Origin of the sequence: Desulfotomaculum sp. OF05-3, assembly GCF_003435535.1 — a bacterium.
GTDB lineage: Bacteria > Bacillota > Clostridia > Lachnospirales > Lachnospiraceae > Pilosibacter > Pilosibacter fragilis.
In genome coordinates this window covers 1-57,671 of record NZ_QWGO01000021.1, presented here as the reverse complement: position 1 = coordinate 57,671, position 57,671 = coordinate 1, and the positions used below count along the sequence as shown (strand labels likewise).

51 protein-coding genes (1 of these 51 running past the window's edge) are annotated in these 57,671 nt (G+C 50.1%); 45 read left to right on the top strand and 6 right to left on the bottom strand.

Features of this window, described 5'->3' with window-relative positions; genetic code table 11:
- The 4 genes from DXA87_RS11745 to DXA87_RS11730 form a co-directional block, all read left to right on the top strand.
- Nucleotides 1-1,123, top strand: the 3' portion of a protein-coding gene (locus DXA87_RS11745) for a M20 family metallopeptidase (RefSeq protein WP_117504516.1). 314 nt of this gene lie to the left of the window's left edge; the window shows 1,123 of its 1,437 coding nt (coding positions 315-1,437); its start codon lies beyond the left edge, outside the window; the stop codon is at nucleotides 1,121-1,123.
- A gap of 34 nt (nucleotides 1,124-1,157) precedes the next feature.
- Nucleotides 1,158-2,438 (top strand): SLC13 family permease, encoded by a 1,281-nt coding sequence (locus DXA87_RS11740; protein WP_117469391.1) that lies wholly within the window; start codon nucleotides 1,158-1,160, stop codon nucleotides 2,436-2,438.
- Nucleotides 2,439-3,040: 602 nt separating this feature from the next.
- A complete protein-coding gene (locus tag DXA87_RS11735) occupies nucleotides 3,041-4,756 on the top strand; it encodes a recombinase family protein (RefSeq protein WP_242990504.1) in 1,716 nt (571 codons plus the stop codon).
- A 7-nt stretch (nucleotides 4,757-4,763) separates the two neighbouring features.
- On the top strand, nucleotides 4,764-5,129 hold the full coding sequence (locus DXA87_RS11730) for a sigma factor-like helix-turn-helix DNA-binding protein (protein ID WP_242998055.1): 366 nt from the start codon (nucleotides 4,764-4,766) through the stop codon (nucleotides 5,127-5,129).
- Here DXA87_RS11730 and DXA87_RS11725 read toward each other — a convergent pair.
- From DXA87_RS11725 to DXA87_RS11715, 3 genes are read right to left on the bottom strand one after another with little or no spacing between them, the layout of a single operon-like run.
- The gene (locus DXA87_RS11725) at nucleotides 5,102-6,109 is read right to left on the bottom strand and encodes a hypothetical protein (protein ID WP_117469392.1); all 1,008 of its coding nucleotides are present in this window, start codon (nucleotides 6,107-6,109) and stop codon (nucleotides 5,102-5,104) included. The genes DXA87_RS11730 and DXA87_RS11725 overlap by 28 nt on opposite strands.
- Nucleotides 6,106-6,858 carry an ATP-binding cassette domain-containing protein gene (locus DXA87_RS11720; protein WP_117504514.1) on the bottom strand — a complete coding sequence of 251 codons (753 nt, stop codon included), beginning with the start codon at nucleotides 6,856-6,858 and terminating at the stop codon, nucleotides 6,106-6,108. Before DXA87_RS11720 ends, DXA87_RS11725 begins: the two co-directional genes overlap by 4 nt.
- Nucleotides 6,855-7,559, bottom strand: a complete 705-nt coding sequence (locus DXA87_RS11715; protein ID WP_117469394.1) for a GTP-binding protein — start codon at nucleotides 7,557-7,559, stop codon at nucleotides 6,855-6,857. The genes DXA87_RS11720 and DXA87_RS11715 overlap by 4 nt, the downstream gene beginning before the upstream one ends.
- Before the next feature lie 190 nt (nucleotides 7,560-7,749).
- Here DXA87_RS11715 and DXA87_RS11710 point away from each other — a divergent pair, with 190 nt between their 5' ends.
- The 24 genes from DXA87_RS11710 (at nucleotide 7,750) to DXA87_RS11595 (ending at nucleotide 36,360) form a co-directional block, all read left to right on the top strand.
- The gene (locus tag DXA87_RS11710; RefSeq protein WP_242992089.1) at nucleotides 7,750-8,409 is read left to right on the top strand and encodes a Crp/Fnr family transcriptional regulator; all 660 of its coding nucleotides are present in this window, start codon (nucleotides 7,750-7,752) and stop codon (nucleotides 8,407-8,409) included.
- Between the two features lie 517 nt (nucleotides 8,410-8,926).
- Nucleotides 8,927-9,865, top strand: a complete 939-nt coding sequence (argC, locus tag DXA87_RS11705) for an N-acetyl-gamma-glutamyl-phosphate reductase (RefSeq protein ID WP_181968477.1) — start codon at nucleotides 8,927-8,929, stop codon at nucleotides 9,863-9,865.
- 50 nt (nucleotides 9,866-9,915) lie between these two features.
- The gene (gene argB / locus DXA87_RS11700; RefSeq protein ID WP_021904119.1) at nucleotides 9,916-10,785 is read left to right on the top strand and encodes an acetylglutamate kinase; all 870 of its coding nucleotides are present in this window, start codon (nucleotides 9,916-9,918) and stop codon (nucleotides 10,783-10,785) included.
- Between the two features lie 143 nt (nucleotides 10,786-10,928).
- Nucleotides 10,929-12,113, top strand: coding sequence for an aspartate aminotransferase family protein (locus DXA87_RS11695; RefSeq protein WP_117469395.1), 1,185 nt, complete (start codon nucleotides 10,929-10,931; stop codon nucleotides 12,111-12,113).
- Nucleotides 12,110-13,021, top strand: a complete 912-nt coding sequence (gene argF, locus DXA87_RS11690; RefSeq protein WP_117504512.1) for an ornithine carbamoyltransferase — start codon at nucleotides 12,110-12,112, stop codon at nucleotides 13,019-13,021. Before DXA87_RS11695 ends, argF begins: the two co-directional genes overlap by 4 nt.
- Before the next feature lie 341 nt (nucleotides 13,022-13,362).
- Nucleotides 13,363-14,298: an alpha/beta hydrolase gene (locus DXA87_RS11685; protein WP_158553075.1), complete on the top strand. Its 936-nt coding sequence runs from the start codon at nucleotides 13,363-13,365 to the stop codon at nucleotides 14,296-14,298.
- Between the two features lie 500 nt (nucleotides 14,299-14,798).
- Nucleotides 14,799-16,334, top strand: a complete 1,536-nt coding sequence (locus DXA87_RS11680) for a YifB family Mg chelatase-like AAA ATPase (protein ID WP_147326529.1) — start codon at nucleotides 14,799-14,801, stop codon at nucleotides 16,332-16,334.
- A gap of 17 nt (nucleotides 16,335-16,351) precedes the next feature.
- Nucleotides 16,352-17,458, top strand: a complete 1,107-nt coding sequence (gene dprA, locus DXA87_RS11675) for a DNA-processing protein DprA (RefSeq protein WP_117504508.1) — start codon at nucleotides 16,352-16,354, stop codon at nucleotides 17,456-17,458.
- Nucleotides 17,459-17,479: 21 nt separating this feature from the next.
- Nucleotides 17,480-19,576: a type I DNA topoisomerase gene (gene topA / locus DXA87_RS11670; RefSeq protein ID WP_021904113.1), complete on the top strand. Its 2,097-nt coding sequence runs from the start codon at nucleotides 17,480-17,482 to the stop codon at nucleotides 19,574-19,576.
- Between the two features lie 236 nt (nucleotides 19,577-19,812).
- Nucleotides 19,813-20,595 (top strand): GTP-sensing pleiotropic transcriptional regulator CodY, encoded by a 783-nt coding sequence (gene codY / locus DXA87_RS11665; protein ID WP_015554182.1) that lies wholly within the window; start codon nucleotides 19,813-19,815, stop codon nucleotides 20,593-20,595.
- A 390-nt stretch (nucleotides 20,596-20,985) separates the two neighbouring features.
- Complete coding sequence (rpsB, locus tag DXA87_RS11660) at nucleotides 20,986-21,711, top strand: 30S ribosomal protein S2 (RefSeq protein WP_021904111.1); 726 nt, start codon at nucleotides 20,986-20,988, stop codon at nucleotides 21,709-21,711.
- Nucleotides 21,712-21,808: 97 nt separating this feature from the next.
- Nucleotides 21,809-22,750: a translation elongation factor Ts gene (gene tsf / locus DXA87_RS11655; protein ID WP_117469399.1), complete on the top strand. Its 942-nt coding sequence runs from the start codon at nucleotides 21,809-21,811 to the stop codon at nucleotides 22,748-22,750.
- 202 nt (nucleotides 22,751-22,952) lie between these two features.
- Nucleotides 22,953-24,353, top strand: coding sequence for a Na+/H+ antiporter NhaC (gene nhaC, locus DXA87_RS11650; protein WP_117504506.1), 1,401 nt, complete (start codon nucleotides 22,953-22,955; stop codon nucleotides 24,351-24,353).
- A gap of 29 nt (nucleotides 24,354-24,382) precedes the next feature.
- Complete coding sequence (locus tag DXA87_RS11645; protein ID WP_117483282.1) at nucleotides 24,383-25,261, top strand: MBL fold metallo-hydrolase; 879 nt, start codon at nucleotides 24,383-24,385, stop codon at nucleotides 25,259-25,261.
- Between the two features lie 553 nt (nucleotides 25,262-25,814).
- Entirely contained in the window at nucleotides 25,815-26,174 is a 360-nt protein-coding gene (locus tag DXA87_RS11635; protein ID WP_117504502.1) for a GGDEF domain-containing protein, read from the top strand.
- 107 nt (nucleotides 26,175-26,281) lie between these two features.
- Nucleotides 26,282-26,452: a hypothetical protein gene (locus DXA87_RS17990; protein ID WP_199537928.1), complete on the top strand. Its 171-nt coding sequence runs from the start codon at nucleotides 26,282-26,284 to the stop codon at nucleotides 26,450-26,452.
- A 16-nt stretch (nucleotides 26,453-26,468) separates the two neighbouring features.
- Nucleotides 26,469-28,109 (top strand): response regulator, encoded by a 1,641-nt coding sequence (locus DXA87_RS11630; RefSeq protein ID WP_117504500.1) that lies wholly within the window; start codon nucleotides 26,469-26,471, stop codon nucleotides 28,107-28,109.
- 20 nt (nucleotides 28,110-28,129) lie between these two features.
- Nucleotides 28,130-29,929 carry a sensor histidine kinase gene (locus DXA87_RS11625; RefSeq protein ID WP_117504499.1) on the top strand — a complete coding sequence of 600 codons (1,800 nt, stop codon included), beginning with the start codon at nucleotides 28,130-28,132 and terminating at the stop codon, nucleotides 29,927-29,929.
- The gene (locus tag DXA87_RS11620; protein ID WP_117469405.1) at nucleotides 29,919-30,890 is read left to right on the top strand and encodes a substrate-binding domain-containing protein; all 972 of its coding nucleotides are present in this window, start codon (nucleotides 29,919-29,921) and stop codon (nucleotides 30,888-30,890) included. Before DXA87_RS11625 ends, DXA87_RS11620 begins: the two co-directional genes overlap by 11 nt.
- A gap of 13 nt (nucleotides 30,891-30,903) precedes the next feature.
- A complete protein-coding gene (locus DXA87_RS11615) occupies nucleotides 30,904-31,911 on the top strand; it encodes a galactose ABC transporter substrate-binding protein (RefSeq protein ID WP_117504497.1) in 1,008 nt (335 codons plus the stop codon).
- A 235-nt stretch (nucleotides 31,912-32,146) separates the two neighbouring features.
- Nucleotides 32,147-33,274, top strand: coding sequence for a galactose ABC transporter substrate-binding protein (locus tag DXA87_RS11610; RefSeq protein WP_117469407.1), 1,128 nt, complete (start codon nucleotides 32,147-32,149; stop codon nucleotides 33,272-33,274).
- Nucleotides 33,275-33,383: 109 nt separating this feature from the next.
- The gene (locus DXA87_RS11605; RefSeq protein ID WP_117469408.1) at nucleotides 33,384-34,916 is read left to right on the top strand and encodes a sugar ABC transporter ATP-binding protein; all 1,533 of its coding nucleotides are present in this window, start codon (nucleotides 33,384-33,386) and stop codon (nucleotides 34,914-34,916) included.
- Nucleotides 34,917-34,935: 19 nt separating this feature from the next.
- Nucleotides 34,936-35,943 carry a beta-methylgalactoside transporter gene (locus tag DXA87_RS11600; protein ID WP_117469409.1) on the top strand — a complete coding sequence of 336 codons (1,008 nt, stop codon included), beginning with the start codon at nucleotides 34,936-34,938 and terminating at the stop codon, nucleotides 35,941-35,943.
- A 150-nt stretch (nucleotides 35,944-36,093) separates the two neighbouring features.
- Nucleotides 36,094-36,360: a hypothetical protein gene (locus tag DXA87_RS11595; RefSeq protein WP_242990507.1), complete on the top strand. Its 267-nt coding sequence runs from the start codon at nucleotides 36,094-36,096 to the stop codon at nucleotides 36,358-36,360.
- Nucleotides 36,361-36,556: 196 nt separating this feature from the next.
- On the opposite strand, the gene DXA87_RS11590 is transcribed toward DXA87_RS11595, so the two are convergent.
- Nucleotides 36,557-39,316: a heavy metal translocating P-type ATPase gene (locus tag DXA87_RS11590; RefSeq protein WP_117504495.1), complete on the bottom strand. Its 2,760-nt coding sequence runs from the start codon at nucleotides 39,314-39,316 to the stop codon at nucleotides 36,557-36,559.
- Between the two features lie 205 nt (nucleotides 39,317-39,521).
- Nucleotides 39,522-40,457, bottom strand: a complete 936-nt coding sequence (locus tag DXA87_RS11585; protein ID WP_117504493.1) for a ketopantoate reductase family protein — start codon at nucleotides 40,455-40,457, stop codon at nucleotides 39,522-39,524.
- A gap of 165 nt (nucleotides 40,458-40,622) precedes the next feature.
- Here DXA87_RS11585 and DXA87_RS11580 point away from each other — a divergent pair, with 165 nt between their 5' ends.
- The 17 genes from DXA87_RS11580 (at nucleotide 40,623) to DXA87_RS11505 (ending at nucleotide 56,778) form a co-directional block, all read left to right on the top strand.
- A complete protein-coding gene (locus DXA87_RS11580; RefSeq protein WP_117483244.1) occupies nucleotides 40,623-41,834 on the top strand; it encodes an MFS transporter in 1,212 nt (403 codons plus the stop codon).
- A gap of 208 nt (nucleotides 41,835-42,042) precedes the next feature.
- A complete protein-coding gene (gene kduI / locus DXA87_RS11575; protein WP_117504491.1) occupies nucleotides 42,043-42,885 on the top strand; it encodes a 5-dehydro-4-deoxy-D-glucuronate isomerase in 843 nt (280 codons plus the stop codon).
- Between the two features lie 55 nt (nucleotides 42,886-42,940).
- Complete coding sequence (locus tag DXA87_RS11570) at nucleotides 42,941-43,741, top strand: gluconate 5-dehydrogenase (RefSeq protein WP_117504489.1); 801 nt, start codon at nucleotides 42,941-42,943, stop codon at nucleotides 43,739-43,741.
- Between the two features lie 457 nt (nucleotides 43,742-44,198).
- Nucleotides 44,199-44,480 (top strand): OadG family protein, encoded by a 282-nt coding sequence (locus DXA87_RS11565; protein ID WP_015554205.1) that lies wholly within the window; start codon nucleotides 44,199-44,201, stop codon nucleotides 44,478-44,480.
- Nucleotides 44,481-44,529: 49 nt separating this feature from the next.
- Nucleotides 44,530-44,964, top strand: coding sequence for an acetyl-CoA carboxylase biotin carboxyl carrier protein subunit (locus tag DXA87_RS11560; RefSeq protein WP_117469413.1), 435 nt, complete (start codon nucleotides 44,530-44,532; stop codon nucleotides 44,962-44,964).
- Nucleotides 44,965-44,980: 16 nt separating this feature from the next.
- Nucleotides 44,981-46,123, top strand: coding sequence for a sodium ion-translocating decarboxylase subunit beta (locus DXA87_RS11555; RefSeq protein WP_117469414.1), 1,143 nt, complete (start codon nucleotides 44,981-44,983; stop codon nucleotides 46,121-46,123).
- A 143-nt stretch (nucleotides 46,124-46,266) separates the two neighbouring features.
- Nucleotides 46,267-47,367: a CoA-transferase gene (locus DXA87_RS11550; protein ID WP_345941818.1), complete on the top strand. Its 1,101-nt coding sequence runs from the start codon at nucleotides 46,267-46,269 to the stop codon at nucleotides 47,365-47,367.
- 21 nt (nucleotides 47,368-47,388) lie between these two features.
- The gene (gene gctB / locus DXA87_RS11545; protein ID WP_021904092.1) at nucleotides 47,389-48,198 is read left to right on the top strand and encodes a glutaconate CoA-transferase subunit B; all 810 of its coding nucleotides are present in this window, start codon (nucleotides 47,389-47,391) and stop codon (nucleotides 48,196-48,198) included.
- 93 nt (nucleotides 48,199-48,291) lie between these two features.
- Entirely contained in the window at nucleotides 48,292-50,061 is a 1,770-nt protein-coding gene (locus DXA87_RS11540) for a carboxyl transferase domain-containing protein (RefSeq protein ID WP_117504487.1), read from the top strand.
- A gap of 123 nt (nucleotides 50,062-50,184) precedes the next feature.
- Nucleotides 50,185-50,976, top strand: coding sequence for a (R)-2-hydroxyglutaryl-CoA dehydratase activase HgdC (gene hgdC, locus DXA87_RS11535; protein ID WP_015554210.1), 792 nt, complete (start codon nucleotides 50,185-50,187; stop codon nucleotides 50,974-50,976).
- A 78-nt stretch (nucleotides 50,977-51,054) separates the two neighbouring features.
- Complete coding sequence (gene hgdA, locus DXA87_RS11530; RefSeq protein ID WP_117483241.1) at nucleotides 51,055-52,497, top strand: (R)-2-hydroxyglutaryl-CoA dehydratase subunit alpha; 1,443 nt, start codon at nucleotides 51,055-51,057, stop codon at nucleotides 52,495-52,497.
- 3 nt (nucleotides 52,498-52,500) lie between these two features.
- Complete coding sequence (gene hgdB, locus DXA87_RS11525) at nucleotides 52,501-53,652, top strand: (R)-2-hydroxyglutaryl-CoA dehydratase subunit beta (protein ID WP_021904088.1); 1,152 nt, start codon at nucleotides 52,501-52,503, stop codon at nucleotides 53,650-53,652.
- A gap of 485 nt (nucleotides 53,653-54,137) precedes the next feature.
- Nucleotides 54,138-54,341 carry a hypothetical protein gene (locus DXA87_RS17805; protein WP_147326528.1) on the top strand — a complete coding sequence of 68 codons (204 nt, stop codon included), beginning with the start codon at nucleotides 54,138-54,140 and terminating at the stop codon, nucleotides 54,339-54,341.
- A gap of 77 nt (nucleotides 54,342-54,418) precedes the next feature.
- On the top strand, nucleotides 54,419-54,769 hold the full coding sequence (locus tag DXA87_RS18725; RefSeq protein WP_348982223.1) for a LysR family transcriptional regulator: 351 nt from the start codon (nucleotides 54,419-54,421) through the stop codon (nucleotides 54,767-54,769).
- Entirely contained in the window at nucleotides 54,762-55,085 is a 324-nt protein-coding gene (locus tag DXA87_RS18420) for a hypothetical protein (protein WP_242998053.1), read from the top strand. The genes DXA87_RS18725 and DXA87_RS18420 overlap by 8 nt, the downstream gene beginning before the upstream one ends.
- A gap of 11 nt (nucleotides 55,086-55,096) precedes the next feature.
- Nucleotides 55,097-55,957 carry a peptidase dimerization domain-containing protein gene (locus tag DXA87_RS11510; RefSeq protein WP_242998051.1) on the top strand — a complete coding sequence of 287 codons (861 nt, stop codon included), beginning with the start codon at nucleotides 55,097-55,099 and terminating at the stop codon, nucleotides 55,955-55,957.
- 167 nt (nucleotides 55,958-56,124) lie between these two features.
- A complete protein-coding gene (locus tag DXA87_RS11505) occupies nucleotides 56,125-56,778 on the top strand; it encodes a hypothetical protein (RefSeq protein WP_117504481.1) in 654 nt (217 codons plus the stop codon).
- 296 nt (nucleotides 56,779-57,074) lie between these two features.
- On the opposite strand, the gene DXA87_RS11495 is transcribed toward DXA87_RS11505, so the two are convergent.
- Nucleotides 57,075-57,671 (bottom strand): zinc ribbon domain-containing protein (locus DXA87_RS11495; protein WP_199537927.1); only part of this gene is annotated, 597 nt, incomplete at its 5' end.

The window sequence follows — 57,671 nt, the reverse complement described above, 5'->3', positions numbered from 1 at the left end:
AGGCCACGGCTGTGGACATAACCTGTTGGGTGTAGGCGCGCTGGCTGCGGCGCTTGGCGTAAAAAAGTATCTGGAGGATAATAAACTGCCAGGTACTGTAAAGTTTTTTGGGTGTCCGGCTGAGGAGGGCGGTTCCGGAAAAGGGTTTATGGCGCGGGACGGTGTATTTGATGGGGTGGACGCGGCTTTTTGCTGGCATCCCGGCGAAGTCAATAGCGTGGCCACGGAAAGCACCATGGCCAATTACCAGATCTGCTACCACTTCCACGGAGTGGCCTCCCATGCGGCCATGACCCCTGAATTGGGCCGCAGTGCGCTGGATGCTCTGGAGTTGATGAATACTGGTGTACAGTATCTCCGGGAGCATGTTCCCACGGACACCCGGATCCATTACGCCATTACAAATTCTGGGGGAAACGCTCCCGGAACAGTACAGGCCTATGCGGAAGGGCTTTATCTTCTGCGGGCACGACAGCTCCCCCAGGTCAAGGAGCTTTACAGACGGGTAAACAACATAGCCCAGGGGGCGGCCTTGATGACGGAAACTACAGTGGATATTGAATTCATCAAAGCGTGTTCAAATTCGATTATCAACACAGAGCTCAATCATGTCATGCAGCGTAATCTGGAGCAGATACCTCCGCAGGCTTTTGACGATGCGGATTTGGAACAGGCCCGACAGTTCCGGGCGACATTAACGAAAACCAGCACTTATTTTGATGCACTGGCGGCAGAGGCAACGGATCCAGAGGATCAAAAGCGCTTTCAGGCGGATATGGATTCCCTGATCCATGCAGTCCCACTGCCTCTGGCACGGGAGCGGCAGGGCTTTGTTTCCTCTGATGTGGGTGATGTAAGCTGGAACTGCCCGGTCGCCCAGATCAATGCGGCGACCATGCCCGCCGGAGTGGCAATGCACTCCTGGCAGATGGTGGCTGTGGGGAAAAGCTCGATGGCCAAGAAAGGGATGCTCTACGCTGCAAAGGTGATGGCTGGATCTGCCATTGATGTATTGGAGAATCAGGACATCCTCCGGAGAGCACAGGAGGAACTGTACAGGCGCACCGGAGGCCGGAAATATGATTCCCCAATCCCAGACGATGTAAAACCTCATATCTCTTGACGGTTTCACGAATATTTTAACAGGAGGAATATCTATGAATCAAATGACACTTTGTCTGCTGCTCTTCGCCCTGATGATCGTACTGTTTTTCATCAAGAAGATCCCCATGTCGTTCAGCGCAATGCTGATTGTGGTGCTGTTGGTGGTGACTGGATGTGTAGAGTCCAAAACTGCGCTGAGTTCTTTTGGCAACTCAACGGTTGTCACTATGGCTTCTATGTTCGTGGTAGCTGCGGGTCTGACCCGTACTCAGATGATCAATCGGATATCCCAGATGCTGTATAAGGTGACGGACGGCTCCTTTACCAAGGTGCTGGCTACATATATGGTCATCACCTGTATTCTGGGTCAGTTTGTGCCCAGCATTGTGGCCCTCTTTGCGCTGGTGTATCCCTTGGTACAGAATATGTGTGACCGCATGAAGATTAGCCCATCCAAGATGATGTACCCTATTGCCGTTGCCTGTGTGTCCACAAGTTTTATTATTGAACCTATCGGCCCCTATGCCGCCTGGTATGTCACCCAAAACGGCTATCTGGAATCTTATGGCTGGACCGCCAGTCAGCTTGGCATGTGGAGCGAAACACTGGTCTTTCTGCCGGTAGGCATTGTTACAATGTTGGTTGCTGTTTTTATCACTCCCAAAATGTTGCCTGACAATCCTGAGACGGCCCTGGGCAATGTCACAGCGCGGAAAATGCAGGAGAAAGAACCCCTTAGTCCGATGCGCGAGGTGCTGGGGTATGGTGTATTTATCGCAGTGATCATTGGTCTGATGGCTGGGCTCCCCTCTTGGCAGATCACTCTGGCTGGTGCTGTGGTAGTTGTAATTTCCGGCGTTCTGACAGAGAGGGAAGCGATCGATAACCTGAATATGAGTACGATTTTGCTCTACATCGGTGTCACCGTTTTGGGTTCCGCCCTGGCGGAAACCGGCGCGGCGGAACAGCTTGGCAATTGGCTGGCTGGAGTGCTGAGCGGTGTGACAAACGGTTATATTATAGGGTTTGCGTTTTATGCGGTCGGTTATATCATGACGTCTTTACTGTATAACCGTGCTGTCAGCACCGTCCTGGTTCCACTGGCGGTCATCACCTGCGGTGCGATGGGCTGTGATCCCAGAGGCCCCGTGATCCTGTGTGCCCTGGCCTCTATGTCCTCCCTTATCACGCCTTTGTCTACTGCTGTAGTTCCCATGGCGATGAACGCCGGCGGCTACAGCGCAAAGACAGTGTTTAAGGCTGGTATTGTTCACGGTATAATTCGTGGCGTGCTTGGTACTGCGATAGCAATGACCATATTCCCAGCGTTTTAATTAGAACAAAAAATTGTTCTGTGATTTGTTGAACTTTAAAAGAGTTGTTGGCACAGTCAACCCCCGAAACCGTAGTGTTTCGGGGGTTGCTCTTTTTTGACGTCCCGTGCCATCTAGGCATATTACCGAAATCAGTAAATGCCGAATTACATATGCAAATTGTTAGGGATCGCCCCGTCATGACAGTTCAGTCAAAATTTCACCGCCATCGCCATTTATGCAGATGGAGCAACGCCAAACATACTCCCAAAACAGCATCCGGAGAAAAACTCCTTTGCGGCATCCACCGTGGTTTTGGTGAAGAAACTCTGACGGACAGTGACGTGTCTTGGAGCGATTTTCCTGGAAATATGAGATAGATTTATTGTGAGTCGATTTATCACGTGATTGATATGCCCGCGGATATTGTTTTGTCGTCTCATGCTGGCAGAATGTGGAAGCGTACGCTGACGGCGCGCAAGGACATGATTCTTGCTCAAAACCGGAGAAAGAGAACATTTTCTCAGAAATATTTTCATATTCTTCTATAGCCCCCCCTTTCTAATGGATTCCAATCCGTCATAATATTTCTAACATCCTAACGAATAACGTGAGGTGCCGATATGAAAATGAAAGACAAGCCACAGGAGAAGCAATATATTATCTATTCCCGCAAATCCAAATTTACCGGGAAGGGCGAGAGTATCGAGAACCAGATTGAGCTGTGCCGACAGTATATTGCCGTGCACTTTGGTGAGAAAGCGGCGAAAAATGCGCTGGTGTATGAGGACGAGGGATTTTCTGGCGGCAATCTGGAGCGCCCACAGTTCAAGAAAATGATGAAGGATTCGCAGGAGATCGTGTTTGCGGCCATCGTGGTCTATCGACTTGACCGCATCAGCCGCAACATCGGTGACTTTGCAAAGCTCATCGAGGATCTGGGCGATCGGCACATTGATTTCATTTCCATCCGCGAGCAGTTCGACACGTCCTCCCCCATGGGCCGTGCCATGATGTATATTGCGTCCGTCTTCTCCCAGTTGGAGCGGGAGACTATTGCCGAGCGTATCCGGGACAACATGCATGAGCTGTCCAAGACCGGACGCTGGCTGGGTGGAACGACCCCCACCGGATATGCCTCTGAAAGCCTGTCCAGCGTGACGGTGGACGGCAAGGTGAAAAAAGCCTGCAAGCTGGGGCCTATTCCAGAGGAAATTCAGTTGGTTAAAACGATTTTCTCCGTATTCATGGAGACAGGCTCTCTAAGTAAGACCGACCAGTACCTGTTGGAGCATCGCTGCGTCACGAAGCGCGGCAAGCAGTTCACCCGCTTTGCCATCCGGGGCATTCTCACGAACCCGGTCTATATGATCGCCGACGACACGGCGTATCAGTATCTGAAAGAAAACAATGTTGACCTGTTTGCCGAACGCTCGGAATTCGACGGCGAGCACGGCGTCATGGCCTATAACCGCACCCTCCAGCGCCCCGGCAAGGCGAATCAGATCCGTCCCATGGAGGAATGGATCGTGGCGGTGGGCAAGCATCCGGGCATCATCGCAGGCAGCGACTGGGTGCGGGTGCAGGCCATGCTGGATGTCAACAAATCTAAGAGTTACCGCAGGCCCCGTAGCAACGTGGCGCTGCTGTCTGGGCTTCTGCGGTGCGGCGAATGCGGCGACTATATGCGCCCGAAGCTGACCAACCGCCGCACGGCAGACGGTGAGCTGATCTACACCTATATGTGCTCCAGCAAGGAGCGCAGCCACGGTACAGTCTGCTCTATGAAAAACTGCAACGGCAACACGCTGGACGCCAAGATCATCGAGGAGATCCGCAAGCTGTCTGCCGACAAGGAGACCCTTACCCGGCTTCTGGCGCAGACCAAGAAGGTCATCAGCGGCAGCAAGGAGGGTTACGATGCAGAACTTGCGCTGCTCCGGGAGAAACACGCCGAGACGGAAGAACGCATCAAACGGCTGGTGGAGTCCTTGTCCGTTGCCAGCGACACCTCTGCAAAGTACGTCATGGAGCAGATCGACGAACTGCATCGGGAGAGCGAGACTCAGCAGGCAAGACTTTCCGAGTTGGAAGCCCTCACCGAGCAGAGCCGGATGCTCCATCAGGAGTTCGCCTTCCATCAGGAGATGATCGAATCCTTCGCCAGCGCGGTGGATTCTGCCACGTTGGAGGAAAAACGCCGCCTGCTGCGCACCATCGTCAAAAAGGTGGTCTGGGACGGCAAAAATGCCTATGTTTACCTCTTTGCGGTGGATGGAGAGGCGGATTTTCCCCCTGTTGAGCAACCTATGTATCCGTTGGGAGAGGATAGCGAATGAAATCCTAATGATGTTCCGGACCGGAAAGAAGTTCTCCAGAGAAGTTTCCATCTATGATCCCATCGGAGCGGATAAGGACGGGGAGACCGTGAGCCTCTTGGATATCCTTGAGGCGGGGGACAGGGAAGTCCTTGAGACTGTGATCATCAAGCAGGACGTGAAGATCCTCTACGAGGCGTACAAGGAAAATCTCACGGATATGGAGCAGACCGTGATCCGCATGAGATATGGACTGTTCGGGACAAAGGAACACACACAGCGGGAGATCGCGGAAAAGCTCGGGATCTCCCGGTCCTATGTGTCGAGGATCGAAAAACGGGCGGTGGGGCATATGCGGGAGGCGTTTTATGAGCCTGCCGGGAACACCCGGTGATACATTTTGTAGAAAGTTTCTGCGGGAAGGGAGTTTAAGAATGATTCGGACGGAACGAGAAGTCCCCGGTTCGTCCGGCTTCCTTCCAGGAACGAGAGGTCCGGCAGCGGATCGGCAGGAGCGCAGCTGTAAAGGCATCCATTCGTTGTGTAAAAGTGGCTGAATCTCGGACCGCGCAGCTTTTCTATGACGGCGAAAAGGGCATCTTTCGGGACCGAGGTGCCCGCACAGATATAGGAGGGGATTGCCGGAGCGCCTTCCAGAGGCCAATAGGCCTTATTTTTTTTGCCGTCAGCCCGGAGCGCATAGACGGACGGAACCAGGGCGAGAGGTGACGCACCGATGGAAACCTGATGAAAGGCCTGGATCGGCATGTCGAAAACATTTGATGCAGTAAGAAAATGTTTTGCTGTTTCCATACCGAAGGACTCCCATGTGAGCTTTGCGACAGTCTTTACGGCAGAGTTGTTGATGCCGCCATAGGAGAGGGGAAAGGATGATTCAACGAGCCGGTTAAGAGAGATACTTTGCTCACTGTCTGCATCGGTTCCTGTGAAAAAATTAGCGTTAATGCTCCTGGCATCCATGCTGGTCTGGCGTAGAAGCTCCACGTCGGAGTAAAACACGAGAGGAATCGCAAGATAGGGAAGGAGAGCGGAAGCTTTTTTGAGTCCGCCAAGCTCCGGAATATCTTTTACCGGGAAGAACTCTTTTAATGGAAGAAGTCCATGCTCTCTAAAACGGTTCCAGATCCGCTCATCCTCAAATACTTCCAGATCCGTGGAGACCACGAGATCTGGAAGGACGGAATCTTCCTCCCTCAGATAGTCGGACATATGGCGGCCATATCCGAGACCGAAGCAGGTGATATCAAGGTCGATGTTATCCTTTCTGAGTTCCTCCCGGATCTCATTTAAAAATTGCAGCTCCTGCCGGTGCAGGACGCAGATATTGTTCCAGTAAAGTCTGATGGTTGTCATAAAAGTTCTTCTCCTTGTCGAAGTAATTCCTGAAGATGTTTCTGACACTCGTAGGCAGCATCCAGCTCTGCATAAAGCGTTTTTTCCGCCTCTGTCCGCTTTCTGATCCGGCAGACCTCCCCACCTTTCATTGCGAGGCGTGTGGATGCCATCAGGGCAGTGTGGGGATCATGAGTGACGATGAGGACAAGCTTGCTCTGGTCGGTGAGGAGCCGCAGCGCCGCTTTTTTGTCGATTCCTGCGTTTTCTATCTCGTCGATGAGGACGATAGGGCTGTCACAGATGCAGGCAAGGTCGGCGATCATAAGTGCCCGGGTCTGGCCGCCGCTTAGGAGGTTTAAACTTTCTTCCGGTAGAACCGGCTCCGGCGTGATCTGGTTCGCCATGGTTAACACATCATCCGGGGAGATCTCCGGATGGTTCCGGCACTGGCAGTGGAGCTTTAAAAATTCCCGGACGCTGAGATCCAGGACGAAGCGCATGCTCTGGGAGAGATGGGCGATGAGTTCCTTCGAGAGGCTGGAGCGGTCTGCCAGGGTGACCGGGACATTGTTTATGAGGATGCCCCGCCTGCTGATTCCGTCACCGTTTACAAGCTGCTCAATGTCTTTTATGAGACGGCTTTTTCCAGCCCCTGTGTTTCCGGCGATGGCACAGAGCTCGCCGGGATGGAGTGTGACCGGGGCAAAATGTTCCGGTTTCCCGGCTTTGTTGGTTCCTGGTAGAATCGTCAAAGATTCAAAGTTCATCTGTGGATACCTCCTTGAAAGATCTTGCCGACGACACCCTGCTGGTAGGCGGATCCCACCCGCTGTTCACCGACGCAGTAGGAGCAGACTCCGGCGGGCATGGTGTGGCGGAGCCGGTCTTCCTTCAGGGATTCAATTTCCGGCCGCTCCAAAAGCCAGCCCCCTAAAAATTCTGTCCCGTATCCGGCGAGACCGTCCGCAGGGAAAATCCTGGCACCCGGATTTATTTTTTTTAGCTGCCATTCGATGATCTCAAGCTCCGCCTGGGAGACCATATCGATCTTTGTGAGAACAATGAAATCAGCGCCAGAGACCATGGGACCAAGGCGCTCCGGGGAGTGGCTGCTGGCGGTGCAGTCCAGGACACATCCCGCGGTACAGAGTTCTGTCGCAGGAGAGCAACGGTGGCAGAGCCCGGCTGTCTCGATAAGAAGGCAGTCCCGCCCGAGGCTGTCACACCAGTCCCAGAGCTCTGGGAGATTTGATACGAGAAAATGGTCCGGGCAGATATCCCGGCTGAGTCCTGTTACCGTGGGGATATTGAGATTCTTATATACAGATTCATCGTTGGAGGACAGGCAGTCGATTTTACAGATGGCTGTCCGCATTCCTCCTTTTTCTAAGAAAGGGATCAGATACCGCAGGATGGATGTTTTTCCAACTGCAGAAGATCCGGAAAATAAAAATACATGCTTTGGCATTACAACTCCTTTGTCTGTCCTGAATGAACAGAACGTGTCACAATATGTAAAAAGCATAGCAGAGCCGGGGATTTTTCGTCAGTATCAAATGAGACTGGCGGGGGTATATTTTGGGCTTGTAAAATAATTGTTGTTGTGATACCATTCTAGTTAGATACAACTAACTAACGACGGATCATAGGAGAGACATATGATAAGAGAAGAAGAGATAAAGGCGGCTGTCGAGGCATCCCCTTTGCTTGGCGGCTGCAATCTGTCGGTTTCTGGTATGAATGTGAAATATTGTCATAAAGGTCAGATCGTGAGCGACAGACAGAAAAATGAGGAGATCATCGGTCTTGTCATGGAGGGCAGTATGGACGTTTACAGCATCGCCCTTGATGGGAGGGAGATCCTGCTCTCTCAATTGGAAAGGGGAGACTGTTTCGGAGTGGTAAATCTCTTAACAAACACGGAATTTCCGACAGTACTCCGGTGCCGTACGGATACCACATTGGCGACGATGCCGAAAAGCCAGCTTCTGGCGGTCATGGAGAAAAACAGTGAACTGGCACTCCGGTATGCCGGATTCTGCAATCGGAAAATGCAGTTTCTGATCCGGAGGATCGAGTTCCTGACCATGCAGTCCGGAAAGAAGAAGCTAGTGCAGTACCTGTTGGAGGAACCGGATAAGGGCAGGGCGTTTGGAAAGAACGTTTCCAGAGATGAACTGGCATCGATCCTCGGAATCAGCCGCGCTTCCCTTTTCAGGGAACTTGCAAGTCTGACAAAACAGGGACTCATCGCCCTGCGGGACGGAGAGATCTGTCTGTTGAGGCCGGATGAACTGGAAGAGATCTTATACGCGTAAAGGGACGGCTGTGGTCAGAAGACAGGAAGGCGGTTTGTAAATCCGGAGACGGAACAGATTGCGGAAGAAAAATCGAAATAATATGAATGTTCCCGTGTATGGGAAATAACAGATAAGAAGCAGAGGTTTTGCGAATGCACGAATCCGTGTGCATGAAACCTCTGCTTTTTGTGCAGCAGGAAATTATGATAAAAGAAAGGTAACTATTCAGTACCTTCATAGTTACACGCAAAAATCCATTCCAGATCAGCTCCGCTGATGGGATTTTTGCCCTCCAGCCTATATTTTCTTACGGTCAGCGCAGCAAGTGCGCAGACCTACTGAACAGTTACAAAGAAAGTTTCATAAAAACGCTGCAAAAAGGCAAAAAAATACTTGCATAAATATACACATAGAGTTATAATTATGCAAAATTATTCAAAAATATTCACGGTCTCCATCCGCACCCCACAAATTCACGGCGGGTGGAAGACGAACCTGGAATCCAGAACAATCTATGAGCGAGAGGAGAACAATTATGAAGCCAAAGGTATACATTGACGGAAAAGAAGGAACCACAGGACTCCAGATCTACGACAGACTTGCATCAAGAGACGACATTGAACTCCTGTTAATTGATGAAACAAAGAGGAAAGACCCGGATGAGAGAAAGAAACTCATCAACGCGGCGGATATCACCTTCCTCTGCCTGCCGGATGCGGCGGCGAAGGAGGCGGTGAGTTTTGTGGAGAAGGATTCCGCGAGGATCATCGACGCTTCCACGGCGCACCGTACAGCACCCGGCTGGGCATACGGGATTCCGGAGCTTTCCGATATGCATAAAGATGCAGTCGTCCATGCAAAATTCACAGCAAATCCGGGCTGCCATGCGTCAGGATTCGTGATCCCGGTCTATCCGCTCGTGGCGTCTGGAATGATCCCGAAGGAGACGCCCCTCACTGTATTTTCCCTCACCGGATACTCTGGAGGCGGAAAGAAGATGATCGCGGAGTACGAGTCCCCGGAGAAGCCGGAACTCTACAACACGCCGAGAATCTACGGTCTGAACCTGAAACACAAACACCTCCCGGAGATGCAGAAGATCTGTGGACTTGATGTTCCTCCGGTGTTCTGCCCGATCGTGGATGACTATTATAAAGGAATGGCAGTCACCGTCATGCTGCAGAACTCCATGTTAAAGGGAAATCCCACAGCGAAAGATATCCACGAGGCGCTGGCTGCCCACTACGACGGAAAGAAGGTCGTAAAAGTCCATCCGTTCGGATATGAGGATCCGATGATCGCCGCCGGAACCATGGCGGGAAAGGACAGCATGGAACTGGTCGTCAATGGACATGAAGGTCAGACGATCATCACGGCGCTGTTTGACAACCTCGGAAAAGGCGCTTCCGGCGCGGCGGTGGAGAACATGAACCTGATGCTGGGATTTGAGGAGACAGCGGGACTGAATTTATAAATAAATCGCCTGATTCTATTGGGGGCAATCTGAAAAGAAGGAGAAAATTTATGGAAAATCTGAAACCGGAGACAAGAGCGGGCGTCCTTGTGGAGGCGCTCCCGTATCTTCAGGAATACAATGGAAAGATCGTAGTCGTAAAGTACGGCGGAAACGCCATGATCAACGAGGATTTAAAGCAGGCGGTCATCCGTGACATCGTCCTCTTAAATCTCGTGGGTGTGAAAGTCGTTCTCGTCCACGGCGGCGGTCCGGAGATCGGGGAACTTTTAAAGAAGACCGGAAAAGAGTCCAAATTCATCAAGGGTCTGCGCTATACAGACAAAGAGACGATGGAAGCGGTCCAGATGGTCCTCTGCGGAAAGCTCAATAAGAATCTGGTAACACTCTTAAAAAATGCCGGAGGAAAAGGCGTAGGAATAAGCGGAATGGACGGCGGACTGTTTGAGGCGGTCAAATTGAACGATCCGGACGGAACGGAATACGGCTATGTGGGTGACATCGTTAAGACAAACCCGCAGATCGTCCTTGATATGCTGGAAAAAGGCTATATCCCGGTAGTTACCTGTGTTGCCGCAGGAATTGACGATACCTGCAACTACAACATCAACGCGGATACGGCGGCTGAGAAGCTTGCCATCGCGTTAAAGGCAAAAAAGCTGATCATGCTCACGGATGTAAGAGGACTTTTGAGAGATCCGTCCGATGAATCCACACTGATTAAACGCCTGAAGGTTTCGGAAGTTCCGTCTCTCGTCAGGGAGGGCATCATCAAGGGCGGCATGATCCCGAAGGTCAACTGCTGCGTGGAGTGTGTCCGTCAGGGCGTGGAGCGCGCGAACATTCAGGATGGCCGTGTGCCGCACTCGATCTTAATCGAGCTGCTTACAAATGAAGGTGTAGGAACCATGTTTTCATAAAAGGCAGACGCAGATCCATGTGAAGATGCAGGTTCCTGTAAGAAAACGTATCCGGCGCGGAATGTGCCAGAGTCACGTTTTTTGCAGAGAGAACGCAGGAAAAAGCGTGGATCTGCCGAATTAGTTGCCACAGGAGGTACGATATGACAGCGGAAGAGATCAAGAAAAAAGATTCAGAATATATCATGCATACATACGGACGTTTTGACATCGTCCTTGACCACGGAAAAGGAGCGACGCTCTGGGATGCCGACGGAAAAAAGTACGTGGATCTGACCTCCGGGATCGGAGTAAACAGCTTAGGCCACGGAAATCCGGCGATCGTAAATGCCATGACAAAACAGGCGGAAAAGCTCATGCACGCTTCCAACCTCTATTACACGGAGCCCATGGTGAGCGCCGCAGAGAAGCTCGTGACAGCCACAGGGATGGGAAAAATCTTCTTTGCAAACTCCGGTGCGGAGGCGAATGAAGGCGCCATCAAGCTCGCGAGAAAATATTCCTTCGATAAATACGGCGAGGGAAGGAACACCATCGTGACACTGATCCAGTCCTTCCATGGAAGAACTGTTACAACCTTAAAGGCAACCGGACAGGAGAAGTTCCACCAGTACTTCTTCCCGTTCACGGAAGGCTTTGCCTACGCGAAGGCAAATGACCTGGCTGATGTAACCGCAAAGGCAGACAAGACCTGCTGTGCCGTCATGATGGAGATGATCCAGGGCGAGGGCGGCGTTCTGCCGCTCGATAAGGAATTTGTCCAGGGTGTGGCAAAATACTGTAAGGAGAACGATATCCTGCTCATCGTGGATGAGGTCCAGACCGGCATCGGAAGATGCGGCAGCCTCTTCGCCTATGAGCAGTACGGAATTGCTCCGGATATCGTGACCATGGCAAAAGGTCTCGGCGGCGGTCTGCCTATCGGCGGCGTGCTGGCTGCGAAGTCCTGCGCGGATGTTATGGGACCGGGAACCCACGGTTCCACCTTCGGCGGGAATCCGGTGAGCGCGGCATCTGCGAATGTGGTCCTCGACACGGTGATGAAGCCGGAATTCTTAAAAGAGGTTGAGGAAAAGGGCGCTTACATCAAAGAAAAAGTCCTGGGATTTCACTCCCCGGCAGTGAAGAATGTTCGCGGCATGGGACTCATGCTCGGCATCATCGTAGATCCGGAAAAGCGCGCCGGATATGTTGCAAAGCTTATGGAACAGGGCGTTCTCGTCCTGACGGCCGGAACAGACGCGATCCGTCTGCTGCCGCCTCTTGTTATCACCTATGAAGAGATCGATCAGGCACTTGAGGCCATGAAAGGGGTATTTGAATCATGAATCATTTATTAAAATTACTGGATCTCAGCACAGAGGAGATCACCGGAATTCTGGATCTGGCAGACCAGTTAAAATATGAAAGAAAGCACAACATTCCTCATGAGCTTTTAAAAGGGCAGACACTGGGAATGATCTTCCAGAAATCCTCCACAAGAACGAGGGTTTCCTTCGAGACAGGAATGTATCAGCTGGGTGGACATGCATTGTTTCTGTCCTCCAGAGATCTGCAGATCGGTCGTGGAGAGCCGGTTCAGGATACTGCCCGCGTGTTGTCAAGATACCTTGACGGTATCATGATCCGTACCTTTGAGCAGAAGGAAGTGGAGAACCTCGCAAAATTTGGTTCCATCCCGGTCATCAACGGCCTGACGGATTTCTGTCATCCGTGTCAGGTCCTTGCGGACCTCATGACGATCCGTGAGAAGTTCGGAAGCTTCTCCGGACTCAAAATGTGCTTCATCGGTGACGGCAACAATATGGCAAACTCCCTGATCGTCGGCGGCTTAAAGGTCGGAATGAACGTGGCGGTCGCGACACCGGATGGATACAAGCCGGACGGAGCTGTTCTTGAATTCACGAAGGGCTACGGCGATAAGTTTGCCTTGGAGACAGATCCGTTTATGGCGGCATCCGGTGCGGATATTCTGATCACAGATACATGGACTTCGATGGGAGAAGAAGCGGAGAAAGAGGAGAGAAAGAAAATCTTCAAGGACTACCAGATCAACAGACAGCTCCTCGCAGCCGCAAACGCGGGCGCTATGGTCCAGCACTGTCTCCCGGCATACCGCGGACAGGAGATCACCGAGGAAGTCTTCGAGGAACATGCCGACGAGATCTTCAATGAGGCAGAGAACCGCCTGCATGCGCAGAAGGCTGTTATGGTAAAGCTGATGAAGAAAGACTGATCGGACATGACGACCGTCTTGTAATTGAGGTTGGAAGCATTGGAAAGTTAGAAAGTCCCCGCTGGTGTGAGAGCGCCTGCGGGGCTTTTTTGCGCCTGCGCAGAGTGCAGCCCGGTGTGGGTGACCATACAGGATAGCGGAATGCACCTGACACATTTAATTTCGGTTTAGATAAAGTTTATGAAATTTTAACAGATGTTTCCTAGGGAAAGTTTTGAGTGCGTGTTATACTAGGACTATATTTATAAAACTCTTCGATGAGTACTGATGACGGGCGGAACAGGTATTTGAGTGCCTGTTAGCTAAAATCGAAAATGTTTTATGCACAGGAGGCAGAAATTATGGAGATCCATGAATTTTATATACCATCCAGCAGCGGTCTTGCGAATCTCCACTGTATGGAATGGATTCCAAACGGCGAGGTGAAAGCCGTCGTCCAGATTGCCCATGGAATGATGGAACATGTGGGAAGATACCGGGAGTTTGCGGAATTCCTTGCGGGACACGGGATCTATGTTCTCGGGAATGACCACTTAGGCCACGGAAAGACCGCGGCAGCGGAGGAGGACAGGGGATATTTCGGTGACCATGCGGGCGCTGTCTCCGTGATCCGTGATATGCGCCGTGTGACGGTCCATGCACAGAGAAAATATCCGGGTGTGCCGATTTTCCTTTTGGGGCACAGTATGGGGTCGTTCTTCGCGAGACGATATCTGACCGTCTACAAGGACGGAATCGACGGTGTGATCCTGCTCGGAACCGGAGCACCGAAGGACGCTGAGGTGCGGTTCGGATATATGCTGGCGGACTCTGTCTGTAAGAGGAAAGGGACGAGATACAGGAGCAAAATGCTCTACAACCTGTCCCTTGGAAACTATAACCGGAAATTCAAGCCGACAAAGACGCCTTACGACTGGCTGTCCAGGGATGAGAAGAGAGACCGTGCCTTCGGGGATGACCCGCTGACGAACTTCATCTTCACCGCGGGCGCGTACCGGGATTTCTTCGAGGTGATCTTAAAGACCGCAAAACTCGAAAAAGCAGGCAAAATGTGCACCGACCTCCCGGTCCTGATCCTCTCCGGAAGCAAAGATCCGGTGGGAGAGGAGACAAAAGGCGTGCGGAGAGTTTACGACCGCTATGATAAAGCAGGGGTAGAAGATCTCTCCATCGGCTTTTATGAGGGTGCGAGGCATGAACTTTTAAATGAACTCAACCGCGAACAGGTATCTGGGGATATTCTGGAGTGGATCGAGGAGCATGAGAACAACAAATAATTCAAGTCGAACGTCCGTGAGACTTGGCGCGTGATTCTGGTCAGCAAAGCTGACATATTCCATACAGAATCACTGCGCATCCTCGCGGAGCGTTTATCTCAGCCGGAGACCCAACTCCCACTGAGGCAAATTTGCTATTACTCACCACCTAATGAGGTGGGAGTCTTCTCGACTGAGATAAAAGCGGCAGACTGGCTGCGCTGATCTGCGGGTCAGTCTGCTATAAATTCAATATTTGTAACGATTCAGTACCTTCATAGTTACACGCAAAAATCCATTCCTGATCAGCTTCGCTGATGGGATTTTTGCCTTCCAGCCTATGTTTTCTTACGGTCAGCGCAACAAGTGCGCAGACTTACTGGACAGTTACCAATATTTTTCTTAAATATTCTTAAATACATCTATATTATCAACAATGGTGAAAAATTCACCTGTCAAAAATAGTTCTGAAAAATTCAGCAAAGCAAAAACATCTTAAACATGTTTGGAAAGGAGTCTTTTTGTTCAGTAAAATCAACAGCATATACCTTCGCGGCATGGAGGGAAAGAATGTGACCGTGGAGGCGGACGTCAGCGATGGACTTCCGGGGCTGATCCTCGTAGGTTACCTTGCGTCCGAGGTACGGGAAGGCGGAGACAGGGTGCGGACGGCGATCAAAAATCTCGGACTTTCCCTGCCGCCCAAAAAGATCACGATCAACCTGTCCCCGGCAGATTTTAGAAAGGAAGGGACCGGATTCGACCTCGCGATCGCCGCTGCCATTTTATCCGCCTACGGTGGATTTCGGGCGAAAGATCTCAAAGACGCTGTCTTGTTCGGAGAACTGGGGCTGGACGGGACTGTTCGGGGAATTCCTGGGGTTATGGCACTTACAGACCAGGCACGGGAAAGTGGTTTTAAACGTGTATTTTTACCTGTGGAGAATGTGAATGAAGCATCCGTTATAGGGGGAATGGAACTTTATGGGATCCGGGATCTGAGACATCTCCTGGAGGTGCTTTCGGGAAAGCTTCCTATGCAGGCGGAGTCAACGATAAATATGGACGAATTGCAGAATTCCATGAACCGTTACGAGGTGGATTTTTCAGAACTTTCCGGTCAGCCGCTGCTCAGAAGAGCAGCCGAGGTGGCGGCAGCTGGAAAACATAATCTTTTGATCGTTGGTCCTGCGGGAGCTGGAAAGACCATGCTGGCAAAAAGAATGCCGACGATCATGCCGGGGCTTGATATCGCAGAGAGCATCGAGATCTCAAAAATCTATAGTGTGAGCCATCTCCTGACAGCCAAAGAGCCTTTGATCCGGATACGTCCGTTCCGGGCACCCCATCACACAGTATCGGTTCAGGCACTGACCGGAGGTGGGAGAAGACCGAAGCCGGGGGAGATCTCTCTTGCAACCGGCGGTATTTTGTTCCTTGACGAGTTCCCGGAATTCTCCAGAGCAGCCCTGGAGACGTTGCGTCAGCCTTTGGAGGAACGGGAGGTGACTGTCTCGAGAGTGGAAGCTTCCGTGACATATCCAGCGAATTTCCAGCTCGTTGCAGCCATGAACCCCTGTCCCTGCGGTCATTTCCCCGACCGTTCCCGCTGCCGCTGCACCGATGGACAAATAACCCGGTATTTACAGAAAGTATCGGGACCAATGTTAGACAGGATCGATATCTGCGTGGAGGCAGCACCGATCACTTACGGAGATATCAAAAGCAGTGGAAATAACGAATCATCCCGTGAAATCCGTGCCCGTGTGGAACAGGCAAGGAAGATCCAGAGAGAACGTTTCGCAGGTGAAAATGTCCGCTGTAACGGTGAAATGTCAGGACGTCATATACGGAAATTCTGCGGGCTCGGACGTGAGGAAGAAAAGTTTATGGAAGAAATTTTTGAAAAGCTCGCCCTTTCGGCCAGAATGCATGACCGAATCCTGAAAGTAGCACGGACAACGGCAGATCTTGCAGAAGAAGAGAAAATCCGGCTTGCGGATCTCTGTGAAGCAGTGTCTTATGTGAAGAGCCGCGATAAATTCTGGGGAAATTAAAAGGAGAATATGAAATTATGACAAGTAATACACTCACCGACCGCGAAGCTCTCTACTGCCTCTGCCACGTTCCCGGTTTCGGCGGCGTAACAATCAGAGGCCTGAAAGACACATTTGGGACCTGCCTGTCTGCCTGGACAGCAAGCCCCCAGGAACTGCGGAAATCAGGAGTCCTCACGGAGCGGCGTGCGGAGGTATTCCTTGAGTCGAGAAAATATGAATCCGTATGGCGGAAGGAGTTTGCCGGCCTGGCACAGAAGAACATCCGCGTCATCGCGGAATGCGACCCGGACTATCCGACCCGGTTTCTTCCATATAAAGACCGCCCGGCAGCCCTCTTTGTAAAAGGCAGTCTCCCGGAAAACGAGGTCCCGTCGGTGGCCATCGTGGGCGCGAGAGCCTGCACGGAGTACGGGAAGGAAGCGGCAGGCTTCTACGCCGGGGAACTCGCCAACGCCGGAGTCAACATCATCAGCGGCATGGCAGCCGGCGTGGACGGCTATGCCCACAGAGGCGCCATCGAGCGTGGAAAGCCCACCTACGCAGTCTTGGGCTGCGGGGTAAACGTCTGCTACCCACGGGAAAATTACAAAATTTTCCATGCCATGGAGGAAAACGGCGGCATCCTCTCGGAGTTCGTCCCGGGAACCCGCCCCGCCGCCATGAATTTCCCCATGCGCAACCGGATCATCAGCGCCCTCGCTGATGCGGTTATTATAATAGAAGCGAGGGAGAAGAGCGGATCCCTTATCACGGCGGACTTTGCCCTGGAGCAGGGAAAAGAAGTTTTCGCCCTTCCGGGACGGGCAAATGACCCATTAAGCGGTGGCTGCAACCGCCTGATCCAGGGCGGTGCGAACATGCTTTTAAGCCCCTCGGATGTGCTGGAATTCCTTGGGATGAAATACGAAAGAAAATTAACGATTCATAAATTTTCACAAAATAGGCTTGCCAAGAACGAAAATTTGGTGTATGCTTCGGTTGATTCGCGCCCCAGATATCTGGAAGAGATCGCCGCACTCTGCGGACTCTCCGTGACAGAATGTATGGAAGCCCTTTTAAAGCTGGAGCTTGCGGGACTTGTTTTTGGAACCGGGAATCAATATTATAAAAAAGCGGAATGATTGCAGAAGGATGTGAAGAATATGGCGAACAGTCTTGTGATTGTAGAGTCTCCTGCAAAGGTTAAAACAATTAAAAAATTCCTGGGAAGCACATATGAGGTCGACGCGTCCAACGGACACGTGAGAGATCTTCCGAAGAGCCAGCTCGGAATTGATGTGGAAAATGATTATGAACCGAAATATATTACGATCCGGGGCAAGGGAGATATCCTTGCGAAGCTTCGGAAGGAAGTAAAAAAAGCAGATAAAATTTATCTCGCAACTGACCCTGACCGTGAGGGAGAAGCGATTTCCTGGCATTTGATGAAAGCGTTAAAGCTTGACGAGGTAAAAGATAAAAAAGTATACAGGATCAGCTTCAATGAGATCACGAAAAATGCGGTAAAGGCGTCCTTAAAGGCACCCCGCGATATCGATATGAACCTGGTGGACGCTCAGCAGACGAGGCGTATCCTGGACCGTATTGTTGGCTATAAGATCAGCCCGATCCTCTGGGAGAAGGTTAAGAGAGGCCTTAGCGCTGGCCGTGTCCAGTCTGCGGCCCTCCGCATGATCTGCGACAGGGAAGAGGAGATCTCCGCGTTTATCCCGGAGGAATACTGGAGCCTTGACGCGATGTTAAAAGCTCCGGGTTCAAAGAAACCGGCAGCAGCCCATTTTCATAATGACAAAGATGGAAAAACGGAGATCAAGAGCAAGGCGGAGCTTGACGCTTTACTTGAGTCCTTAAAGGGACAGAAATTTATCGTGACAGATATCAGAAACGGAGAGCGCACGAAGAAACCGCCGCTTCCGTTTACAACGAGTACCCTGCAGCAGGAGGCGTCCAAGGCGTTGAACTTTTCTACCCAGAAGACCATGCGCCTCGCCCAGCAGCTCTACGAGGGCGTTGATGTAAAGGGCCATGGCACCGTCGGTCTCATCACCTACCTGCGTACCGATTCCACCCGTGTGGCTGAGGAAGCAGAGAAGATGGCAAGTGATTTCATCGCTGAAAACTACGGCGAGAATTACCTGTCCCAGGGTGAAAATACAAAGAAGAACAGCGGAAAGATCCAGGATGCCCACGAGGCGATCCGTCCGACAAATCTTTCCTTAACACCTGTAAAGGTAAAAGAATCCCTGGCACGAGACCAGTTCCGCCTCTACCAGCTGATCTGGAAGCGCTTCACGGCGAGCCGCATGTCCGCGGCTGTCTATGAGACAACATCCGTAAAGATCGGAGCGGGCGGAAACGAGTTTACGATGACGGCATCCAGACTGAAGTTCGACGGCTTCATGTCCGTCTATATCGAGGCGGATGAGAAAGAGGAGAAAAACCAGATCCTCTCGAAGCTGGAAAAAGGTGAGGAGCTTGAGCTTGCGGATCTCGTGAGCGCCCAGCACTTTACCCAGCCGCCGGCCCATTACACAGAGGCATCCCTGGTAAAAGCCATGGAGGAACAGGGCATTGGCCGCCCGAGTACCTATGCGCCGACGATCACAACGATCTTAGCCCGCCGTTATGTGGTAAAAGAGAATAAGAACATCTATGTGACCGAGATCGGCGAGGTCGTTAACCGGATCATGAAGCAGTGCTTTCCGAGCATCGTGGACATTGCCTTCACCGCGAACCTGGAGTACCTGTTAGACAGTGTCGGAGAGGGCCTGACTCCGTGGAAGACCATCGTAAGAAACTTCTACCCTGATCTTATGGAAGCGGTGGAAGAGGCGCAGAGAACCTTGGAGACTGTCCATATCGCAGATGAGGAGTCCGATGAGATCTGCGAGCTCTGCGGAAGAAGGATGGTCATCAAATATGGTCCTCATGGAAAATTCCTCGCATGTCCCGGATTCCCGGAATGCCGAAACACAAAGCCGTATTTGGAGAAGACTGGAATCCCGTGCCCGAAGTGTGGAAAAGAAGTTATCATTAAGAAGACGAAAAAGGGAAGAAAGTATTACGGCTGTGAAGCTAACCCGGACTGTGATTTCATGTCCTGGCAGAAACCATCCACTGAGAAGTGCCCGGAGTGCGGCAGCTACATGGTGGAAAAAGGAAACAAACTCGTCTGCGCCAATGAGCAGTGCGGATTTGTGATGCCGATGAAGGAAAATAAGGAAGAAAAAGAAGATTAATATAACGAGATCAAGATCCGGCAGAGCGCCCAGAAGAGGCTCTGCCGGATATTTGCCGTAAACAAATGGTACAATTTCAATTGTTCAAACTTCCAAAACGTGATAAGAACTTGACAATTTATTTCGAGTTATCTTAATTATCCGAAAAAGTCTTGAAATTCTGGAAATATCGTGTTACAATTTAATCGATCAAATATTATTCGTACGATATCAGAAAGTAAAGGAGGTTTTCGGAAATGAGTGTTGAATTATTGGATAAGACCAGAAAAATAAACAAACTGCTCCACAACAACAATTCGCACAAGGTCGTATTCAACGACATCTGTAAAGTTTTAAGCGAAATTTTGCTGTCGAACATTCTCGTGATCAGCAAGAAAGGAAAAGTCCTGGGTGTCAGCATCTGTCCTGGTGTTGATGAGATCCATGAGTTGATTGAGGACAAGGTAGGCGGCTATGTCGATAAAATGTTTAACGAACGCCTCTTAAGTGTCCTTTCCACCAAGGAAAATGTAAACCTTGCGACTCTCGGATTCGCTGAGGAGAATGTAAAGAAGTATCAGGCAATCATCGCCCCGATCGATATCGCAGGTGAGCGCCTCGGAACCTTATTTATGTACAAATCCGACGAGCAGTACGATATCGATGATATTATCCTCTGCGAGTACGGCACGACCGTTGTCGGCCTGGAGATGATGCGTTCCGTAAACGAGGAGAACGCCGAGGAGACAAGAAAAGTCCAGATCGTAAAATCTGCGATCAGCACCTTATCCTTCTCCGAGTTAGAAGCGATCACCCATATCTTCGAGGAGCTTGACGGAAACGAGGGAATCCTTGTAGCCAGCAAGATCGCCGACAGAGTCGGGATCACCCGCTCCGTGATCGTAAACGCACTCCGCAAATTCGAGAGTGCCGGGGTTATCGAGTCCCGTTCTTCCGGTATGAAGGGAACCTACATTAAGGTCTTAAACGATGTGGTATTCGATGAATTAAAAGCCTTAAAGGCAGTAAATACAAAATAAGACAGGGAGACCTGTGGAAAAGAGGCGCGGCTGGGTGAAAAGCCGCGCCTCTTTTTTTAATATGAATTGTTGTATGATATCAGATAGATCAGGCTGTATCTGGTGCATGAGGGATTTAAGGAGAGAAAAGACTATTAAAAGGTCTATTATATATAGAAGAATCCCCTGCCGCCGCATGCCCGAATGACCTTGTTTTTTATGAAATCAAATGTAATGGAAAAAAAACAAAAAAAATAGAAAAAAGTGCTTGCAGTGAAAAATGACTTATGATATAGTGAAAAAGCTGATATTATGCACGTCTGCGGATTCTGCGAGTGGTGCCTGAGAAGCTCAGGTGTTCGTGGAAGTGAGATGCAGGCGGAAGAAAACAACCAAATGGAGGAAAAAAACATGAGCGTAATTTCAATGAAACAGCTTCTGGAAGCCGGCGTACATTTCGGTCACCAGACAAGAAGATGGAACCCGAAAATGGCACCGTACATCTACACAGAGAGAAACGGTATCTACATCATCGACCTTCAGAAATCTGTAGGCAAAGTTGATGAGGCTTACAAGGCAGTTGCTGATATCGCAGCTGAGGGCGGCACAATCCTTTTCGTAGGTACAAAGAAGCAGGCTCAGGACGCTATCAAGACTGAGGCAGAGCGTTGCGGAATGTACTACGTAAACGAGAGATGGCTTGGCGGTATGCTTACAAACTTCAAGACCATCCAGTCCAGAATCGCTAGATTAAAAGCAATCGAGAAGATGTCTGAGGACGGAACATTCGACGTACTTCCGAAGAAGGAAGTTATCGAGTTAAAGAAAGAGTGGGAGAAGCTTGAGAAGAACCTTGGCGGTATCAAGGAAATGAAGAAGATCCCGGACGCTATCTTTATCGTAGATCCGAAGAAGGAAAGAATCTGTGTACAGGAAGCTCACACACTTGGAATCACTCTGATCGGTATCGCTGATACAAACTGCGATCCGGAAGAACTCGACTATGTAATTCCGGGTAACGACGACGCTATCAGAGCCGTTAAGCTTATCGTTTCCAAGATGGCAGACGCTGTCATCGAGGCTAAACAGGGCGAGGCTGAGGAAGCAGAAGCAGCTGAGGAGAACGCAGAGGCTTAAGTTGTTATAAGGAATCCAAGGAGGTGCTGTCAGTGGCAGCACCTTCTTCCGAAAAGACACGTTTTGATTCTTTAATATGATTCGGAGGAAATGAAACATGGCAGCAGTTACAGCTAAAATGGTAAAAGATTTAAGAGAAATGACAGGCGCTGGAATGATGGACTGTAAGAAAGCCCTTTCTGCTACAGACGGCGACATGGACAAAGCAGTTGAGTTCTTAAGAGAAAAAGGACTTGCAGGCGCTGAGAAGAAAGCTGGACGTATCGCAGCTGAGGGTATCGTTGACACAGCTATGGCAGCAGACGAGAAGAAAGCTGTTATCGTTGAGGTTAACTCTGAGACAGACTTCGTTGCTAAGAACGCTAAGTTCCAGGCATACGTTGCTCAGGTAGCAGCTCAGGCTCTTACAACAACAGCGACAGATATGGACGCATTTATGGACGAGAAGTGGACAGCAGATGAGAGCCTTACTGTTAAGGAAGCTCTTTCTTCTGAAATCTCCATCATCGGTGAGAACATGAGCATCCGTCGTTTCAAACAGGTTACAGAGGAGAACGGTTTCGTTTCTTCCTATATTCATGCAGGCGGCAGAATCGGTGTTCTTCTTGACGTTCAGACAGATGTTGTAAACGACGCTGTAAAAGAGATGGCAAAGAACGTTTGTATGCAGGTCGCAGCTCTTAACCCGAAGTACACAAACCGCAACGAAGTAAGCGCAGATTACATCGAGCATGAGAAATCCATCCTTATGGCTCAGATCCAGAATGATCCGAAGGAAGCTTCCAAGCCGGAGAAGGTTATCCAGGGTATGATCCAGGGCCGTATCAACAAAGAGATGAAAGAGATCTGTCTCTTAGACCAGGTTTACGTAAAAGCAGAGGACGGCAAGCAGTCCGTAGCTCAGTATGTAGCACAGGTTGCTAAAGAGAACAGCGCTAACATCGAAGTTAAGAGCTTCGTTCGTTTCGAGACTGGTGAAGGTCTTGAGAAGAAAAACGAGGACTTCGCAGCTGAGGTTGCTGCTCAGATGGGTAAATAATTCATAAAGCGAAAATGCAGCTTATATCGAATCATTCATATAAGCTGTTAAAAACAGCCGGAATCCAGTATTTCTGTGGGTTCCGGCTATTTTAATTTGTGTGAGCTCTTGCAATTTTCCTGAATATTCGATATAATAATACAGCACTTTAAAGTTTAATGCTTTAAATTGAAAAATGAGTTTCAGGGGAGAGAAAATTGTTATGAGTGAAGAAAAGAAACTGAATATGCCTCAGTCGCTTCTGCTCCTGCTTCTGATCATCGGATCAGTCGCAGTCTGCATCCGGCTGAAGACGGGAGGACCGATGATCGGACTGTTTTTCAGCTGGATCATCATCTATCTGTTTTGTAAATGGTTAAAGATCAAATATGACCATGTTGTGAGTGGTGCCTACGACGCGATCCGTGTGGTCGTTCCGACACTATGTCTGCTTATGGCGATCGGCGTCATGATCGGTACCTGGCTCCAGAGCGGTACGATCGCCACGATCATCGCAGGCGGTCTGAAACTGATCGATCCAACCTGGCTCCTGCCGTTGACACTTGTATTCTGCGCCGTTTTAAGTCTTGTGACCGGAACATCCTACGGCTCGGTCGGAAGTGCCGGTGTCGCGATGATGGCGATTGGAAATGCGATGGGAATCAATCCTGGAATGGTGGCAGGCGCAGTCATCTGCGGTGCCATGTTCGGGGATAAGTTAAGCCCGCTCTCCGATACGACGAATCTTGCCCCGGCTGTTGCGGGCGCGAAGCTCAACGATCATGTGCGGTCCATGTTATGGACAACGCTGCCGACCTTTGTGATCAGCCTGGTCCTGTTTGTCATTCTCGGGATCAGTCAGACCTCCGGTGGTTATGAAGAGGGAAACCTTCTTGTCTACACGGAGGCACTTCAGGGAGAATTTAAACTTGGTCTTGTGACATTGATCCCGGCGGCGGTTATCATTGTCCTGCTCTTATGTAAAGTCAACGCGATCGTATCCCTGGGACTGTCCTCGGTGTGCGCCGGTGCGGTTGCGTTCTTCTGCCAGAGCGCGACGCTCCAGAGCATCATCCGTGTTGCTTACAACGGCTATACGACCCAGATTGAGGAGGCTGTTCTGAAAACGATCTTAAACCGTGGCGGTATGAGCAGCATGCTGCAGTATGTGGCGATCATCTGTTTCGCGGTCGGAATGGGCGGCATGCTGGACAGATTGGGTGTTCTTGACAACATCCTGCGCGCGATCACCGGACGGATTAACAGCGATGGCGGCCTGATCTTCGCGACGCTCCTCGTCGGTTATATCACAAGCCTGATCAGCTGTTCCCAGCCGATGTCCCATGTCCTGACCGGAAACATGATGAAACCGTTGTTTAAGGAGAGAAAGATTGCCCCGGAGATTTTATCGAGAAGCCTGGAGGATGCGGGAACGCTCTCCGGACCGATGATCCCGTGGCATGGGTACTGCGTATACATGGCGGGAACGCTCGGCGTCGCATGGTCTGCGTTCTTCCCATATCTGTTCCTGTTATATCTGACTCCGTTTTTCAGCATCTTTTACGGCTTTACCGGAATCTCGATCCGGCATGTGGAGGATGAAAACGAACAGAAGCAGGGATGAAGCGCGGAAGGGAAAAAGGAGAGAGAATCATGATGGAGACAAAACTTGTACTTCTCGGTACCGGAACGCCGAACGCGTGCCCGGATGCCAGCGGTCCGTCCTCTGCGGTCGTTGTTGGCGACCGGGCGTACCTCGTTGATTTCGGTCCGGGGGTCGTCCGCCAGGCGGCGAAGGCATACCGGAACGGGATCGACGCGCTTCGCCCGGACAGGCTGGTGACCGCGTTCTGCACACACCTGCACACGGATCACACGGCAGGATACCCGGACCTGATCTTTACCCCATGGGTCTTGGAGCGGAAAGAACCACTCCGGGTATTTGGACCGAAAGGGATCCGGGATATGACAGAGCATTTGCTAAAGGCCTACAAGGTGGATATTGATTTCCGGATCAACGGTTTTGAAAAGGCAAATGAAGTGGGATACCGGGTGGAAACACAGGAAATAAATTCCGGAGTTATCTACCGGGATGACCGTGTGACAGTCGAAGCCTTCCCGGTGAGCCATGGGACGCTTGAGAGCTATGGCTTCAAATTTACGACGCCGGACCGGGTGATCGTGATCAGTGGGGATACCGCGCCGCTTGAGATCGTTGCGGAAAAGGCAAAGGGCTGTGATATTCTTCTCCATGAAGTAGAATACACGGCAGGTCTTGCCGCGAGGGAACCGAAGTGGCAGAAATACCATCGGGAGGTTCACACCCTGAGTGTGGATCTTGCAGAGATCGCGAAGAAGGCAGGACCAAAGCTTCTCGTCACATACCACCGGATCTATCACATGGAGATCCAGGACAACACGGTGGATGTGGGAGCCGAGATGGCGAGAAGAAACGAGGCGATCCTTGAGGAGATACGGAATGCCGGTTACGAAGGTCCTGTGGTGAATGGAATGGACCTGGATGTCTTTTAGAAAACAGGCACTGACGTGCCAAAGATGCGCACTCTTTTTCGTTACAGCCCAATGTCTTAAAAACACCTGACCGCAGCATTGCCAGAAACAGTAGTAAGCAGTATAATGATATTTAATAAAAAACGAAGAGGACAGGCAAAACCACAGTTCAGGCTGGACCGGGACGGGAAAGGGCGCGCAAACCTACCGGAGGGCTGGCTTGACGATTATATGCTTCCACAGTATAATTATACGTAACAGCGTTGCCGCCGGAAGGCGGCGTGCCCGTTTAGTATCTGAAAGAGAGGAACCTGATATGCCGGATCTCTATTTTTTTCTTTGACGGTTATCAATTGTTTTGTCCTTGGGTTCATGTGTATGATCGTCAATTTCAGTGAAACGCTGTTTCCGAGACAGAGAAGGACTTTTCTGCTGACCTTCATCTTGATCGGCGTGATTTCGGTCCTTGAGCTGGTTACCGTGATCGTGGATGGGACTCCGGTAAGACTCCGCCCGGTCAATATCATGGCAAAGTACCCTGATCTCAGTGCTCTATTACCTCTACTGCAATGAAATGTGGAACCAGCTGGATGGATTGACGGGACTCTTAAGCCAGAAGAGCTATCTGAACCGGACACTGAACCTCCAGCCGGAGGATAAGATGCTGATCGTCCTCGACCTCGACAATTTTAAGTACATCAACGATACATACGGTCATCAGGCGGGGGACCAGTGCCTGAAGGTGATCGCGGAATGTCTGAAAAAGGCGTATTCCCGCTATGGAAACTGTTACCGGATCGGCGGAGATGAGTTCTGCGTCCTGTTCAGGAAACCGGAGAAGGAAAAATACTGCAGGGAGAAATTTTACTGGATCATAGAAAAACAGAAAAATCGCTGCATATGCTCCCAGGTGCCTCATACGGCAGTGCCCTGATCGAGGAGCAGGAGAGCATTTCCGACACAAAAGCGCGCGCGGACGCGAATATGTATGCGAATAAAAAAGCACGGAAACAGGCAAGGTGACCGGGGCGGATGAAAAGGATGGAATACATGCAGGACCTTGTTGCGTTGAATAGAAAGAAAAGGACAGGAGGGGGCAGGCGCTCTGTAATCTTTGGAGCCGTTATGCCTCTTCTCTGCACTCCGGGTCTGGCAGGCTGTCAGAATGGGGAAACGGCGGTCATCCGGAAGCATCTGGAACAGATCTTTTGAAAGATAGGAGCAGAAAATGGACTTATACAGAATTATCCTTGTGGATGACGAGGAGGAAGTGCGTAAGAGCATTATCCGCAAGATCGACTGGCAGGCGGTTGGATTTACCGTTGTCGGGGACGCGGAGAATGGGGAGGACGCGTTGGAGAAGATCGAAGCCTTAGAGCCGGACGTGGTCCTCACGGATATCCGGATGCCATACATGGACGGGCTGACGCTTGCGGAGAAGATCCGCCAGAGGTATCCATCGATGAAGATCGTCATTTTTTCCGGATATGATGATTTCGATTATGCGAAGCGCGCGATCAAGCTGAATGTGACGGAGTATATTTTAAAGCCTGTGAATGTGGAGGAGCTGACGGCGATCCTGAGGAGGATCCAGGAGAGCCTCGACGAGGAAATCGAGCAGAAGCGCGATGTGAGCCTTCTGCGGGAAAACTACAGACGCAGCCTGCCGATCCTGCGCGAGCAGTTCCTAAAGGATCTTGTGAGCCACCAGATGGACGGGAAAACGGTCAATGACCGCCTGGAACAGTACGATATCCCACTTGCGGGAGCGAAAAAGTGGATCTCCATTGCGGTGAAAGCGGAAATTTCCGAAGTGTCCGGGGAGCTGATCCTTCCGCTCCACGAGGAGCGGGAGCTGATCCCGATCTCTGTGATGCAGATCCTTGAGGAGAACCTGAAACCGTACTGCAGATTCTCCCTGTTCTCGTTCTCCGGGGCGGCTGACGCGGAGATCGCCGGGATCGTGGCGATCGATGAGAACAACTCCCAGACCAGCATGATCGACATCTTAAGCGATATCTGCAAGGAGATCCGGAAGATCTTGATGATCCCGGTAACGATCGGGATCGGGCACAGCCGGACGGAGCTCGGGCTGATCTGTGAGTCCTTCCGGTCAGCGCTCGATGCCCTGGGCTACCGCGCAATTGTCGGGAGCGGCAGTACGATCTACATCAACGATGTGGAGCCGGTGAACACCGGAAAGCTCCAGTTTACCGCGGAGGACGAGTCTGCCCTCATCCAGGCGGTAAAATTCGGTCCGGAGGAGAAGATAAGGTCCGTGGTATCCGGGATCATCGGAAGGATGTCTGACGCGAAGGTCCATGCGCGGCAGTACCAGACCTACATGTTCAGCACCGCGAACTGTCTGGTCCAGCTCATCCAGCAGTACGACCTGGAGATGGGAGTGCTTTTTGGGGATACCGGGATGGGGACGGACCCGTTTATGATGATCCGGCAGGTGATGAACCGGGAGAAGTTCTCAAAATGGCTTCTTGAGGCGGCACTCGGGATCAACGGGGCGATGGACCAGGAGCGTGACAATACGACGCGCCAGAGCATGGAGCGCGCGAAGCGGTATATCATGGAGAATTACCAGGATCCGGACTTGTCTGTGGAGCAGGTCTGCCGGACGCTGCACATGAGTCCCGCCTATTTTTCGACGATGTTCAAAAAAGCGACGGGGCAGACCTATATCGGTTACCTGACGGATGTGCGTCTCAATAAGGCTGTGGAGCTGTTGAATAAGACGGATGACAAGACCTATGTGATCGCGGCAAAGGTCGGCTACCAGGAACAGAATTATTTCAGCTACGTATTTAAGAAAAAATTCGGCGTTTCACCGACGAAATTCAGAGGAAGCCGGTCGTAGGGCCGGCGGGGGAGAGAGGTATGAAACCGGAAAATGAGGGCAGCTTATTCAAACGGACCAGCATCCGCTATATGATCTTCGTCTACTTTACGGTGACAGCCCTGGCGGCGAGCATCTTTATCGGGCTGTCCCTGTACAGCCGGATGTCAAAGCAGATGTCGGATACGATGCAGGAGGAGAACCAGATCCTGATCGACCAACTGAACCGGTCTGTGGATGTATGGCTCCGCGGAATCATGAAGCTTTCGGACACCACATACTACGGGATCGTAAAAAATGCGGACCTGAGGAATCAGAGCGTCAACAAGGAGATGACGCTTCTCTACGACAATAACAAGGATAATGTGGAGAATATCGCCCTGTTTTCCAGAGACGGAGAGCTTTTGGAGGCCGTTCCCGCCACGAGACTCAAGATGGGGGCAGATCCGGCAGCGGAACCGTGGTTTGAGGCGGCGTTGAAAAAGACGGAGAATCTTCATTTCTCAGTCCCGCATGTCCAACGGGTGTTCGACGCAGGGGAGAACCAGTACCGCTGGGTGATCTCAGCGGCGCGCGCGGTGGAGATCACGGAGGGCGCGTCCACGGAGCAGGGTGTTCTCCTCATCGATATCCGTTATGACAGCCTGGAGCAGCTGTTTGACGGTGTCACCCTGGGAAACGGCGGCTATGTCTATCTTCTCGGCGCGGACGGGGAGCTGATCTACCATCCGCAGTCCCAGCTGATCTACTCCGGGCTCGAGGATGAGAATCTTGAGGTGGCAGCGGAATACAGGGACGGGATCCATCAGGAGGAATATAAAGGAAAGCGGCGTGCCGTGACGGTCAAGACGGTCGGGTATACCGGCTGGAAGATCGTCGGGGCGGCGGCTCTAGGCGGCGTATCCTTAAACGCGTTAAAGACAAGGATCCTGATCGTGTTTATTGTTGCCTTTGTCGTATTCATCCTCGCGGTCATCAATGCATACATTTCCACGAGGATTACGACGCCGATCGAAAAACTGGAGCGTTCTGTGAATGGGATCGAGGCGGGCAATCTGGAAACGGAAGTCTATGTGGGCGGTTCCTATGAGATCCGTCACCTCGGCACCTCCATCCGGAACATGACGACCCAGATCCGGCATCTGATGGATGACATCGTGGCGGAGCATGAATCCAAGCGGAAAAATGAATTTGATGTCTTACAGTCGCAGATCAACCCGCATTTCCTTTACAACACCCTCGATATCATCGTCTGGATGATCGAGAATGAGAAACAGGCGGACGCGGTGAAGGTCGTGACGGCGCTCGCCAGATTCTTCCGGATCAGCTTAAGCCGTGGGAAGAGCATTATTCCCGTTCGGGATGAGCTGGAACATGTGAGAAACTATCTGATGATCCAGCACATGCGGTTTAAGAACCGTTTTACTTATGAGATCGAGGCGGATGAGGATGTCATGGAGCTCGCGAGCGTGAAGCTGATCCTCCAGCCGCTCGTGGAGAATGCGGTCTATCACGGAATGGAGTTTATGGACGGTGATGGGGAGATCCGGATCCGGGTGTACCGGGACGGGGAGGATCTTTATATGAAGGTTTCCGACAACGGACTCGGGATGACGAAGGAGCAGGTGAAAGGCATGTTCATGGATAAGCCGCATGTGAAGTCCGGAAGCGGCTCCGGGATCGGGGTGCGGAACGTCAATGAGAGGATCCGGCTGTATTTTGGACAGGAATACGGTCTGTCCATCGAATCCGAGCTCGATGAGGGGACGGTCGTGACGATCCACATGCGGGCGGTGCCTTACGCTGAGACTGCAGAGGGGGAAAAGATCCATGTCAAATAGAGAAAAAATCAGCTGGTGTGCCGGCGTCCTTCTCCTTGTGGCGCTCTATCTGCTGTCGTCCACGGATCTGATCATCAAGGAGAAAAAGAGGGAGATCTGCCGGATCTCCGTCATCATAGACAACGTGAATGACAACTATTATGGGAGCTTCCGCGCGGGCATGGATATGGCGGAGAAGAAGTATCAGGCGGATGTCAATTTCATCACGCTGTACGCGGAAAATGATGAGGAACAGCAGGAAGAACTGATCGTCCGTGAAATAAAGGACGGAGCGAATGCGATCATCCTTGCGCCGGTCCGCGAGGATCTCGCGGTCATGAAGCTCGATGAGATCTCACCGGGCTGTCCGGTGATCTTTCTTGGTTCCACGGCGATCAACAGCTCGGTGGCGTGCTCCATCTCTGTGGACCGCTACGAGATGGGACGGACGCTTGGGGAGAAGATTGCGGAGAGCGAGGATCCGGCTGTGCCGGTATGCCTGTTCTCCGAGGGAATGGCGTACACGGGGAACCTTGACGCGTATGACGGGATCCGCTCTGTGCTGGACCCAGCCGGTTTTACCGTACGTCTGATCGAGAAAAAGTCAGAGGACACATACCGCAAGGCTATCGAGGAAACGGTATATCCGGAGAGCGGTGATTTTATGGCGGTCGGCATGGATGTTGGTGCCTTATCCGAGCTTGCGGATATCCTGGAGGGCAGCAGTGTGTACCGGGAGCATGTGACGGCCCTTTACGGGATCGGGAGCACGACGGCGCTCTTAAACCAGCTCGACCGGGGGATCGTCAAGGGTCTGATGGCATGGAACCGGTTCGACGAGGGGTATTTAAGTGTTGAAAAGGCGGTTCAGGCAGCCGGGGGAGAGTGGAAGGAAAAACGGATCACATTGACACCGGAGTATATCGACGGGGAGATCTTAAGGAGTGGGATTTTCGAAAAGATGCTATATCCGATGGAATAGGGGGGAGGCAGGTATGAAAAAGGGAAATGTTCTGATCCTTGCCATTGCGGCGACGGCGCTTCTCGGGGGAAGCGCCTGGCTGTACGCGAAAAAGACCGGAGGGCATGAGGAAAAAAAGACGTCCCTGCGGATCGGTGTCCTGTTATACCGCGGGGATGACACGTTCATTGGCACTCTCCGGAATTCCATGGAGCAGGCGGCGAAGGAATATGAAAAAGAGACCGGGGTCCGCGTGACGCTGGATGTCCGGGATGCGAAGAGAAATCAGCTCACGCAGAACAGCCAGGTGGAGCGCATGATCGACCTTGGCTGCGACGTGCTCTGCGTCAATATGGTGGACCGTTCCGCCGCGTCCGGCGTGATCGATCAGGCCATGGAGTCGGATATTCCCATTGTCTTTTTCAACCGGGAGCCGGTCGCGGAGGACATGAACCGCTGGGAGAAACTGTACTATGTAGGGGCGGACGCAAAGGAGTCCGCGGTGCTGGAGGGGCAGATCCTCGTGGACGCCTACCAGAAGAATCCGTCAACCCTTGACCGGAACGGGGACGGGGTTGTTTCTTATGTCCTCCTTGAGGGGGAGACGAACCACCAGGATTCCCTGATCCGCACGGAGTGGTCCATCGAGACTCTGAAGGACGGCGGTGTTCCGATTGAGAAGATCACAGGCGGGATCGCAAACTGGGAGAGAAACCAGGCCTCCGCCCTCATGGAACAGTGGCTTTCGGATTATGGGAATAAAATCGAGCTTGTGCTCTGCAACAATGATGACATGGCTATTGGTGCGATTGATGCCATCGAGCGGGCGGGGATCGTCGCCGGGACGATCAAGCTTGTCGGGATCGACGGGACACCGGCCGGTCAGGAGGCGTTCCGCGAGGGAAAACTCTTTGGGACGGTTGAGTCCAGCAAGGATATCTACGCGAAGAGAATCTTCGATACGGCGGAGGAGCTCGCAATGGGAAAAGAGGTGACCCAGGAAAAATATTTCTGGTGTCCCCAGCATATCATTGCTAACTGACATCATTTTTTACAGGCATGCGCCGCCTCGCGCATGCCTGTACTGTTATATTTAAGCTGATTTCTGCCATGATATGACAAAAAATTGTGGTTTTTTTACAGGAATCAAAGAATTTTAATAATTTATCATAAAAAATAGTATGGAAAAATGCACAAAGGCAGGCTATAATGAATTCATCGTTAAGGAAAAATGCCTAAACGGTCAAAATTATTTTTTGAATGGGAGGATTCAAAACATGAGAATGACAAAGAAAGTAACAGCAATGGCACTGGCTTCCATGATGGCCCTGTCTTTAGCAGGATGCGGAGGAAGCTCTTCCACAACAGCAACAACAGCAGCAGCTACTGAGGCAGCAAAAGAGACAACAGCAGCAGCTACCGAGGCAGCAAAAGAAGCTGCAACAACAGCTGCAGCCGCAGCAGCAACCACAGATGTAGCAGACAAGAAAGTCGGCATCAGCATCTACAAGTTCGATGATAACTTCATGACTCTTTACAGAACAGAGTTAGTTCGCTACTTAACAGAGGACCTTGGATTCAAGGCTGAGAACGTAGTCGTTCAGGATGGTAAGGGCGATCAGGCAGAGCAGACAAACCAGATCCAGAACTTCATCACACAGAAATATGACGTTCTGATCTTAAACCTTGTACAGGCTTCTTCCGCACCGGAGATCACAGATATGTGTAAAGAAGCTGGTATCCCGGTTGTTTACATCAACCGTGAGCCGGACGCAGCAGAAGAAGAGAGATGGGAATCTGAAGGTCTTAACGCTACATACGTAGGCTGTGACGCAAGACAGTCCGGTACATACCAGGGCGAAGAGATCCTTGAGACTGCAAACAAGGGCGATATCAACGGCGACGGCAAAGTTTCCTACATCATGATCCAGGGTGACCCGGAGAACGTAGATGCTCAGTACAGAACAGAGTTCTCTGTTAAGGCTCTTACAGACGCAGGAATGGAAGTTGAGGAGCTCTTAAAACAGCGTGGTGACTGGGATCAGGCTAGGGCTCAGCAGATCGCACAGGACGCTTTAAACCAGTACGGCGACAAGATCGAAGTAATCTTCTGCAACAACGATGCAATGGCACTTGGTGCATTACAGGCAATCGAAGCAGCAGGACGTAAAGTTAACGAGGATATCTACCTTGTAGGCGTTGACGCTCTGACAGAGGCTGTTCAGAACGTAATCGACGGCAAGCAGACAGGTACTGTATTCAACAACCACTTCGCACAGGCTCAGGCAGCAAGCGATATCGCTGTTAAGTTCTTAAGCGGTGAGAAAGTTGACGCAGTCAACATGGTTAACTACGAGAAGGTTACTCAGGATAACGCTCAGGAAATCCTTGATATGTTAAAGTAATTGATACTGTAACAAATGAGAACCGGGTGTGTTGTCTAACACATCCGGTTCGTTGATTAAAATATGCCACCCGGAAATGCGGGGGAGTGTAACTGAAAGGAGTTTTGGGATGGCAGAACAGTACAGACTCGAAATGAGAGGAGTCAAAAAAACTTTCCCGGGCGTAAAAGCGCTTGACGGAGTTAACTTACGGGTTCGCCCCGGAACGGTCCACGCACTGATGGGAGAGAACGGTGCCGGAAAATCGACACTGATGAAATGTCTTTTCGGAATCTATAAAATGGATGAAGGCGAGGTCTATATCGACGGCGTCAAGACGGAGATCGCAAACCCGGATGACGCGCTGAAAAAAGGACTTGCCATGGTTCATCAGGAGCTTCAGCCAATTCCGGAGCGCTCCATCGCTGAGAATATGTATCTTGGACGGTATCCGATGAAAAACTACGGACCGGTCAAGGTCGTTGATCATGCGACGATGAACAAAGAAGCTGAGAAATGGCTTCGGGATGTCAAGATGGATTTTGACCCGAAAGCAAAACTCGGCACATTATCAATCGGACAGATGCAGTCAGTAGAGATCGCAAAAGCGGTCAGCCAGAGTGCAAACCTTGTAATTCTGGATGAGCCGACCTCCTCACTGACTGATAACGAGGTAGAAGCATTATTCCGGATCATCAGAGACTTGAAATCCAGAGGTGTTTCTATGATATATATCAGCCACAAGATGGCTGAGATCCGCCAGATCTCCGACGATATCACGATCATGCGCGACGGTACATACGTTGGAACCTGGGCGATCGAGGATATCTCCGATGAGGAGATCGTAAAACAGATGGTTGGACGTGAATTAAATAACGTCTATCCGCCGAAGGATGATTACCGGACGGATGAGACGGTCTTAAAGGTCAGCCACCTGACAAGTATTCTGCCGAATTCCTTCAAGGACTGCTCTTTTGAATTAAAGAAAGGTGAGATCCTGGGCTTTGGCGGACTGGTAGGAGCGCAGAGAACCGAGCTTATGGAAGCGATCTTTGGAATGCGCCACATTGAGAGCGGTACCGTGGAGATCCTCGGAAAAGAGACTCACATCAAGAGACCGCAGGATGCGATCAACAGCTCCGTCGGAATGATCACAGAGGATCGACGCGGAAACGGTATCTTCGGATGCCTGAGCATCGATGACAATACTGCGATCGCTTCCTACAAGAATTACACCCATATGGGTAAGATCAACAAAAAAGAAGTCGATGCGGTCGTAAAGGACAGCATTGCGAAATTAAAGATCAAGACACCGAGCGGAAAGACGCTGATCCAGTCTCTCTCCGGTGGCAACCAGCAGAAAGTAATTATCGCAAGATGGCTTGCAAACAATCCTGATATCCTGATCATGGATGAGCCGACCCGTGGTATCGACGTCGGAGCCAAATACGAGATTTATCAGATCATGATCGATCTCGTAAAACAGGGCAAATCCATCATTATGATCTCGTCGGAAATGCCGGAGTTGATCGGTATGTCCAACCGAATCATCGTAATGTGCAACGGTCACATCACCGGTGAGGTGGAAGGAGAAGACGCAACTCAGGAGAAGATCATGTCCTTTGCCACAAAATTCACTTTAAGCGGCAAGGAAAACAAGTAGATTACAGGGAGGTTCAGTCATGACAGCGAAAAAAGTAAGTGCAAAAGATTTCCTTATCAATAATGGAATCATCGTCGTTCTTTTATTACTTGCAGTATTTACTGCGATCAAGCAGCCTACATTCTTTTCACGCGGCAACTTAATCAACATCGCATTAAACGTAGCTCCGCGATTCATCATCGCCTGCGGTGTATCCGGATGTTTAATTACAAAAGGTACAGACCTTTCCGCAGGACGTATGGTTGGTCTTTCTGCCTGCTTAGCAGGTACCTTACTTCAGAAGCCGGATTACAGCGGCAAGTTCTTCCAGAACCTTCCGGATTTCGGAAATGCCTGGGGCTTATGGGTTCTCGCGGTTCTTCTGATCTGTGTGGCAATTTGCTGTATCTTTGGTTTCATCAATGGCATCGTAATTTCCTACTTACAGGTTCCGGCCTTCATCGGAACACTTGGTATGCAGCTTATCGTTTACGGTGTCTGCCTTGTTTACACAAACGCGACTCCGATCGGTGGTTATCATAACGCATACACAGCAGTAGCAAAAGGAAAACTCTTTGGCGCGATCCCGTTCCTGTTCCTGATCGCCCTTGCGGTTGGTCTTGTTATGTGGTTCATCTATAACATGACTCCTCATGGAAAGTATATGTATGCGATCGGCGGCAACGAGCAGTCCGCAGAGGTTTCCGGTGTAAACACAAAGAAGACAAAGATCATCATCTACATGACAGCAGCAGCGCTCTACGCACTGGGCGGTTTCCTTGTAGGCGCAAAATCCGGTGGTTCCTCCGTCAACATGGGTCAGGGCTGGGAGCTTGAGGCGATCGCAGCCTGCACCATCGGCGGTGTATCCGTAAACGGTGGTATCGGACGTATCTCTGGTGTTCTTATCGGTGTTCTTGTATTCGAGATCTTAAAGACCTGCTTACAGTACCTTGGTGTTGATACAAACTACCAGTACATCGCACAGGGTATCGTTATCGTAGTTGCGATCGCTCTCGATATCAGAAAGTACATTGCAAAGAAGTAATAGACTGACTGTTTCGGTACAGTTAAAAAACGGGCGGAGGACGAGTTCCAACGCCCGTTTTTGTGCACTGTGGGTTTTAGCAGCCTGCCTCATGGAAAGAAAGCTGGAGCGGTTTGATAAAACCTACACCGGGAGAGTGGAGGTGAAGGAATGGAAGAAGAGATTGAGAAGGTCAGCGGAATCGGAACAGTGACTGAAGCCGCAGAAAAGGCTGTGGAGGCCTTTGGTGAGAAGACTTTAGAAGAACTCGCTGAGGAGAATAAACGGCTGCAGGAGGAAAATGAGCGCCTGAAGAATAGATCCATAAAAGAGCGGATGTACGATAAGATCAATGTGTCGGTGCGGACGATTGATATCTTTATCGGGTGCATGTGCGTATTGTTTGTGGCTGTTGTGGTGATGGGGATGCTGAAGTAAGAGAGTGAAGCGCTGACAGAGATTATGCCCGCCGCAGCCTAAATGTTCAACGACAGGAAAAGATCCTGATGCCAGAAACTGAAACTATCGAAGTGGATAACAAAAAAGCTCTGGAGAACGATATGAGAAAGGTTCTCCAGGGCTTTTCTTTGTCTTGTCTGCTGATTCCCTAAAGAGGAAAATTACAGCAGGAGTCTTATTTCTTATAAAGAATTCTGATGGAATTCAGCACGCAGAGGATCGCGACACCGGTGTCGGCGAATACCGCGAGCCACATGGAGGCGATTCCCATGAGACCTAAGATCATGACAAGAGCTTTTACCGCAAGGGCGAATACCACATTCTGGTTGGAGATCGCGCCTGTGCTTCTCGCGATCTTGATGGCTTCCGGAATGGCATCCATGCTTGATGTCATGAAGACGACGTCGGCGGCCTCGATGGCTGCGTCAGCGCCGCTTCCCATAGCTGCGCCCACATCAGCGCCTGCAAGCACCGGTGCGTCGTTGATTCCGTCACCGACGAACATTGCGCTTCCGTTCTCCGCGCGGAGCTTCTGCAAGATCTCGAGCTTATCAGCCGGGAGAAGCTTTGCGTATACATTGTCGATTCCGACCTCGGCGGCTACCGCCTCAGCGGCTGCCTCGCCGTCGCCTGTGAGCATAGCGGAGCGGATCCCCATGGATTTTAAGGACCTGATGGCATCCTTTGCCTCCGGCTTGATCGTATCGGCGATCTGGATCGTTCCTGCAAGCTTTCCGTTTACCGATATATAGACGGTGGTGACAGCACCGTTCTCATCGTAAGCGCCGCAGTCCACGTTGAACTCGGTGAGAAGCTTTCTGTTTCCGCAGAGCACTTCGCCCTGGGAGAGCCTTGCATGGATGCCTTTGCCGGAGATTTCCTCGATCTCGGCGGGCTTTTCGATCACAAGATTCTGATCCTTTGCAGCGGAGACAATGCTGACTCCGATCGGATGAGTAGATGCGGTCTCGCATGCCGCCGCGATCTGGAGGATTTCCTGCTCGGAAGCTGTGCCTGCCGGAAGGATCGTCTGAACCACGAAGTTTCCTTTTGTGATGGTTCCTGTCTTATCCATGACAACCGTTTTTACAGCTTTCAGGTTTTCAAGTGCGATTCCACCTTTAAAGAGGATTCCTTTCTTGGAACCTGCGCCGATCCCGGAGAAGAATGCCAGCGGAACGCTTAAAACAAGGGCACACGGGCAGCTGATTACGAGGAAGGTAAGAGCTGTGTAGATCCAGTGGGACCAGTTTCCCGTGATCAGAGACGGGATGATCGCTGTCGCGGCCGCCAGGGCAACGACGAACGGGGTGTAAATCCGTGCAAATTTCGTGATGAAGCGCTCGGCCTGCGGCTTGCTGGCTGCGGCGTTCTCCACGGAATCGAGAATCCTTGTGACCATGGACTCGGAAAGTTCCTTTTCGACTCTCATCTTTAAGAGACCGGAAGTATTGACACAGCCGGATGTCAGCTGGCTTCCGACCTTTACCGATACCGGGACAGGTTCACCTGTGATCGGTGACGTATCGATCCGGCTCTCGCCCTCTACGACAACGCCGTCAAGCGGAATGCGGTCACCGGGACGGATCTCTACGATATTGCCGACAACAGCGGAACCGGCCGGAACCTCGCGGACAGTACCGTTTTCGTCAAGAAGAACGGTCTCCGGACGAAGATCAACGGCTTCCATGATCTGACTGCGGCTCTTTTCAACCGCGCGGTGTTCGAATGCTTCACCGACCCGGTAGAAGAGCATAACGCCGACCGCCTCCCCAAACTGGCCGACACAGAAAGCGCCGATGGTCGCGATGCTCATCAAAAAGTTTTCGTCCATCACGTGGCCGGTCTTCATGTTTTTCAGGGCTGTTAAGAGAACTTCCCGTCCAAGGATCAGGTAGGCGATCACAAAGCATATGGCGGAGATCTGCGGCATGGAGTGGGAGAGAAGCTCTCCGACGATGAAGAGCAAGCCTCCGGCGATCAGCTCCGGAAGATCGTGGGCATGCTTGTCGTCACTGTTTGCATCTGCCGGTTTTCCTTCCTCGCGGACCTCGATGATGGTGCCTGGTTCGATCTTGTCTGCAATCTCCTGCATCTTCGGGAGCAGCTTTGTTCCCACGGAAGAGTAGACCCGGAGCTGTCTCGTCGCGAAAGTTAAAATACAGTCATCGACTTCCGGGAGCTCCTGGATTTTTTTCTCGATCTTTGCGGAGCAGTTTGCGCAGTCGATGTTTTTCATTACATAGACGGTGCAGATCGCTTTCGGATTCTTTGGGCGGACCTCAATGACGGTGCCGGGCTCGATCTGATCAGCAATCTCCTGCATCTTCGGGAGCAGCTTTGTTCCCACGGAAGAGTAGACCCGGAGCTGTCTCGTCGCGAAAGTCAAAATACAGTCATCGACTTCCGGGAGCTCCTGGATCTTTTTCTCGATCTTTGCGGAGCAGTTCGCGCAGTCGATGTTTTTCATCACGTAGACCACACAGGTGGATTTCGGTGCCGGACCGTGGTGGTGTTCGGCGTGCTCATGATGATGATCGTGTTCGGAGCAGCAGCCATCGTCATCGTCGTGATGATGGTGATGTTCACAGCCGCAGTGCTCGTCATCATCATCGTCCTTATGATGGTGATGGTGCCCACAGCCGCAGTGTTCTTCATGCTCGTCATCATGCTCCTCATGACGGTGATGGTGTCCGCAGTCGCAGTGATCTTCATGCCCGTCATCATCATCGTCCTCATGATGGTGATGGTGTCCACAGCCGCAGTGCTCTTCGTGCTCGTCATCATCATGCTCATCGTGATGATGGTGGTGTCCGCAGTCGCAGTGATCTTCATGCCCGTCATCATGCTCATCGTGATGATGGTGTCCGCAGCAGCAAACCTCTTCGTCCTCGTGGTCTGCTGACTTCTGCTTGGATTTTTCTAATTCCTCCATAGAGTAGACCTCCTCAGAATTATAATTTTTAATTATCATATTAACATATGAACCATCGTTCATATGTTAAATATAGTACAGCTCTATGGGAAATGCAAGACTGTTTTTTGATATTAGGAAAAGAATTAAGAAAATAAGGTGGGAGAGCAGAAAAAAGCTGCCTGGCGATATGCCGCAGGCAGCTTTGGCTATGTACATATAGATATTAGATTTCTTTAAACATCCGCGCCTCGATCAGATGGATTCCGTGAAGGAAACACTCGCAGACCGGAGTCTCAACGCCAAGCTCTTTTCCGAGGCGGACAACCGTTCCGGCGAACATATCGACTTCCGTGCGTTTTCCGACCTCAAGATCCTGAAGCGTTGACGGCTTATTTTCATAAGGAAGACGTCCGAGCGTGTGCTCCTGACGGTCGATCTCATTCTGGCCGATATCAATGCCCAGCTTATTTGCAATGCGGATCACTTCCCACATGGCCTTGTGGCGGAAGAAATTGGCGTCATCGTTCTTCTGGAATGCTCCGAAGGGAACGCCGAACATGGCGCATGTCATATTCTCGGCAACGTTGCACATGAACTTGAACCAGATTCCTTTTAACATATCTGCATCGATCTTGTAGTCGATCCCACAGAGATCAAAAAGACTCTTCACAGCGAGAACATTCCCGGAATAGTGTTCCGGATCATTCTTAAGATCGCCGAAGTGGATCAGACCCTTATGCGGATCGAACTCCGTCTTTCCGTCCTTCATGACAATGCTGATCCGCATATAGGAGTACAGCAGATGTTCGCTGCCGTAGACGGCGGCGATCTGTTTTTCGCTCTCCACACCATTTAATACGGAGAGGATGATCGTATCTTTGCCAACCTGATTTTTAATATCCCTGATCACCTGCTCCAGGTCATATCCCTTTACCGCAATGATAACGAGATCTGCCGGATCCCCCTCGACATCAGGTGTGATGATCGGAAAACGGTAATTGATCGTATTGACTGTTACCCCTTTTCGCTCCAGACGCTCTTTTCTTGCGCCGTCTGCAAGGATCCGGAAATCAGCCCCCAGCTTTTCTGAGATACGCGGTGCGAAAAATACCCCCATCGCACCGAGACCGATCAACGTCACCTTCTTTATGTCCTTCATAACTCCCTTTTCCTCCTTAAAAGTAAAACAAGCTGCGTTCCTTCTATTGTATAGTAAGACCGTTGGGGTGTCAACGAAAACAACCTTGTCTTTAGGGATAAAAGATGATATGATGGAAAAGTATGGAGAAAAATTAACAAATATGTGTGGGGGAGAGAATACTGGATGGAAATCACAAAAGAAGATAAACGGTCGGTGATCGACCACTGTTATCTGACCTATTTTATCAGCGGAATGGTCATCCTGATCTTCGGTGTCATTCTGCCAAACTTGATCGAGGAGAGAAATTTAAGCTTTACCGCGGCCGGCGGACTGCTTTCCTTTCTGGCAATCGGAAATTTATGTTCAAGCCTGGTCTATCCGGTATTCTGCGGGATGATGTCCCAGAAGACGGCGGTAGTCGTACTGGCGGTCCCCTATCCGGTGTGCCTCTTCCTGTTTACAATGGGACTTCCGGTCCCGGTGCTTTATGTGATGATCTTCCTGATCGGAATCACGAAGGGCATGATCACGATCATCAACAATCATGCGATCCGTCAGGTGACGGGAAGTTCCAATCAATATCTGAATCTGCTTCATATGTGGTATGCGGTGGGGGCTTTCCTGTCCCCATTCGTTACGATGCTCCTCATGGGAGCGGGTATGAACTGGAAGACGATCCTTCGCCTCCTTGCAGTCCTCACGGTTCTCATCGTTCTTTCCTACGCCACAATGGATTACAGAAAGATCGAAAAAGAGGTGGAGAAGAAGGCGGGAGAGGAGAACGGCGGATCGTCGATGACAAAAGAAAAATTCTGGTTTTTAAAGAACACGGGATTCCTTCTGGCGGTTGGGGCATTGTTCTTCTATATGGGCCTTGAAAACTCCGTAAACGGATGGTTTGTTACTTATTTAAAAAGTACCGGCTTTATGTCCACAAGTCTTGCGACTGTGATGGTATCCGTGACCTGGATCATGATCATGATCGGAAGGATCGTCATTGCGTCCATCTCAAAGAGCGTGCCGCCGGCAAAGATTCTGGCAGTGATCTCCGCACTCCAGTTTGTCTCGGTATTGATCCTTGTCTTCGCGGATCATACCACAATGGCAGTGGCGGCCCTGATCCTTTTAGGACTTGGAATGGCGGGGGCGTTTCCGACAACTACGGCCTTTACCGGCGATCTCATGGGAAATTCCCCACTTGGAATGTCAGTGTTTACAGGGATCGGTTCCCTCGGCGGGATCCTTACCCCGCAGGTCATTGGAGTCCTTGCGGATAAGCTTGGATTCCAGGCGGCGATCCTGTTTTTAGTGCTGGACGCATTCCTGCTGGCACTTTTTGGAGCCGGGGCTCTGAGATATGCCACTAATCAGAAAATTCAAGTCGAACGTCCGTGAGACCTGGCGCTTGATTCTGGTCAGTAAAGCTGACATATCACTGTGCATCCTCGCGGAGCATTTATCTCAGTCAGAGACCTGACTCCCGCTGAGACAAATTTACTATTACTCACCACCTAAAAGAGGTGGGAGTCTTCTCGACTGAGATAAAAAAGTCAACCGGGATGGCATAAAAACCGTCCTGAATATAAATAAGGGGTAAAAACATATGGATATTCGTTATTCCGCAAATCAAAGAGACGTAAAACGCTACACAACCGAAGAACTTCGGGATGAGTTCCTGATTCAGGATCTCTACCATCCGGATGAGGTGGTATCAGTCTACTCCCACGTGGACCGCATGGTGACCCTGGGCTGCATGCCGGTGAAAGAACATGTCTCCATCGAAAAGGGGATCGACTGCTGGAAAAACTTCGGCACCCACTATTTCCTTGAGCGCCGCGAGATCGGAATCTTCAATATCGGAGGTGCCGGATCCATCACAGCGGACGGAATGGAGTACCGCCTTGGCTATAAAGACTGCCTGTACATCACGAAAGGCACAAAGAAAGTGATCTTTTCCAGTGACAGCGAGGAGGCTCCGGCAAAATTTTACATGGTGAGCGCACCGGCCCACACATCCTATGAGACAAAGCTGATCACATTGAAGGATGCCGCAAAGCGCCCGCTGGGTGATGCCAATACTTCCAATAAGAGAGTCATCAACCAGTTCATTCATCCGGATGTGCTGAAAACATGCCAGCTTTCCATGGGAATGACAGCTCTGGAGCCGGGCAGTGTCTGGAACAGCATGCCGTGCCACACCCATGAGCGCCGCATGGAGATCTACATGTACTTTGAAGTCCCGGAGAATCAGGTGGTCATGCACTTTATGGGTGAACCGACTGAGACGAGACACATCGTCATGAAAAATGAAGAAGCTGTGATCAGCCCGTCCTGGAGCATCCACTGCGGAGCAGGAACCTCCAACTACACCTTTATCTGGGCTATGGGCGGAGAGAATCAGGAGTTCGACGATATGGACAACATCGCTCCGATGGATTTAAAGTAAGATATCGCAGAGGCCGATAAAAAACTGATATAAAATAGGAAAGGTAAGGATCAAAATGGATAAGAAGAACATGTTTTCTCTAGAAGGAAAGATTGCTCTCGTAACAGGAGGTGCCCACGGAATCGGCTTTGCCATCGCGGAGAGCTATGCGGAAGCAGGAGCAACGGTTGTATTTAACTGCAGCAGCGAGGCGTCCTTAGAGCGCGGACTTGCCGCATACAAAGAAAAAGGGATCGATGCTCACGGTTATGTCTGCGATGTTACGGACGAGGAATCGGTAAAGAAAATGATCGCGGATATCGAGGAGAAGATCGGAACGGTCGATATTCTTGTAAACAATGCGGGAATGATCAAAAGAATTCCGATGCATGAGATGAGCGCGGATGAGTTCCGCAAGGTTGTCGATGTTGACCTGAATGCTCCGTTCATCATGGCAAAGGCTGTCCTTCCGGGCATGATGAAAAAGAAAGCCGGAAAGATCATCAACATCTGCTCCATGATGTCTGAACTCGGAAGAGAGACCGTATCCGCATACGCAGCGGCAAAGGGAGGTTTGAAGATGCTCACAAAGAACATCGCCTCCGAGTACGGCGAGTACAACATCCAGTGCAACGGCATCGGACCGGGCTACATCGCCACATCCCAGACAGCTCCGTTAAGAGAACGTCAGGCTGACGGCTCCCGTCATCCGTTCGACCAGTTTATCATTGCGAAGACACCGGCAGCAAGATGGGGCACCGTGGAAGACCTCAAGGGACCGGCGGTGTTCCTCGCGTCCGAGGCTTCTGACTTTGTAAATGGACACATCCTCTATGTGGACGGAGGTATCCTCGCTTATATCGGAAAACAGCCGTAAAGGCAGAAAAAAGATTTTGTCGTTACAGTTCAGCCATGCGCTGGTTTGAATGAGGAAGTGTGTTGCAAGCTTGCTTGCATAAGCACTTTTTCATCCAAATCAGCATATGGTGGAACCACCAAGCTTCTTGCTTTCATGAATATGAAAACAAGAAGATGTAATGGCTGAACTGTAACATTTCGTCATATAAAGACATAAGTACTGCTTGTCTTTATGTGACCTGAAATTAGTATATTTGATAAATTTTTTCGGGCGGCTTTGTTGACATTTTTGCAGAAAGCTGATATACTCAAATTACGATATTGTGAAAAATGCATAGAAACAGGCGCAAGACGGGTACATTTTTGAGATGTGCCCGTATGCGCTGAGGAAAATGTGGAATGCATTCCACAATACGAAATAACTAACCAACAAAAGTTTCTTAAGTGAAACGAAACGAAGGAGGTGCGGTAAGTATATGTGGACAGGCGGTATGACCTTTGCGGATTCGATCATCATTTCACTTGTTGGACTGTTAGTCGTATTCTCGGCACTTGCAGTGCTCGCAATCGCGGTTATCATTATCTCTAAGGTCATCGGTACATTATTTAAGGAGAGTGCGCCAAAGGCAGCTGCGGCAGTTGCAGCACCGGCTCCGGCTATCGATGAGGAATCCTATGCAGTGCTTCTCGCGGCAGTCAGTGAGGAAGCAAGATTGTCTGGAGAGCAGTTCCGTGTAACAAGTATCAAAGAACTGTAAAAAACAAAAAACCTAAAACGCAGAAAAAGGAAAGGATGTAGTAAATAACATGAAATACGTTGCAACATTAAACGGAAAAAAGTATGAAGTTGAGATCGAGAGAGTAGACGAGTACAGACCGCTTGACAGAGGCGCACAGGCTAGCGCACCGGCTCCGATCCTCGCAGCAGCACCGGCACCGAAGGCAGCTCCGGCACCGGCAGCAGCACCGGCACCAGCTCCAGCACCGGCACCGGCTCCAGCACCGGCAGCAGCTCCGGCAGCAGCAGGCGGACAGACAGTAGAGGCTCCGATGCCAGGTAAGATCCTTGACATCAAAGTTAAAGTTGGTGACGCAGTTGGTTATGGTCAGTGTGTAATCGTTATGGAAGCAATGAAGATGGAGACAGAGATCGTAGCTCCGGCAGCAGGAACTGTTGCATCCATCAACGTAAGCACAGGCGATTCCGTTGAGACAGGTGCAGTTCTGGTTACCTTAAACTAAGCAGGAGGTGCCACACGTGAATATACTTTCAGTTTTCGCGGAGCTGCTCGCCCAGTCAGGTTTCGCCGCAATCACCTGGCAGCAGTGCGTAATGCTCCTTGTATCCTTCGTTTTATTATATCTTGCAATCAAGAAGCAGTTTGAGCCGCTCCTTCTGCTCCCGATCGCATTCGGTATGTTCCTTGCGAACCTTCCGCTTGCAGGTCTTATGAATGAGGCAGATCACTGGTATCAGTCCGGTGTGTTAAGAATTATGTACATGGGCGTTAAGTCCAGCTTATTCCCGTGCCTGATCTTCATGGCAGTCGGCGCGATGACAGACTTCGGTCCGTTGATCGCGAACCCGGTCAGCCTTCTTCTCGGTGCAGCCGCTCAGTTCGGTATCTATGTTGCATTTACACTCGCAAATGCAACCGGACTTTTCACACCGGGTGAGTGTGCAGCGATCGGTATCATCGGCGGTGCTGATGGCCCGACCGCGATCTATATCGCAAATAACCTGGCTCCGGATCTTGTAGCTCCGATCGCCGTAGCCGCGTATTCCTACATGGCTCTGATCCCGCTGATCCAGCCGCCGATCATGAAGCTTCTTACAACAAAGAAAGAGCGTCAGATCGTTATGAAGCAGTTAAGAAAAGTCAGCAAAGTCGAGAAGGTTGTATTCCCGGTATTCGTTGTTCTGTTCTGCTCCCTGCTTCTTCCGTCCGTAGCACCGCTTCTTGGTATGCTGATGCTCGGTAACCTGTTCCGTGAGTCCGGTGTTACCGGAAGACTTTCCGATACCGCACAGAACGCACTCTGCAACATCGTTACGATCATGCTCGGCACAACCGTAGGCGCTACAGCAAACGGAGAGATCTTCCTCCGTGTCCAGACACTGGCTATCATTGCAATGGGTCTTCTTGCTTTCGCGTTTGCGACAGTCGGAGGTATCCTGCTTGGTAAAGTCCTGTGTGCGATCACAGGCGGCAAGATCAACCCACTGATCGGTTCTGCAGGTGTATCTGCCGTTCCGATGGCAGCTCGTGTATCCCAGACTGTTGGTGCTAAGGAAAATCCGACCAACTTCCTTCTGATGCACGCTATGGGTCCGAACGTGGCAGGTGTTATCGGTTCTGCAGTAGCAGCCGGTTACTTCATGCTGATGTTCAAGGCCTGATCGAACCCCTTCGAAACGGAACCAGAAGTTGAAATTCATTCCGTAACGTGGTATATTTTTACAGGAATTAAAAGCAGTTCAGGCCTGTCTGAGGAGAACAGGCAGGCCTTTTAACTGCAAATATAAATAAAGGAGGCTTTATTGTGGCTAATAAAGTTATGTCATTACACGATGCCGTAGAGAAGTATGTACATGATAACGATGTACTCTGCCTCGGCGGATTTACAACAAACCGTAAACCGTACGCTGCTGTTTACGAGATCCTTCGTCAGGGTAAAACTGGTTTTGTAGGCTGGTCCGGTCCGGCAGGCGGAGACTGGGACTCCTTAATCGGTGAGGGTCGTGTAAGAGCTTACATCAACTGCTACACAGCAAACTCTGGTTATACAAACGTTGCACGTCGTTTCCGTGCTGCAATCGAGAAAGGTGAGCTTACATATGAGGACTACTCCCAGGACGTTCTTATGTTACAGCTTCACGCAGCTTCCCTTGGTCTTCCGTACCTCCCGGTAAGAATGATGCAGGGCTCCGGTCTTGTTAAATTCTGGGGTATCAGCGAAGAGAAGAGAAAAACAATGGAAGGCGTTGACAACTTAAAGTGCGTAGATATCGAGAACCCGTTTGAGCCGGGCGAGAAGCTTCTTGCTGTTCCGGTTCCGAAGCTTGACTGCGCGATCATCCATGTACAGCAGGCATCTCCGGATGGAACCTGTATCATCGAGGGTGATGAGTTCCACGATGTTGATATCGCAATCGCTGCAAAGCGTACGATCGTTACCTGCGAGGAGATCGTAAGTGATGAATATATCCGCCGTGATCCGACAAAGACAAGAATCTTCGGCGAGTGCGTAGACGCTGTCGTTCGTACTCCGTACGGTGCATGGCCGGCACAGTGCTATGGCTACTATGATGATGATGATAAGGGACTTAAGGAGTACGATAAGGCTTCCAAGTACCTTGACGCTGAAGATGCAAAGGCACAGCTCGCAAAGGCTGCTGCAAAGGCTGAGAAGGCTGCTGCTGCGAAACCGGAAGACGAGAAGCTTGCAAAGGCTGCAGAAGTTGCAAAACAGGCTGCAGAGGATGCTGCTAACGGCACAAAGATTCCGGAGACCTTCAAGGATTACCTCCAGAAATACGTATACGGCTGCAAGGATCAGGATGATCTTCTTAATGTCCTTGGCGGCGCTCGCCTCATGAACCTTAAGAATGAGCCGCATCTTGGCTATTCTACCAGACACTAATTGAGGGAGGGAAATTCAAAAATGGCTGATTATACAAAGTATACAAAGCAGGAAATGCAGGCTTATGCCATCGCAAAAAATATTAAAGAAAACCAGATCGTTATCGTTGGTACTGGTCTTCCGTTAATCGGTGCTTCCCTTGCGAAGCGTGTGGTTTGCCCGAGCTGCCACCCGATCGTAGAGAGCGGACTTATGGACTGCTCACCGGTAGAGGTACCGCGTTCCGTAGGTGATAACCGTTTCATGGCTCACTGTGCAGTACAGTGGCCGAACGTTCGTTTCGTAGGCTTCGAGGCGAATGAGTGGCTTCATGACGCTGACCGTATGATCGCTTTCATCGGCGGCGCTCAGATCGACCCGTATGGTAACGTAAACTCCACATGTATCTTCGGTAAAGGCGACTATGTTCAGCCGACCACACGTTTCACAGGTTCCGGCGGAGCTAACGGTATCGCTACATTCTGTAACACAATCATCATGATGCAGCACCAGAAGAGAAGATTCATGGAGCATGTTGACTACATCACAAGCTGTGGCTGGATGGACGGCCCTGGCGGACGTGAGAGAGCAGGTCTTCCGGGCAACCGTGGACCGCAGATGGTAGTTACAGATCTTGGTATCATGAAGTTCGACGAAGAGACCAAGAGAATGTACCTTGCTTACTACTATCCATTCTCCTCTCCGGAAATGGTTCAGGAGAACACAGGTTTCGAGATCGATACCACAAGAGCTCAGCTTATGGAAGGTCCGGATCCGGAGATCATCCGCGTAATTCGTGAAGAGATCGACCCAGGTCAGGCATTCATCAAAGTTCCGAAGGAAACAAAGTAATCGAAACTGATTTAAAGTAAAATCATAAATGCCGCGGTCAGCGGCTGGCAAAATCCGCTGACCGCAGCGATCGCGTATATAAGGAGGAAGAACATGGGCTACTTTTCCATGCCGAAATATTTCCAGAACATGCCTACCGTTGGTAAGGCATTAGTTAATCCGAATGCGGAAAACGAGACAGAGATCAAAGAGATCGAGAAGCAGATCCACGACAAAGTTACTGAGATCCTTGCTGCCGGCATCACAACAGAAGAGAAGTTAAATGAGCGTGGTCAGTTATCCGCAATGCAGCGTATCAACGCTCTTGTAGATGAGGGAACATTCTGCCCGTTAAACAGCCTTTTCAACCCGAACGACAATAAGATGGGTTCCACAAACATCATCAATGGTCTCGGATGTGTAAACGGCAAATGGGTTTACATTATCGCTTCTGATAACAAGAAGATGGCTGGTACATGGGAACCGGGCCAGGCAGAGAACCTGATCCGTTGCTCCGATGCCGCTAAGATGTTAAATCTTCCGTTAATCTACTTATTAAACTGCGCAGGCGTAGACTTCCCGTATCAGGATCAGGTTTACCCGAACAGACGCGGCGGCGGTACTCCGTTCTTCCGTAACGCAGAGTTAAACCAGTTAGGCATTCCGGTAATCGTAGGTATCTACGGTACAAACCCGGCCGGCGGCGGATACCACAGCATTTCCCCGACAATCCTGATCGCACACAGCCAGGCTAACATGGCAGTCGGCGGTGCTGGTATTCTTTCCGGTATGAACCCGAAGGGATATATCGACGAGGAAGCTGCTGAGCAGATCGTTGCTGCCCAGATCGAGAACAGCAAGAAGCACGTTCCGGCTCCGGGCTCCGTTCCGATCCACTATGACGAGACAGGATTCTTCCGTGAGGTTTACGAGAACGACTACGGCGTAATCGAAGGCATCAAGAAGTACATCAGCTACCTTCCGGCATACAACCTCGAGTTCTTCCGTGTTGATGATCCGCAGAGACCGAGTCTTCCGGCAGAAGATCTTTACAGCATCATCCCGATGAACGGAAAACGTCCGTATGATATCTACGACGTAATCGGCCGTCTCTTCGATGGTTCTCAGTTATATGAGTACAAGAAGGGCTATGGTCCGGAGATGGTAACAGGTCTTGCAAAGGTTAACGGACTTTTAGTTGGTGTGATCGCGAATACTCAGGGCCTTCTTATGAACTATCCGGAGTATAAGCAGAACTCCGTTGGTATCGGCGGAAAGCTGTACCGTCAGGGTCTCATCAAGATGAACGAGTTCGTAACCTTATGTGCCCGTGACCGTATTCCGCTGATCTGGTTACAGGATACAACAGGTATCGATGTAGGCGACGAAGCAGAGAAGGCTGAATTACTTGGTTTAGGTCAGTCCCTGATCTACTCCATCGAGAACTCCAAGCTTCCGTCTCTCGAAATTACTCTTCGTAAAGCAAGCGCTGCTGCTCACTATGTACTTGGTGGACCGCAGGGTAACAATACAAACGTATACTCCCTTGGTACAGCTGCATGTGAGTACTATGTAATGCCGGGTGAAACCGCTGCAAACGCTATGTACTCCAGAAAGCTTGTTAAGGCAAGCAAGGCAGGAGAGGATCTTGCTCCGATCATCAAGAAGATGAACGATATGATCCAGCTGTATCATGATAAGTCCCGTCCGGCATACTGCGCTAAGGTTGGTATGGTAGATGAGATCGTTGACATGACAGATATCCGTCCGTACATTCAGGCATTTACAGAGGCTGCTTACCAGAATCCGAAGTCTATCTGCCCGATGCACCAGATGGTAACACCGCGTGCAATCCGCGAGTGGAATGACGCTCACAAGGCTTGATTTTGACTGAAGGATAGAGTAAAATGATATGTATCCAGGCCGGGGGAGTCTTTCTCTGGCCTGGATATACTGGTATAACAAAGCCAGTTTCATTTTACATTTTCAGTATACCCGGAGGTTATTATGAGTGCAATTTACACCCTGGGAATTGACGTTGGATCCACGGCTTCCAAATGCATTATGCTTAAGGATGGCCAGGAGATCGTAGCGAAATCCCTGATCGATGTAGGTGCAGGTACCAGCGGCCCCCAGCGTGCGATCGACGCAGTGCTGGAAAACGCAGGCATGAAAAAAGAGGATATGGCTTTTACCCTGGCAACAGGTTATGGCCGTAATTCCTTAATGAATTTTGCAGACAAACAGATGAGTGAGTTATCCTGCCACGCAAGGGGAGCTTACTTCCTGTTCCCTGACGTTCATACCGTCATTGATATCGGCGGTCAGGACGTTAAGGTCCTTCATATTGATAACGGTGCAATGACCAATTTCCAGATGAACGATAAGTGTGCTGCCGGAACCGGAAGATTTCTGGATGTTATGGCAGGCGTTCTTGAGGTTAAGGTCCAGGATCTGGGACATCTTGATTCCCTGTCCAAGAAGAGAGTGGAGATCAGCTCCACATGTACCGTGTTTGCGGAGAGTGAGGTTATCAGCCAGCTGTCGATGGGAACCGATAAGTGCGATATTATCGCGGGTATCCACCGCTCCGTGGCTCACCGTGTCACTGGACTCGCCCATAGGATCGGAGTTGTTCCGGCACTCGTTATGACTGGCGGAGTTGCTCAGAACGAGGGTGTAGTCAAGGCTCTTCAGAATGAGCTTGGTTGTGAGATCCACAGATCTCCTCTGACACAGTATAACGGTGCGCTTGGTGCAGCTTTATATGCATATCAGGCAGCAAGCCGCCGCGCATAATCATTATTAGTTTATGCAGATCTATGGCTGTAAATAACATAAGCAGCCATGTTTGATAAGAAATGGAGGATATTTATTATGGCAAAGCAGGTTAGCCCTGGTGTTCTTGCGCTGCGTAAAGTCGTAGATGACGTTCATAAAGACGCGCGCGAAGCCAAAAAGAGAGGCGAGTTAGTTGGTTGGTCTTCTTCCAAATTCCCGTGCGAGCTCGCAGCAGCATTTGATTTAAACGTTATGTACCCGGAGAACCAGGCAGCTGGTATCGCAGCAAACCGTTACGGTGAGCTTATGTGTCAGGCAGCTGAGGATCTTGGTTACGACAACGATATCTGCGGATACGCACGTATCAGCCTTGCTTACGCAGCCGGTGTCCGTGTAGCGCGTAAGTTTGACCCGGAGACAGGTGAGTACATCATCGACCCGAGCACAGGTAAGCCGTTAAAGGACGCAGACGGAAACATAGTGATCGATGAGGCAACAGGCAAGCCGAAAAAAGATCCGAAGACTCAGACTCCGTATCTTGAGCTTGTAAACCTTCTTGAGCTTGAAAAGCTTCCGGATGGACCGGATAAAGAGCGCCGTATTGCAGCGATCTCCCCGATCCGTCAGATGCAGATCCCGCAGCCGGATTTCGTTCTCTGCTGCAACAACATCTGTAACTGTATGACAAAGTGGTATGAGAACATCGCCCGTATGTGCAATGTTCCGCTTATCATGATCGATATCCCGTACAACAACACTGTAGAAGTTGCTGATCAGAACGTTCGCTATGTTCGTGGACAGTTTGATAAGGCAATCAAACAGTTAGAGGAACTCACAGGCAAGAAGTTCGACGAGAAGAAGTTCGAGCATGCATGTGAGAACGCAAACCGTACAGCAAAGGCATGGTTAAAAGTCTGTGATTACTTACAGTATAAACCGGCTCCGTACAGTGGTTTCGACCTGTTCAACCATATGGCTGACGTTGTAACCGCACGTGCAAGAGTTGAGGCTGCTGCGGCATTTGAGCAGTTAGCAAAAGACCTTGACGAGACGATCGCTAAGGGCGAGACAACAACTCCGTTCCCGGAGAAATACCGTGTAATGTTCGAGGGTATTCCGTGCTGGCCGAAGCTTCCGGCACTGTTCAAACCGTTAAAGGCTAACGGCGTCAACGTAACAGCAGTTGTATACGCACCGGCATTCGGTTTCGTATATAATGGTCTGGATGAGATGGCACGTGCTTACTACAAAGCACCGAACTCTGTATGTATCGAGCAGGGTGTTGCATGGCGTGAAGGCATCTGCCGTGACAACAAGGTAGATGGCGTTCTCGTTCACTACAACAGAAGCTGTAAGCCGTGGTCCGGTTACATGGCAGAGATGCAGCGCCGCTTCACAAAGGATCTTGGTATTCCGTGCGCAGGATTCGATGGTGACCAGGCTGACCCGCGTAACTTCAATGCCGCTCAGTACGAGACTAGAGTACAGGGTCTTGTTGAGGCTATGGAAGCAAACATCCAGGCAAAGGAGGCTAAATAGACCATGAGTATCAACGCATTATTAGACGAATTTAAGGTAAAAGCTGCAACTCCGAAACAGCAGCTTGCTGAATATAAAGCACAGGGCAAGAAGGTCATCGGCGTTCTCCCGTACTACGCTCCGGAAGAGCTTGTATATGCTGCAGGCATGGTTCCGATGGGAATCTGGGGCTCCAACAACAAGACGATCAGCCGTGCAAAAGAGTACTGTGCAACATTCTACTGCACAATCGCTCAGCTCGCACTTGAGATGCTCCTTGACGGAACAATGGATCAGTTAGACGGAATCATCACACCAACAATCTGTGATACATTACGTCCGATGAGCCAGAACTTCCGTGTTGCTATGGGCGACAAGATGAAAGTTATCTTCCTTGCTCATCCGCAGAACCGTTTCGAAGAGTTCGGACTTAAGTTCTGTGAGGAGGAGTACGCAAACGTTAAGGCTGATCTCGAGGAAGTATGTGGCCACGAGATCACCAACGATGCGATCCTTGACGCAATTAAGGTTTACAACAAGAGCCGTGCAGCCCGCCGTGAGTTCGTAAAACTCGCTAACGAGCACTGCGACGTTGTAACTCCTACAAAGCGTTCCGCAGTATTAAAGGCATTCTTCTTCATGGAGAAACCGGAATATACAGCGAAACTCGAAGAGTTAAACAAAGAGCTTGCAGCTCTTCCGGTATGTGACTGGAAGGGAACAAAGGTTGTTACATCCGGTATCATCGTTGACAACCCGAAGCTTCTTGAGATCTTCGAGAACAACAACATCGCGATCGCAGCTGATGATGTTGCTCATGAGAGCCGTTCCTTCCGTACAGACGTTCCGGAGGACGAGCAGGATGCTCTTAGAGCTCTTGCAAAACAGTTTGCAAACATGGATTACGATATCCTTCTTTATGATCCGCAGTCTTCCAAGAACCGCCGTGGCGAGTTCGTAGCTGACATGGTTAAGAAGAGCGGCGCTCAGGGGCTTGTACTCTTCATGCAGCAGTTCTGCGATCCGGAGGAGATGGAGTATCCGTACCTCAAGAAAGCTCTCGACAACGCAGGTATCCCGCACATCAAACTTGGTGTTGACCAGCAGATGAGAGACTTCGGACAGGCTGCAACTGCTATCGAGGCATTTGCGGATGTTCTTGAGATGAGAAAGTAAATAAAACTTTGAATTGCACTGACCTGGTGATAGAATTGTGTTGAAAGCTTGCTTTCATAAGCAATTCTATTGCCGGGGCAGTATAAGGACGAAGTCCGAAGCTTTTTGGGCGCCGTAAGGCGGACAAGAAGATGCAATTCGCAGCGATATATAGGGGCAGGCGTTCCTGTTTCTTAGTGTTCACGCGGAGTCAGGCGAAAAACCGTCGTACCGAACATGATTTCCTTTCGGGGAGATCGTGGAGGTGCGGCGGTTTTTTTTGTTGTGGGAAGATGGTGCTTCATAATGGCTCCGGGTACGCGCAGGACCGTCTCCGGCCCCGGATACTGGTGGATTCCAGAGACGGTTCCTCTAAGCTCCCGGAAGAATGCTAAGGGCGGAGAGCAGGGGACACAACTCGCCTGCGGCTCAAACAAGTGTCCCCTGTTCTCCAACGCATTCTCCCGGGAGCCAAGAGGAAGCCATGCCTCTGGAATCAGGCACCCGTGTCCGGAGGCGGTCCTGCGCTGGGGGATGGGAGATATGGAAAAGAGAAAAAAGAGGTTCCGTGTTGGGGGATAGAGGAAGGCAAGCCTGCAGATATAAATTTAAGTAAAGGACACTATCGGAAAATACTAAAATGTGGTATATTAGCTTGTAAAGATAATTATCGCGGCATAATATATGATTCTGAGAAAAAAGAATATTAATGCAAAATAAATGGAAAATTCAGAGAAAATGGTGTGTACAACTGTACAGATAAACATAAGTTTGAGCGGGAGATGGAATCACGGGCAACACAAACTGGAATTACGTTATTGCTGCTGTGGAAGAGATGAATTTTACAAAGGCCGCAAAGCGACTGTATATTTCGCAGCAATCATTGAGTAATTATATTGCAAAATTGGAAAAACAGTTTGGAGTAGAGTTTTTTAACAGAAAGAATACGCTTACCCTGACAACTGCAGGGGAGAGCCTGTACCGATATGCAAAATTTATCAAGATGGCGGTAGGAGAGTATGCGTTAGCACACAATGAGCATTTTATGGTGGATGAGCATTGGATCCAGTTAATGACAAGAGTGATGTGTATGGCAGCAGTAGCATTCCAGAATGAAAGCAGGGAAATACATGAATAATAAAAAAGAACGTATTGCAGATGCGATCAATCGCAGCAGGGATGAATTGTTTGAATTGTCAAAGAAGATCCATGATCATCCGGAACTTGGTTTTGAAGAGTTTCAGGCGGTGGAGGCAATTTCTTCGGTTCTGGAGCATCACGGATTTCAGGTGCAAAAGGGGTATGGAGGTCTTCAGACTGCCTTTCGCGCAGATAAAGCGGGAAAAGGGAAGGGACCGAATGTTGCATTTCTGGCGGAATATGACGCACTCAGAGGCATTGGACATGGCTGTGGTCATAATCTGATTGCCACCTGTTCGACTGGGGCATTTTAGGACTTGCCTCCATGATGGCGGAATTAAACGGAAATGTTTGCCTGATCGGAACTCCGGCGGAGGAAGGAGGAGCTGGAAAGGTAAAACTTCTCAGAAATGGAGCATTTGACGATGTAGACTTCGCTTTGATGATGCATCCGTCATCCGGAGGAGCGAATCTGGTTGGCAGAGGCGGCAGGGCAGCATGTACGCTGACAATTAGTTTTACGGGAAAAGGAGCGCATTCCTCCGTGCCGAAGAATGGAATCAATGCGTTAAGTGCTGTTCTTCATGTGTTCCAGCAGATTGATCTTCTACGTCCGACATTCGATCCTCAGGACAACATCAATGGAATTATAACAAACGGTGGCAGCGCTGCAAATGTGATTCCTGCGCAGGCAGAATGTGAGTTCTGTGTCCGGGCGGATACGATGAAGAGGACGGAGGAACTGATTGAAATTTTAAAACGCTGTGTAGAAAATGCAGAAAAACTGACAGGAGCAAATGCTTTGATTAATCTGGGCGATATCTATGCGGAACGATATCCAAATCAGCCGATGTGTCAGGCATTCAAGGATAATATGGAATTGATAGGAATTCACATGGAATGGCCGGATCCGAAAAAGCAATACGGTTCTTCGGACATCGGAAATGTATCCATCAAAATTCCGGCGATTCATGATTATCTGTCCATCACAGATGACAAAACAATTCAGGGTCATACGATAGAGTATGCAAATGCGGCAGGAACCTTAGAGGCGCAGGAAATCTGCTTAAAAGGCGCAAAAGGACTTGCCATGACTGGATATGATATTTTGGTGGATCCTGATTTTCAGAAAAATATCCGCACATATCACGAAAAACAAATCCCCATTTTTTATAAAGAAAAATAGTTTGGAGAATGTATTGGCACTGTTGTTTCTTTTCTCCCTTTTCGGAATTGTGTGTCTGAATGAAAAAATATGCATAATTATGCATTCTTGATGTATAAATATACATTAAGGTTAATTTGAAAACGAATTTGTTTGAAGTTTCACCAAATCAATGGAGGTGTTTGATTATGAAAAAAAGAATAATTGCAGTAATTGTAATTTTAGCTGTATTAGTAGCTCTATTCTTTATTGGCACAGGTTTTCAAAAAAGAATGGATGTCGTATTAGTTGATTACTCTGTATCAGAGGATGGAACGGAGATCACGCTTGATGTAGGAATTCCAACATCTACAGGATATATCAGAGGATTTAAAGACAATGGCGGTGGAGTAAAACCACATTATCTTACATTTTTTTCGACATTTGGTGGAATAAACAGTCCGATTGGAGCAGAGCATAGCTTCCAATTAGAGCTTACTTCGGATGATACAGAAATTTATTTTAACAGACCGGAGAGAGGTTACGAGTTGGTTTTAGTGAAAGATGAAGAAACAGGTCAATGGCTCAGACCAAGTGGAATAGGTGAAGAAAATAACACTATTTTTGAAGCAACCATTCTTGAAATTCGTGATAATTATTTTTTAGTAGAACCAGTAGAGGGTAGTCAAGAATTAAACAGTGCAGATCTGATTACAGTACCAATGAAAAACATAGGTACTGCTCCACAACCAAATGTTGGTGACATTATTGAAATAGCATATAACGGAGAAATTGCAGAAAGTTATCCAGCACAGATAACAGAGGTTTACGGTATCAAAGTTGTCAAAGAAGCAGAGCAATAAATAACAGGATAGTTTGGGCTAAGTAATATCAGAAACACTTTTCCGAAAAGGGAGTGATGCAGACTTTAAACAATATGATGTAATATTGCAAGATAAAGTAAGAACAGGAATGCAAAAGGTTATCGGTGGTTACTACACAGATGCATTACAAGCTTCAAAAGATAATAAGGCATTTTTAACAAAATATATCAATAATCTACGCGCATAATAAGAAGGTGGATAAACTTATGACAAGAGAAAGTACAGTTTACAAGGGACTACACAGGGTAACGGTCTGACGGGAGGTGTGCCGCCCGTCAGATTTTCCATGTGATGTTCAAGCTGTCGCTTGTAGCGGCTATGGTGGTAATCATCAAGTCTACCACCCGCCGCTTGTCGTCAAAGGATACATTCTCCCAAGTGTCGAGGTAGCCGGAAATCTGGCTGACCTGTTCCGGGCTGATGGCTTCCACCGTCAGCTCCGCTATCCTCGCCAGAAGTTCCTGCTTGCGTCCGTCCAGTTCCGCTATCTTCACATTCACATAGGAGAGCAGGACATTGTTTGCACCCGTCAGACTGTCCACCAGCTTTTCAATCTCGCTGTCCACATGGGCAAGCTCCACTTGCAGTGCTGCAATTTTCGGGTTTGCCTTTGCCGCTTTCTTTCTGCCTGTCAGCGTCTTGTAGCTTGCCAGTTTCTTTACCATCTGCTGATAAACAACCGCTTCCAGTTCCGAAGTAATGATTTTCCCGCACCCCGGACAACTCTTGTTATCCAGCCGTTTCGTACAGCGAAGGTATTGCTTGCCGGAGGGATTGAAGATACTCATAAGGGCATACCCGCAGTTCCCGCACTTGATTTTTCCCGCCAGCCATGTGTGGGTGGCTTTCCGGGCAGACTGGATTTTCATGTT

What these genes read in the sequence shown, in the direction of transcription:
- DXA87_RS11585 (WP_117504493.1), bottom strand. Translation starts at nt 40,457, where the DNA reads ATGAAGGACATAAAGAAGGTGACGTTGATCGGTCTCGGTGCGATGGGG.
- gctB (WP_021904092.1), top strand. Translation starts at nt 47,389, where the DNA reads ATGGCTGATTATACAAAGTATACAAAGCAGGAAATGCAGGCTTATGCC.
- DXA87_RS11565 (WP_015554205.1), top strand. Translation starts at nt 44,199, where the DNA reads ATGTGGACAGGCGGTATGACCTTTGCGGATTCGATCATCATTTCACTT.
- DXA87_RS11595 (WP_242990507.1), top strand. Translation starts at nt 36,094, where the DNA reads ATGGAAGAAGAGATTGAGAAGGTCAGCGGAATCGGAACAGTGACTGAA.
- argC (WP_181968477.1), top strand. Translation starts at nt 8,927, where the DNA reads ATGAAGCCAAAGGTATACATTGACGGAAAAGAAGGAACCACAGGACTC.
- DXA87_RS11610 (WP_117469407.1), top strand. Translation starts at nt 32,147, where the DNA reads ATGAGAATGACAAAGAAAGTAACAGCAATGGCACTGGCTTCCATGATG.
- dprA (WP_117504508.1), top strand. Translation starts at nt 16,352, where the DNA reads ATGACAAGTAATACACTCACCGACCGCGAAGCTCTCTACTGCCTCTGC.
- tsf (WP_117469399.1), top strand. Translation starts at nt 21,809, where the DNA reads ATGGCAGCAGTTACAGCTAAAATGGTAAAAGATTTAAGAGAAATGACA.
- topA (WP_021904113.1), top strand. Translation starts at nt 17,480, where the DNA reads ATGGCGAACAGTCTTGTGATTGTAGAGTCTCCTGCAAAGGTTAAAACA.
- DXA87_RS11635 (WP_117504502.1), top strand. Translation starts at nt 25,815, where the DNA reads ATGTGGAACCAGCTGGATGGATTGACGGGACTCTTAAGCCAGAAGAGC.
- DXA87_RS11505 (WP_117504481.1), top strand. Translation starts at nt 56,125, where the DNA reads ATGAAAAAAAGAATAATTGCAGTAATTGTAATTTTAGCTGTATTAGTA.
- DXA87_RS11710 (WP_242992089.1), top strand. Translation starts at nt 7,750, where the DNA reads ATGATAAGAGAAGAAGAGATAAAGGCGGCTGTCGAGGCATCCCCTTTG.
- DXA87_RS17990 (WP_199537928.1), top strand. Translation starts at nt 26,282, where the DNA reads ATGGAATACATGCAGGACCTTGTTGCGTTGAATAGAAAGAAAAGGACA.
- kduI (WP_117504491.1), top strand. Translation starts at nt 42,043, where the DNA reads ATGGATATTCGTTATTCCGCAAATCAAAGAGACGTAAAACGCTACACA.
- codY (WP_015554182.1), top strand. Translation starts at nt 19,813, where the DNA reads ATGAGTGTTGAATTATTGGATAAGACCAGAAAAATAAACAAACTGCTC.
- DXA87_RS11715 (WP_117469394.1), bottom strand. Translation starts at nt 7,559, where the DNA reads ATGCCAAAGCATGTATTTTTATTTTCCGGATCTTCTGCAGTTGGAAAA.
- hgdC (WP_015554210.1), top strand. Translation starts at nt 50,185, where the DNA reads ATGAGTGCAATTTACACCCTGGGAATTGACGTTGGATCCACGGCTTCC.
- DXA87_RS11735 (WP_242990504.1), top strand. Translation starts at nt 3,041, where the DNA reads ATGAAAATGAAAGACAAGCCACAGGAGAAGCAATATATTATCTATTCC.
- hgdB (WP_021904088.1), top strand. Translation starts at nt 52,501, where the DNA reads ATGAGTATCAACGCATTATTAGACGAATTTAAGGTAAAAGCTGCAACT.
- DXA87_RS18420 (WP_242998053.1), top strand. Translation starts at nt 54,762, where the DNA reads ATGAATAATAAAAAAGAACGTATTGCAGATGCGATCAATCGCAGCAGG.
- DXA87_RS11590 (WP_117504495.1), bottom strand. Translation starts at nt 39,316, where the DNA reads ATGGAGGAATTAGAAAAATCCAAGCAGAAGTCAGCAGACCACGAGGAC.
- DXA87_RS11725 (WP_117469392.1), bottom strand. Translation starts at nt 6,109, where the DNA reads ATGACAACCATCAGACTTTACTGGAACAATATCTGCGTCCTGCACCGG.
- DXA87_RS11560 (WP_117469413.1), top strand. Translation starts at nt 44,530, where the DNA reads ATGAAATACGTTGCAACATTAAACGGAAAAAAGTATGAAGTTGAGATC.
- DXA87_RS11695 (WP_117469395.1), top strand. Translation starts at nt 10,929, where the DNA reads ATGACAGCGGAAGAGATCAAGAAAAAAGATTCAGAATATATCATGCAT.
- argB (WP_021904119.1), top strand. Translation starts at nt 9,916, where the DNA reads ATGGAAAATCTGAAACCGGAGACAAGAGCGGGCGTCCTTGTGGAGGCG.
- DXA87_RS11625 (WP_117504499.1), top strand. Translation starts at nt 28,130, where the DNA reads ATGAAACCGGAAAATGAGGGCAGCTTATTCAAACGGACCAGCATCCGC.
- DXA87_RS11720 (WP_117504514.1), bottom strand. Translation starts at nt 6,858, where the DNA reads ATGAACTTTGAATCTTTGACGATTCTACCAGGAACCAACAAAGCCGGG.
- DXA87_RS11605 (WP_117469408.1), top strand. Translation starts at nt 33,384, where the DNA reads ATGGCAGAACAGTACAGACTCGAAATGAGAGGAGTCAAAAAAACTTTC.
- DXA87_RS11540 (WP_117504487.1), top strand. Translation starts at nt 48,292, where the DNA reads ATGGGCTACTTTTCCATGCCGAAATATTTCCAGAACATGCCTACCGTT.
- DXA87_RS11730 (WP_242998055.1), top strand. Translation starts at nt 4,764, where the DNA reads ATGATGTTCCGGACCGGAAAGAAGTTCTCCAGAGAAGTTTCCATCTAT.
- DXA87_RS11740 (WP_117469391.1), top strand. Translation starts at nt 1,158, where the DNA reads ATGAATCAAATGACACTTTGTCTGCTGCTCTTCGCCCTGATGATCGTA.
- hgdA (WP_117483241.1), top strand. Translation starts at nt 51,055, where the DNA reads ATGGCAAAGCAGGTTAGCCCTGGTGTTCTTGCGCTGCGTAAAGTCGTA.
- DXA87_RS11510 (WP_242998051.1), top strand. Translation starts at nt 55,097, where the DNA reads ATGATGGCGGAATTAAACGGAAATGTTTGCCTGATCGGAACTCCGGCG.
- nhaC (WP_117504506.1), top strand. Translation starts at nt 22,953, where the DNA reads ATGAGTGAAGAAAAGAAACTGAATATGCCTCAGTCGCTTCTGCTCCTG.
- DXA87_RS11600 (WP_117469409.1), top strand. Translation starts at nt 34,936, where the DNA reads ATGACAGCGAAAAAAGTAAGTGCAAAAGATTTCCTTATCAATAATGGA.
- rpsB (WP_021904111.1), top strand. Translation starts at nt 20,986, where the DNA reads ATGAGCGTAATTTCAATGAAACAGCTTCTGGAAGCCGGCGTACATTTC.
- DXA87_RS11630 (WP_117504500.1), top strand. Translation starts at nt 26,469, where the DNA reads ATGGACTTATACAGAATTATCCTTGTGGATGACGAGGAGGAAGTGCGT.
- argF (WP_117504512.1), top strand. Translation starts at nt 12,110, where the DNA reads ATGAATCATTTATTAAAATTACTGGATCTCAGCACAGAGGAGATCACC.
- DXA87_RS11645 (WP_117483282.1), top strand. Translation starts at nt 24,383, where the DNA reads ATGATGGAGACAAAACTTGTACTTCTCGGTACCGGAACGCCGAACGCG.
- DXA87_RS11685 (WP_158553075.1), top strand. Translation starts at nt 13,363, where the DNA reads ATGGAGATCCATGAATTTTATATACCATCCAGCAGCGGTCTTGCGAAT.
- DXA87_RS11615 (WP_117504497.1), top strand. Translation starts at nt 30,904, where the DNA reads ATGAAAAAGGGAAATGTTCTGATCCTTGCCATTGCGGCGACGGCGCTT.
- DXA87_RS11620 (WP_117469405.1), top strand. Translation starts at nt 29,919, where the DNA reads ATGTCAAATAGAGAAAAAATCAGCTGGTGTGCCGGCGTCCTTCTCCTT.
- DXA87_RS11580 (WP_117483244.1), top strand. Translation starts at nt 40,623, where the DNA reads ATGGAAATCACAAAAGAAGATAAACGGTCGGTGATCGACCACTGTTAT.
- DXA87_RS11570 (WP_117504489.1), top strand. Translation starts at nt 42,941, where the DNA reads ATGGATAAGAAGAACATGTTTTCTCTAGAAGGAAAGATTGCTCTCGTA.